The organism is Phycisphaerales bacterium (genome assembly GCA_035627955.1).
Lineage (GTDB): Bacteria > Planctomycetota > Phycisphaerae > Phycisphaerales > UBA1924 > JAEYTB01.
On record DASPKU010000012.1, the window covers coordinates 230686 to 287556 of the forward strand.

Here is a 56871-nt window from a genome sequence, read left to right on the forward strand (position 1 = left end):
CGTGGATGAGGCCGGCGCGGTGCATGCAGCGGACGATCTTGCCGCGCACCTGGACCTCGCCCTGGGTGGGGTGGGGCATGTGGACAATGCACTCGGAGCCGGGGTGGACGAAGCTGGAGTGCAGGACGCAGACGCCGCCGTTGGAGAGGTTGCGGCCGGCGACCTTGATGTTGACGGTGTTGCCGCCGGGGTGGATGAGGCCGACGGTGATCGAGAGCTTGCGGAAGGGCCAGCGGACAAAGTCGCGCTTATGGCGCGTGCCGGCCTTTTGCTCCGGCTCGTCGAGCTTGTCGAGCAGCGCTTCGAGCTGAGCAGCGCTGAGGTTGATGGAGTTGGGGCGAAGGCTGGACTGGTTGGCCTGTGAGTGAAGGGCCATGGAAACCTCCCGCGAGCGTGTAGGTACACACACATCGGCCGGGGGCGCGTAGATGTTTGAAGCAAGCGGCTTTATCGAAATAGGTGCGGGGGGTGTGAAGCCGTAGCGGCTCTTCCGGGCCGATGTTATCGGCCCGCCCGGGATGTGCTGATCGGATCGGGGCGGCGAGGTGATCAGACGTCGAGGTTCTTGACCTCGAGGGCGTGGTCCTCGATGAAGCGGCGGCGGGGCTCGACCTCCTCGCCCATGAGGATGCTGAAGAGGCCGTCGGCGTTGCTGGCGACATCCCACGTGACCTTCATGAGGACGCGCTTGCTGGGGTCCATGGTGGTTTCCCAGAGCTGCTCGGCGTCCATTTCGCCCAGACCCTTGAAGCGCTTGATGTCGAGGCCGCGGCGGCCGATCTCGCGGAGGCCGTCGAGGATGGCGGGGAGGTTGGGGGCTTCGACGGGTTGGTCGGTGCGCCTGGTGGGTTGCGAGATGGCGTCGCCGGACTTGGGTTGGTCGTCGGTGTTGTCGTTGTCGTCGTGGACGTCACGCTGGCCGATGTCCGCCACCGAGGTCTCCGAGCCGACCTCGGTGGCACGGTTGGTGGTGATCCACGCGAAGCGGGCGGGGAGGCGTTCGCCGGTGACGGCCTCGCCTTGAACGCCGGCGAAGGTTTCGGGGGTGACGGGCAGGCCGAGCTCGGTGAGCTCGGCGAAGAGGCGCTCGAGCTCGCGGTTCTCGTGGAGCTCGCGCACGGCGGCGCGGGTGGCGGCGCTCTCCTGCGACTCGGCGGCATCGCCGTTGACGTGCTCGTCGCTGCGGTCCGCGAGGCGGAGCTTGTGCTTGTCGACGAGGGCGAGGGCGTCCTGCTCGGACCAGGCGAAGGCCTCGCCGCCGCGCCAGGTGATGCGGTGCGTCGGGAGGCGGTGCTTGCCGGTGGGGTCGCCGGTGCGGTGGGCGAGGAGGTCCTTGAAGAGGACGCCGCGGCGCTCGGCGATCTCGACGATCTCGAGCATGCGGCGGAGGAGGTGGAGGGCGCGGCGGAGCTTCTGGCCCTCGAGGCGGGAGACCTCCCTGGCCTGGAAGCGGGCCTCGTTCTCGACGTTGATGTCGCGGACGATGAGCGCGGAGCCGTCGAGGCCCAGGTCCATGAGGGCGTCGTCGAGCATCTTGTTGGTGACGACGTAGGAGACTTTCTTGGAGCGGCCGGGGCCCTTGGCCATTTGATAGAGGGGCGGCTGGGCGATGTAGATGTGGCCGCGGCGGATGAGCTCGGGCATCTGGCGGAAGAAGAAGGTGAGGAGCAGGGTGCGGATGTGGGAGCCGTCCACGTCGGCGTCGGTCATGATGATGATCTTGCCGTAGCGGAGCTTGCTGAGGTCCATCTCCGAGCCGATGCCAACGCGGAGGGCGGCGATGAGGGTGCGGATCTCCTCGAAGGCGAGCATGCGGTCGATGCGGGCCTTCTCGACGTTGAGGATCTTGCCCTTCAAGGGGAGGATGGCCTGGGTCTCGACGTTGCGGCCCTGGGTGGCGGAGCCACCGGCCGAGTCACCCTCGACGATGAAGAGCTCGGAGCGCTCGACGTCGCGGGTCTTGCAGTCGCGGAGCTTGTGCGGCATGGAGCCGCTGTCGAGGGCGGACTTGCGGCGCGTGAGCTCGCGGGCCTTGCGGGCGGCCTCGCGGGCCTGGGCGGCGACGATGCCCTTGAGGCAGAGGCGCTTGGCCTCGACGGGGTGCTCCTCGAGCCAGCGGTCGAACCCCTCCCCCACTGCCTGGGCGACGAAGCTCTCGATCTCGGGGTTGAGGAGCTTCTCCTTGGGCTGGTTGTTGAAGGTGGGGTCGGGGAGCTTGACGGAGATGATGGCGATGAGGCCCTCGCGCAGGTCCTCGCCGGTGGGGACGGGGTCCTTGTCCTTGATGATGCCGGCCTTCTTCGCGTAACCGTTGAGCGTTCGGGTGAGGGCGACCTTGAAGCCCTGGGCGTGGGTGCCGCCGTCGACGTTGTTGATGTTGTTGGCGAAGGAGAGGAGCGACTCGTTGTAGCCGTCGTGGTACTGGAGCGCGACCTCGGCAACGAGTGACTTCTCGGCGTCCTCGCGCTTGACGTAGACAGGGGCGGAGACCGGGCTCTTGCCGGTCATGAGGTACTGCACGTACTCGACCAGGCCGTTGGTGGCCTTGAAGGTCTCGCTGTGAATCTTGCCATCGGCGCCGACGCGCTCGTCGGTGAGGCGGAGGGTGACGCCGGGGTTGAGGAAGGCGAGCTCGCGGAGGCGGGCGGCGAGGACGTTGTAGTCGAAGGTGGTGTCGGGGAAGATCTCGGGGTCGGGGCGGAAGGTGACGGTGGTGCCGCGGGTGCGGGTGGCGTTGGCGGGGATGGCGCCGACTTCCTTGAGGGCGTGGCAGACGCGGCCGCGCTCGAAGCCGATGGTGTAGATCTTGCCGTCGCGGAAGACTTCGCAGTCGAGGTACTCGGAGAGCGCGTTGACGCAGGAGACGCCGACGCCGTGGAGGCCGCCGGAGACCTTGTAGGCGGAGCCCTCCTGCTGGAACTTGCCGCCGGCGTGGAGCTTGGTCAGCACGACTTCGACCGCGGGCTTGCCGTTGAGGGCTTTGTCCTCGTGCTTGATGGGATCAGTGGGGATGCCGCGGCCGTCGTCGATGACCTGGCAGGAGCCGTCGGGCTGGATGGTGACCTGCACGAGCGTGGCAAAGCCGGCCATGGCCTCGTCGATGGAGTTGTCGACGACTTCGTAGACGAGGTGGTGGAGGGCGTTGAGGCCGGTGCCGCCGATGTACATGCCGGGGCGCTTGCGGACAGCGTCGAGGCCTTCGAGGACCTGGATCTGCTCGGCGCCGTACTGGCCGTTCTTGACTTCGGTTGGGGAATCGACGCCGCTGGTGACGGCGGCGGTGGGCTGCTGGTGCGATTCGGGCGTGCTGATGGCGACCTCCACGGGCGAGCGGCGGGCGGGGGACTCGGGCATGAGAGACCCTCGTTTGACCTGGGTTGGGAGCCCTGTTGGAGGGCTCTGGAGGGGGGCCGGAGCGCTGGGCCTGGAGGGGCGGAGCGGGCCGGGTTTTTGAGCTTGGAATGGTAGGCGCGCGGGGGGTGGAATTCGCGGTTTTTGGGGGTGTGGAGGGGGTTGTTGTGGGGGTGGGCGTCAGGTGATTTGGAGCGCTTCAGAAGCGGCGTTCCAAGCGGCTTTCCGGTCGCGGAACTGGCCGATGAGGCGGTACTGGGCCGCGAGCAGGTCGACGGTGTTTTCCTTAAAGGAGCACACGTAGTGGCGGCGCCCTCTGGAGAGGCGTTCGGGGTTGGCGTCGCGGTCGCTTATCGCGGCTTGCTCAAGGAGCCAGTCGGAACCCTCAACCTCCCAGATCGAGTAAGGGCCGGTGCTCGCGTTCAGCGGGTGGTTGTGGAAGGCCTCGTCGTTGGGGCCGCCGGCGGAGGCGTGAAGACAGTCGGTGAAGAGAACGGCCGCGAGTTGAGTTGATGATGCGACCTCGTAGATCAGCACGGCGCGTCGCCGGTGGGTAACGAGGGCGCCTTCGGAATCGTTGGAATCGGGAGGAGGCAGGTCGGTGAGTTCGCGGGCGCGCGGTTGCGGCATCTGGGGAGTTTAGTTGTCGAGGGCCCGGGTTGTGCGCAGGGGTCCTGCAGCCCTCCGGCGTGCGGAATCGCGCGACTGCATCCGCGGCGGCGTAAGGCGACGCGCCTCATTCTGCCCATGGCTACTTACTGATGCCCCTGCGGGGCGGAATGCAGGAGTGCTGCGAGAGCGAGATGCGCCCCGTCAGGCATGAAGTTCACCCGCCCCGCTGGGGCGGCGGGTGGGGTGGGCCGCAACCAGGGGTGTCCGAGGACGGCCACCCCTGGCAACGATCACGCACTCCGCCGGAGTGCAATGGCAGCAGGCGAGTCAGTACCAGCGAAGTGCGAATGTGAGTCAAAACCAAGGCCACCGAGATGAGGACATCTCGGTGGCACGTTGAAGCACGACGCAACATCGCATCACTTGTAGCGCGAGACCAGCTCGAGGATCGCGGGTTGGTCGCGTTCGATCTGGAGGGAGCGGCGGAGGGCTTTGAGGCCGTCGTCGTGGGCGGTGCGGTCGGCCTGGCCGCTGAACATCCACTGGTTGAGGAGGCACACGCCGACGCCGTTGAGGGCGGGGTAGTAGTTGGGGTCGATCTCGAGGGACTTGCGGAAGCTGCTCAGGGCGGTGTCGTAGCGGCGGAGGTTGAAGTAGCCGACGCCGAGGCGCTCGTAGCAGGGGGCGGTGGGCTCGGTGCGGGCGAGCTGCTCGAGGGTGTTCACCGCCTCCTCGTGGCGGCCCACTTTGCTGAGGCTGTTGGCGAGGTTGAGCAGCAGCGGGCCGGTGAGCTGCGTGAGCTCCGCGGCCTGCTGGAACTCGACGATGGCGTCATCGTGGCGGCCCAGGGTGGCGTAGATGGCGCCGAGGTTGGAGCGGGCGGCGGCGTTCTTGCCGTCGATGCGGACGGCGCGCTCGGCGTAGGGCAGGGCCTGGCTGGCCTCATTGAGCTGGAGGTAGGCGGTGCCGAGGTTGAGGTTGGCGTTGAAGTCGTCGCCCTTGATGTTGAGGGCGCGGAGGTAGGCACGCACGGCGTCCTCGAGGCGGGAGAGGAGCTGGAGGGAGAGGCCGTGGCGGTACTGGGCGTCGAAGTTGCGGGGCTCGAGGTCGGCGGCCTTGGCGAAGTGCTTCTCGGCGGCGGCGAAGTTGCCCTGCTCGAGGTGGATGTCGCCGGCGCCGAGGTAGGCGACGGTCATGCGCGGGTTGTGGGCGATGGCGCGCTCGAAGTCGGCGAGGGCCTTCTCGTAGTCGCCCGCGGCCTCGGCGGCCTGGGCGGACACGACGGCGGCGTTGGCAGTCTCGACGCGGTTGATGTTGACGGCGGGGGCGCGGCCGTTGTTGCGGGCGGCGCGGGGGTCGGGGGGCGTGGGGTTGCGGCGGGAGCCGAAACGGTTGTCGAGGGACTGGCAGGCGGTGAGGAGGGGGAGAGAGAGGAAGAGGCAGCAGAGCAATGCAGGAAGAAGGCGCTCACGCAGAGGCGCAGAGCTCGCGGAGGGGGAGTGTGAGCGGGCGGGGGCGGGGGCGTTGTGCATCGCGGTCCTCATCGGCGCGGGGAGCGGGAGGTGTTCAGTACGCCGCGGGGGATGAGCTGGTGCGGCGCATGAAGTGTGCCAGCGCATTGGGGTGCTGGGGGTGCTGGTGAGGGAGTCTAGATCGGCGTTGGGGCCGGTTTGGGGTCAGATTGGGGGTTTCGCGGGGCGCTTGGGGGGAGGCTGCTTGGTGGAGGTGCGCTTGGTGATCTTCTTGCGCGCGGCTGAGCTCGAGGGGGCGGGGGCGGCGGAAGGCTTTGCGGCGGTTGGCTTTGTGGCTGGGGGAGCGGTGGCGGCGGGCTTGGCGGGCGCGGCGGCGGGCTTCTTGACCGGCTTTGCGGTGGGCTTGGCGGGGGCGGTGGACTCGGGCGGGAAGGGGCCCGGCTTGCCGCCGGCGGTGAAGATGGCGCGGAGGCGCTCGAGGTTGATGGAGTCGAGCTGCTTGGGGCTGCCGGGCTCGGGGGGTCCCGGCGGGCACTCGTCCTCCTTGGGGGTCTCGAGGATCTTGGGGAGTTTGCTGATGCGCGGGTGGTTGATGACGGCGGGGAAGCCGGAGGAGGAGAGGGTTTCGAGCGTGGGCTTGAGGGCCAAGCCTCCCACTGCACCCTCGCCGATGTGCTGGTGGCGGTCGAGCTTGGAGCCGAGTGCGCCCTTGCTGTCGTTGAGGTGCATGACGTGGAGGTTTTCTATCCCGCACATCTGGTCGAACAGCTTGAGCGACTGCGTGGCGGCGGCGGCGGTGCTCATGTCGTAGCCCGCGGCGTGGAGGTGGCAGGTGTCGAGGCAGAAGCCGACACGCTGGGGCTCGCCGGTCATGTCGATGATGAGCTGCCGGAGGGCGGCGAGGTGCTCGAACCGGCCGCCGATGTTGGTGCCGCTGCCGGTGGTGCCCTCGAGGCAGGCGATGGTCTTGAGCCCCTTGGTGCGCTGGAAGAGTTCTTTGTACGCGGTGGCGATGCGGTGCAGGCCCTGCTCGAGCGTGGTGCTGGTGTAGGCGCCGGGGTGGTGCACGACGAAGGGGATGCCCAGGACCTCGGCCCGCTCGAGCTCGACGGTCATGAGGTCGATCGACTTGCGCCAGATTTCGTCGCCCGGGCTGGCGAGGTTGATGAGGTAGCTGGCGTGGGAGACGACCCTTCCTTCCCACTTCAGCCGCTTCATGTGCGCCAGCCAGTCGCGCTGCATGCCGGGGTCGAGCGGGTGCACCTTCCACTGCCGCTGGTTCTTGGTGAAGACCTGCACGGTGTCGAAGCGAAGGGCCTCGGCGCGGAGCAGGGCGTTGACCATGGTGCCGGCGATGGAGAGGTGGGAGCCGAACATGGCCACAGAATAGGGGGAATACCAAACACGGAGGCACGGAGAGCACGGAGGCTGCACGGAATGGGGTGGGAAAGAGAGTCGGATATGATGGCGTGCCATGACCATCAACATCCCTGACGACATCCTGCAGCGGGCGGGGCTGACGGAGCGCGAGGTGCTGATCGAGCTGGCGTGCAGGCTGTTTGATGCGGAGAAGCTCGGGAAGGGGCTGGCCGCGCGGATGTGCGGGCTGAAGCGGATCGAGTTCGAGGAAGAGTTGCGGAAGCGCAAGCTGGCGGTGTACCACACGAGCCTGGAGGAGTACGAGCGCGAGATGGGGCGTGCGGGCGATCGGAAGGCCGGCTGAGGCATGCTTGTCGTCAGCGACACGTCGCCGTTGCGTGGGCTGCAGGTGCTCGGGCTGACTCACCTGCTTCCTCTCTGGTACGGGCAGGTCGTAGTTCCGACCGCAGACGCGGCAGAACTGACCGTGCCGATCGCGGCCGCGGGGCCGTTCCCGTTCGCCCATCATCCGTTCATCAGGGTCGCCGCCCCTTCGGACCTCGGGCGGGTCCAAACGCTGCTCCAGCAGGTGGACAAGGGCGAGGCCGAGGCGATCGCGCTGGCCCTTGAGTTGAACGTGACGACGATCCTGATGGACGAGGTGGACGGGCGAGCGGTGGCGCGTCGCCTGGGCCTTTCACCAACCGGTGTTCTGGGGATGCTCGTGCGGGCAAAGCGTGAACGCCTCATTGCCGCCGCGTCTCCGCTGATCGAGCGGCTTGAGCGCGAGATTGAGTTCCGTGTGTCCGCTGCACTGCGCGAGAGCGTGCTCCGGGACGCGGGTGAACTCTGAGAATGACGGGGACCGCGGGCTGGCGGATGCGGCGGTTGCCAATGGTGCGGATTGCCCGCTTAGGCAGGGATTCGCGCCAGGAGGGGCGGCCCATTCTGCGCGGCCGGGACACCGGGTGCGGCCCGCGCGCTGCCCAGGGCCACGCTGAGGATCGGCGACCAGGGCCCGCTCACGTCGGCGCGCTGGCCCTGCACGGTGTACTCAACGCCCGTGACGCCCGCGGGCACGGTGTTGTCGGTGAATCGCTTGGCGCCGGTGACTCCCAGGAACGAGAACTCGCGCTCGCCCGCGAGGCGGCGGCGCACGATGTAGGTCGTGCCCTGCGTGCCCCGAGGATTCCGCGCCTTCCATGAGATCTCCAGGGCCCCGTCACCGCTGATGAGCCGGGCCGCGAGTTCTTTCGGCTGCGCCGGCGCGGAGGCCGGCTGCGGTTTGCAGGGTTGCGGTGATTGGCCGGACGTGCAGATTCGTGGCACGGCGCGGTCCGCGGCTGTGATTGAGCGGTCAGTCTGGCGGAATGACTGGTCTGTGCCGCGGGCTGACTGCTCTGTTTCGGGATCGCAGCGGTCAGGGCCAAGCGCGCGGCGCGGTGACCGTGCTGCCTTCGCGAGCGACGGCTGCGCAGCGTGCCCGAACGTCAGTGCGCGCGGGTGTCGCGCAACCGAGAGGGCCTCAAGGCCGGCCCTCTCGGGCTCTCCCTGGCCCCTCTGCGTGATGGGGCGCGTGTCGATTGCGCGGGCGGCTTGTCTTGAGCAGGGAGTCGCAAGAGGGGCGGCAGCCCCTTTTGCACCCGCGGAACTGCTGAAGCGCAGGGCACGCCCGAGCGTCAGTGCGCGCGGGTGTCGCGCAACCGAGAGGGCCTCAAGGCCGGCCCTCTCGGGCTCTCCCTGGCCACTCTGTGTGATGCCGCGCCTGCCGAGCGCGCGGACGGCTTGCCTTAAGCAGGGAGTCGCAAGAGGGGCGGCAGCCCCTTTTGCACGCGCGGAACTGCGGCCCGCTCCGTGAGAGGCGCAGCCCGGTGCGCGCGAGCGGCGTCACTCTTCTTCGAGGCTCGTCGCGAGCGCGACCTGCCAGCCCTCTAGGCCGGTCGCGATTTGAAGGGTGAACCGCGGCGCACCCGGCGAAAGGCCGATCCCCGAAGAGCCGAAGTTCGAGCCCGCATCTTGCAGCCATTCCGCGATCCGCTGATCAACGGCCGCGGGGCTGAGGCCGATGGCCACGCCCACTTCGCGACACTTGGCGGCAACTTCATCCTTGTTGCCCTGCGGCAGCCTGAAGTACAGCGAATCGACACGGTCCCCGTCGATCGTGCCGGTCAGGTACTCAACCGGGAGCCTCAGGATCCCTCCGTCGTGTGTTGGGATTTCAACGGAGCGGAATCGATCGGTCGTGAACGCGTAACGCTGATCGTACATGTGGACTCGTTGCGGACCGGTGATGCCGAGCTCGGTCGCCGTGGGCATCCTTCTCGTGATGCTCAAGACCGCGCGCTGCCGCAGCGTTCCCAGCGAAGCAAGCAGCAAGCCGACCAGCAGGGCGGCCGCTCCGAGAATGACCAGCATCGTCTTCCGAGGTCTGGTCATTGCACAGCCCGCCTCGCCTTACCCCCCCTTGCTCGCCATGTAGTTGGGGCTTTCCTTCGTGATCATGATGTCGTGGGGATGGTTCTCGATGACGGTGGCGCCGGAGACGCGGCAGAACCTCGCGTCGGTGCGGAGCTCCTGGATGGTGCGGCAGCCGCAGTAGCCCATGCTGGAGCGGAGGCCTCCTACTAACTGGTAGACGAACTCGGCGAGGGGGCCGCGGTAGGCGATGAGGCCCTCGACGCCTTCGGGGACGAACTTCTGTTTGGCGTTGCCGGTGCTGTCGACCTTGTCGGCCTGGCGGTAGCGGTCGGCGCTGCCGGCGTTCATGGCGCCCTCGCTGCCCATGCCGCGGTAGGACTTGTAGCGGCGGCCGTGGGTGATGACGACCTCGCCGGGGCTTTCGTCGAGGCCGGCGAAGAGCGAGCCCATCATGACCACCGATGCGCCCGCGGCGATGGCCTTGGGGATGTCGCCGCTGTGGCGGATGCCGCCGTCGGCGATGACGGGGACGTCCAGGCCCGCACGCGCGAGGGCGTCGGCGGCCTGCATGACGGCGGTGATCTGCGGGACGCCCACGCCAGTGACAACGCGGGTGGTGCAGATGGAGCCGGGGCCGATGCCGACCTTCACGGCGTCGGCGCCCGCCTCGGCCAGGTCGAGCGCCGCCTCGGCGGTGGCGATATTGCCCGCGATGACTTGGAGGCCCGACTGCTTGACGGACTGCATCTGGCGGAGCTGGCGAACGGTGCGGAGGACGTTCTCGCTGTGGCCGTGGGCGGTGTCGACGGTGATGACGTCGACCTCGGCGGCGATGAGGGCCTCGACGCGGTCGTACTGGTCAACGCCCACGGCGGCGCCGCAGCGGAGGCGGCCGCGGGAGTCGGTGCAGGCCTTGGGGTACCTCGAGAGACGCTCGATGTCACGCATGGTGATCAAGCCGGTGAGGCGGCCTTGGTCGTCGATGAGGACGAGCTTCTCGACCTTGTTCCGGTTGGCGATTGTTTCTGCCTGCTCGAGCGTGGTGCCGGCGGGGGCGGTGATGACGTCCTTGGTCATGACGTCCTGCACGCGGGTCTGCGTGTCGTCGACGAACTTGAGGTCGCGGCGGGTGATGATGCCGAGCACCTTGCCCTTCCCGCGCGGGTTGGATGAGCCGTCCTCGGTGACGGGGAAGCCGGAGACGTTGTGCGTGCGCATCAGCTCCTTGGCGCGGGCGACGGTGTCGGTGGGGCCGAGGGTGAGGGGGTCGAGGATGATGCCGTTTGCGGACCGCTTGACCTTGGCCACCTCGCGGGCCTGGGCCTCGATGCTGAGGTTCTTGTGGATGATGCCCAGCCCGCCCTCCTGGGCCAGTGCGATGGCCAGGGCGGACTCGGTGACCGTGTCCATGGGGGCCGAGAGCAGCGGGATGTTCAGGCGGATGGTCTTGGTCAGGAACGTGGAGGTGTCGGCGTCGGCGGGCATGACCGTCGAGCGGCGCGGCAGGAGCAGGACGTCATCGAAGGTGATGCCGTCCAGGGTGATCTTGGATTCGGGGGTGAAGGAAACCGGCTTGCTGGCAGGCGTTGGGGCAGAGGGGCGGGCGGAGGAGGCCTGAGTGGTGAGGGTTCCCATTCCATAGGGTTGCGGGGTGGAGGGGTGGGGTCAAGGGGGGCGGTTAATGGGGGTGTGGCATGGTCGTAGACTCGGCGGAGGAGCACCGGTCGGGAGACCGGTGCCACCGGTGGAGGTGCCATTGCCAACGTCGACGACCAAGCTGGACATCGAGAAGCTCGGGGACCTTGGGCGGTGCGAGTGGGTGCTGACCAACGGGCTGGGCGGGTTCGCGATGGGGACGGTGAACGGTGTGCCGGACCGGCGGTACCACGGCTGGCTCGTGGGGGCGATGCGGCCGCCGGTGGGGCGTGTGATGGGGCTGCACTCGGCGATTGAGTGGATCGCGCTGGAGGAGGCGGGCGACGAGGCGGTGCGGGGGAAGCGGATTGAGCTGTCGAGCTACCGTTTCAGCGGGGGCGTGATCCACCCGAAGGGGATGCACCGGCTGGTGCAGTTCGAGCAGGGGGCGGGGTGGGTGCGGTGGGCGTACCTCGTGGATGATGAGGTGACGGTGACGCGCGAGCTGACGCTGGTGCGCGAGCGCAACACGGCGCTGGTGCGGTACCGCGTGACGGGGCTGCGGGGGCGGGCGTGGCTGGAGGTCAAGCCGCTGGTGGGGCTGCGTGATTACCACGCGCTGTTCCGGGAGCGCGCGGGGTACGCGTGCGAGGGGGGCGATGGGTGGTGCGAGGTGACGGGGCCGGAGGAACTGGGCAAGAAGCTGTGGATGAGCATGGCGCGGGACGGGAAGGAGAAGGCCGCGTTTGTGTGCGAGCCGGAGTGGTGGCGGAACTTTGAGTACGTGCGCGAGCACGAGCGCGGGATGGACTTTGTCGAGGACCTGTACTCGCCGGGGACGTTCGTGCTGGAGTGTGACCATCGCAACAAGCCCGATTCGGAGGTGGTGTTCGCGGCCTCGCTGGATGGGGCGGTGCCGGAGGTAAGGTTTGATGAGGTGGTGGCGGGGCACAAGGCGCGGGTGAGCGTGGAGGGTTTGCCGCGGGGGTGCGCGGCGGAGTTGCTCGCGAGGAGCACCGAGATGAAGACATCTCGGTGGCACGATCTGGCGGTGGTGATTGAGGGGGCGGATCAGTTTGTGGTGAGGAGGGAGGGCACGAAGAACACCGGTCGGGAGACCGGTGCCACCAAAGGCGAAGACACCGGTCGGGAGACCGGTGCCACCAAAGGCAAAGGCCAGAGCCAGACGTCCATCGTCGCGGGGTACCCGTGGTTCAGCGACTGGGGGCGGGACACGTTCATCTCGATGCGGGGGCTGCTGCTGTGCACGGGGCGGTACGACGAGGCGCTGAGCGTGCTGCGGGCGTTCGCGGGGCTGCAGAAGAACGGGCTGATCCCCAACTGCTTCGATAACGCGGGGCACGCCGAGTACAACACGGTGGACGCGTCGCTGTGGTACGTGCACGCGGCGTGCGAGTACCTGCGGGTGAGCGGGGACCGCGTGGGGTTCGAGAGCGTGCTGCCCGCCTGCCTGCACGTGGTCGATGCGTACAGGCGCGGCACCGAGTTCGACATCCGCATGGATCGTGATGGTCTAATCACCGCGGGCTGCGAGGGGACGCAGCTGACGTGGATGGACGCGCGACGTGACGGCGTGGTGTTTACGCCGCGGCATGGGAAAGCGGTGGAGATCAATGCGCTGTGGTACTCGGGGCTGCTGGAGCTTGCCCACGCGGTGGACATCACCGACCGGGCGAAGGCGGAGGAGCTGCGCGAGTGCGCGGCGCGGTGCGCGGCGTCGTTCGGGCAGTTCTGGAACGCCGGGGCGTCGTGCCTGTTCGACGTGCTCACGCCCGACGGGGATGACTGGCGGCCCGATGCGCGGGTGCGGCCCAACCAGGTGTTCGCTGTGTCGCAGCCGTACTCGGTGCTGACGGCTCAGCAGAAGCGGGCCGTGCTGGCGAAGGTGAAGGAGCGGCTGCTGACGCCGATGGGGCTGCGGACGCTGGACCCTGCGGACCCGGGGTATCGGCCGCGGTTCGAGGGGCCGATCAGGGAGCGGGACGCGGCGTACCACAACGGCACGGTGTGGCCGTGGCTGATCGGGGCGTATTGCGAGGGTGTGCTGCGGGCGGCTGAGTTCTCACATGCTTCGCGCGATGACGTGCGCGGGGTGATCGCGCCGCTGCTGCGGGAGTTCTGCGAGCGGACGGCGCAGGTGGGGCCGATCCGGCAGCTGGCGGAGGTGTACGACGCGGAGGAGAAGCCCGGGCACCGGCGGGCGGAGGGGTGCATGGCGCAGGCGTGGTCGGTGGCGGAGGTGTTGAGGGTGATGTGTCTGGTCGAGGGCGAGCAGGATCGCGCGAGAAGGTGAGTGCAAGGTAGACCGATCCGGGACTTCGCCCAGAGCGGCTCAGTCCCGGCGTCGTAAGACCTAGCAGCAGCCCCAGCCTTTTTTCTTGTTGCCGGCTTCGAGGAGTTTGGCGGCGTCGTCGGGGGACATGGTGCCTTCGGCGACGTAGGCCGCGATCTCGCGGCGGGAGGTTTCGAGGTTCCGCGAGCGGACGATGCTGGTGATGGCCGTGAAGACCATGTGCAGGAAGGCGAGGACAAAGCCTGCGCTAAGCATGAGCAGGGGTATGAGGCTGCGTTCGGAGAGTTCGAGGGCGAGGGTGTGCATGGGGTGGTCTCGGGCGTTTCGGCGGGCTGCTATCGATTGCCAATCCGGGACTTCGCCCAGAGCGGCTCAGTCCAGGCATCGGGAGGGGGCGGGGCTCAGTCTCGACGTCGGGAGCGGGCGGGGCTCGGTGGGCTAGCTCTTGCTCTCGGCCTTCATGAGGCGCTCGCCCTGCTCGGGGCTCATGGTGCCCTCGGCGATGAACGCGGCGATCTCGCGCCGGCTGCGTTCCTTTGCGAAGGTCTTGAGCACGGAGGCGGTGAGGTTGAGGAACACCGTGATGATGACGCCGCTGAAGATGAGCAGCGGGATCAGGGTGTCTTCCTTGAGGCACTGCTGGATGACGTTGGGTTCCATGCGTGCGTCTCCGGAGCGCAAGGGGGGCGGGCCACCGGCGGAGTCATTGGGAAGGGTAGGGGGTCGGTTTCAGCAGGGTCTTGGGGAGCGGGCCGTCAGGCGGGGTCGGTAGGGGTCGCTCGTGCGAGGCCGCGGTGGATGGTGTGAGTCCAGATGGAGTAGAAGTCGAAGGCCGCGGCGTTGTCGCTCTCTGTCTGGGTGCCGAAAGCGGAGGTGAGGTCGCGGCGGAGGTCGGCGGGGACCCGGAAGCCGCGGAAGCCGGTGTCGATCTGGGCTTGGGGGGCTTCGGTGGCGAGACGGAGGGCGAGGCGATCAGTGTTCTCGAGGTCGGTCATGCCGCGTTCCTGCCCGAGGACGTCGAAGGAGAGGCGGTCGGCATTGCAGCGGAGGCGGGAGCCATCCCTGAGCCAGAGGTCGAGGATGTGGGTGGTCTTGCGCTCGGTGCTGCGGAGGGGCGTAGGCGGGTCGGGGAGCTCGGGGCCGCCGTAGCCGTAGGAGTAGCCGGAGCGCAGGCCGCCGGTGGTCTCGATGTCGATGCTGGTTCGGACCTTATCGATGGCGGCGCGGACGATGAGGAAGAGGTCGGCGGTGCGGAGGCCGGTGGGCTCGCCGCGCCAGGGCTCGGCCATGTACATGGGCTCGTCGCAGCCGAGTGCGGGCACGAGGCGTTTCACCAGGAAGGGCCTGGGGTGGGCCTTGAGGTAGGCCTGCGTGAGGGCGAAGGCGGAGATGCGTCGGGCCTTGAGACGGGCGACGATCTGGGGCGCCTCCGCGGCGTTCACCCGGGCAAGCACCAGCGGGGGCTCATGGCTGGCGCGCTGGGCGGCGTGGAAGGCGTCGATGCCGAGGGCTTCGCTGAGGGCCGCGGCGCGGTCGGCGCTCGTGAAAGCGCTGGGGTAGCGGACGATGGTGAGATAAGCCCTGTCCGACATGGCGGAGTCAGTGTACATTGGGCCGCGCCCCGTTCGGGGCGTTGAGGGTGTGTTGCGTGACAACGCGTGCGCGGGATGGATTGACACGTGAGGAGCGGCTGCTCGTGCGCGACACGCTGGTGTCGTACGCGCGCGGGTGGTTCCCGATGTGCGATCCGGAGACGGGCGTGGTGCACTGGGTTCAGCCGGCGCAGCGGGGCGTGATCCCGCTGGATGAGCGGTTCAGGGTGAGCCGCTCGCTGCGCGGCGTGGTGCGGTCGGGGCGGTTCCGCATCACGAGCAACGCGGCGTTCCGGGAGGTGATTAGGGCGTGCGCGGCCCCCACTTCTTCTCGCGTGGACACGTGGATCAACGACGACATCGCCGAGCTGTTCCACCTGCTGCACCGGTCGGGGCACGCGCACAGCATCGAGGCGTGGGTGGAGGGGGAGCGCGGGCCGGAGCTGGTCGGGGGGTTGTACGGGCTGGTGGTCGGGTCGGCGTTCTGCGGCGAGTCGATGTTCTGCCGGCCTGATCGCGGCGGGAGCAACGCGAGCAAGGTGTGCCTGGTGCACCTGGTGGAGCACCTGCGGCGGCAGGGGTTCACGATGCTGGACTGCCAGCTGCTGAATCCGCACCTGGAGCAGTTCGGGTGTTATGAGATGCCGCAGGAGGCGTTTGCGGAGCGGATGGAGGAGGCGGTGAAGGTTGGGGCGGAGTGGGGAAGGTTCAGGGTGACGGAGGCGGCGGAGGTCGAAGACACGATCATGAAGACATGATCGTGGCACAGTCAGGGCTTGGACTTGCCGGCAGCGGCGGCGGCTTTGCAGAGGGCGACGAAGTCGGCGCCGTTGAGGGAGGCGCCGCCGACGAGACCGCCATCGACGTCGGGCTGGGCGAAGATGTCGGGGGCGATGTCGGGCTTGAGTGAGCCGCCGTAGATGATGCGGGTGCGGGTGGCGATGTCGGGGTTGTACATGCGGCGGAGCATGGCGCGGATCTGGGAGTGGGCCTCTTGGGCGTCCTGGGGCGTGGCGGTCTTGCCGGTGCCAATGGCCCAGACGGGCTCGTAAGCGATGACAAGGCGCTCGGCGAGGGCCGCGGGGATTTCGGCGAGGCCGGTGCGGACCTGACGGGCGGTGACGATGTCCTGGTGGCCGGCGACACGCTCCTCGAGGGTTTCGCCGACGCAGAGGACGCCGGTGAGGCCGCTCTCGAGGACGGCGCGCAGCTTCTTGTTGACCAGCTCGTCCTTCTCGCCGATCACGTGCCGGCGCTCGGAGTGGCCGCAGAGGACCAGCTGGACGCCGCAGTCCTTCACCATGCTGACGGAGACCTCGCCGGTGAAGGCGCCGTCGGCGTTGAAAAAGACGTCTTGGGCCCCGAGCTTTACCGAGGAGCCGCGGTCGCGGAGGATGGCGCGGACGGTGAGCAGGTAAGGGAAGGGCGGAAAGACCGCGGCCTCCACGCCGTCGAGGTTGAGCAGGCCGTCGGCGACCGCGCGGGTGAGGTCGGACCCGGTGGTGCGGTTGGTGTTCATCTTCCAGTTGCCGCCGACGAATGGTTTGCGCTCGGGCATAGGTGGGGAGGGTAGCAGACGCCTGCGTGGGTGACCCGGTGGAGTGAGGTGTGCTGCGGTGTGATGGTGGTCGCGGCCGGAGTTGCGCGCGCACCGTGGTTCCACCGGTGGGAGTTCACGGACTATTCACCACCGGGTGAGGTTGGTGAAAAATCCCCTATCTGAATGAGGGCTCGTCAACGTACTGTTGAGTACGGCTGAAGGTCCCGGGTTGGGGCTGAACACGGCCGAGGACCGCCGGGCCGGCAGGCCTCAGGGAGAGCTTTGGAGCAGAGCACCACGACTGTGCAGACGCATGCGACGCAGGACCAGCATCACCGGTGCCGGCTCCTGGAAGCCATCACCGCGACCACGCCGGACTTCCTGTACGTGTTCGACCGGGAGGGGCGGTTCCAGTACGCCAACCCGCGGCTGCTGGCGGTGTGGGGGCTTCCGCTGGAGAAGGTGATTGGCAAGACGTGCCGCGAGCTGGGGTACGAGCAGTGGCACCACGACATGCACATGCGCGAGATCGCGCAGGTGATCGAAACGCGGGCGCCGATCAAGGGCGAGGTGCCGTTCAAGTCGCCTCGTACGGGCATCTACGGGGTGTACGAGTACATCTTCACACCGGTGCTGGACGGCACGGGGGAGGTCGAGCTGATCGCGGGGACGACGCGCGACGTGACCGACCGTAAGCAGGCTCAGGAGCAGCACAAGGGCGACCGCGAGAAGCTGCAGGTGGCCCTTAACGCGGCCGAGCTGGGGACATGGACGTACCGGTTCGCGGACAACTACTGGGAGCTGGATGAGCGCGGGGCGGAGCTGTACAACACGGGCGGCACGGCCGTTATCCATGATGAGGCGATGATGCGCCGCATCATGCACCCGGACGACATCGCGCTGATGTGGGAGCGGGTGCAGAAGGCGTGCGACCCCAAGGGGGACGGGCGGTACCTGATCGAGTACCGCATCCGCAAGCCCGACGGGAGCTACCGCTGGCTGGTGGCATGGGCGTCGACGGAGTTCGTGGAGGAGAAGGGCGAGCGGAAGCCGGTGCGGCTGGTGGGGGCGAGCCGGGACATCACGGCGCGCAAGGAGGGTGAGGAAGCGCGGCGGCAGAGCGAGGAGCGGTTCCGCGGGATGCTCGACCAGTCCGTGGCGGGCGTTGCCGAGGTGGAGGTCAGCGGGCGGTTCACGATGGTGAACGACCGCTACGCGGCGATCGTGGGCTACTCGCGGCAGGAACTGCTGCAGAAGACGATGCAGGACCTCACTCACCCCGAGGACCTTGCCCGGAACATGGAGAAGTTCGATGCGCTCGCGGCGACCGGGCGCGCATTCGAGATCGAGAAGCGCTACATCCGCAAGGACGGGCGCGAGGTGTGGGTGCACAACAGCGTGTTCGGCCGGCGCGGGCCGGATGGCAAGGTCGACCACATCGTGGCCGTGTGCGTGGACATGACGGAGCGCCGCCGCGCCGAGCAGGAGCTGGAGCGTCACCGCTTGCACCTGGAGGCCATGGTGGAGGAGCGGTCGCGGCAGCTGCAGGAGTCGTCCAAGCGGCTGCGGGACAGCGAGCGGCTGGCCAGCCTGGGGACGCTCACGGCGGGGCTGGGGCACGACCTGCACAACGCGCTGCTGCCGCTGCGGGTGCACCTGCAGGAGCTCTCCGAGGCTGCCAAGCGTGACCGGTCCATCGCGGACAACGTCGCGGCGGTGGAGGCCATGGCGCTGTACCTCTCCAGCCTCTCGCGGGGCATGCAGATGCTGGCCCGCGACCCCGAGCAGTCCTCGGGCGAGGGCGTGACCGACCTCGAGGAGTGGTGCCAGAGCGCGCACCGGGTGCTCGCGTCCATCGCGGGACGGACCATCGAGTTCTCCTGCGAGGTGGAGAACGGCACGCCCGCGGCCGCGATCGCGGACCACCGGCTCACTCAGGCGGTGTTCAACCTGGTGCAGAACGCGCGGGACGCGATCCTGCAACAGCGGGGTGAGGAACGCGGCGGCGAGGTTCGAGTACGCGCAAAGACGTCGAGCGCGGGCTGGGTGGAGATCACCGTCTCGGACAACGGGCCGGGGATGGACGAGGCCACGCGCCGGCGCTGCATGGAGCCGTTCTTCACCACCAAGGTGCGCGGGGCCCTGACGGGCGACGGCGGCACGGGCATGGGCCTGGCCCTGGTCAACGGCATCGTGACGGGCGCGGGCGGGCGTGTGGAGTTGCAGACCGCGCCGGGGCGCGGGACGATGTTCCGCCTGCTGCTCCCCGCGGCGGTGCAGCCGCTGGAAATGGAGCCGCTGCGGGCGATCAAGGCGGACCTGACGATCAAGGATCGGCGGCGGGCCGCGGCCGTGCGGGCGCTGCTGAACACGTCGGGGTGGAGCGTGCGCGCCGGCACGGGCACACCAGGGGACGATGCCATGCTGTGGGTGACAGAGCCTGAGTCGGCTTCGGCGGATCAGGTGCACCAGTTCATCGAGGGGCACCCGATGCGGCGCGTGCTGCTGATCACCGACGATGGCGTGGCGTACCGGCGCGAGCGGGTGCAGTGCTGCGACGGCGCCCGCAACTTCAGCACGCTGCGGCAGGTGATCGAGGGGCTCACGGCGGAGGTCAGCGCGAGCTGACGCAAGAGCCGGCCGGCACCCGGTTCAGCCGAACATCTTCATCTGTTCGGGCTCGACGACCTCGTCGGTGATGGGGTGCTCGGGGTCGAGGCGGTAGTCGCCGCTATAACAGGCAGTGCAGTACTTCTCGCCCGGGCGGTTCATCACCGAGAGCAGGCCCTCGAGGCTCAGGTAGTGCAGGGAGTCCACGCCGAGGTAGGCGCGGATGTCCTCGATCGTCTTGCCCGTAGCGACCAGCTGGCTGCGCTCGGCGAAGTCGACGCCGAAGAAGCATGGGTGGCGGATGGGCGGGCAGCTGATGCGGAGGTGGATTTCCTTCGCCCCGCAGGCGCGGAGCTGGTCCATCTTCGCCTTGGTCGTGGTGCCGCGGACGATGGAGTCGTCCACGATGACGAGGCGCTTGCCGCGGACGAGCTCGTCGATGACGTTGAGCTTGAGGCGCACGGCCGCGGCGCGCTGGTCCTGGCTGGGCTTGATGAAGGTGCGGCCCACGTAGCGGTTGGGGACGATCGCCTCGCGGTAGGGAATCCCCGAGGCACGGGCGAAACCGAGGGCCGCGGAACGACCGGAGTCGGGCATGGGGACGATGTAGTCGGCGGCGACCGGCGACTCGGCGGCGAGGCGCTCGCCCATGGTCTCGCGGGCGATCTGCACGTTCTGGCCGAAGACGTTGCTCGCGGGGTTGGCGAAGTAGACGTGCTCGAAGACGCAGTGGGCGGTGCGCTCGGCGGGCTCGGCGAAGTGGCGGCTCTTGATGCCGTCATCGTTGATCGTGACGATCTCGCCGGGCTCGATCTCGCGGATGACCTTGGCGCCGACGACGTCGAGCGCGACGGTCTCGCTGGCGACAACATACTGGCCGGTGGACAGCTGGCCCAGGCTCAAGGGGCGCCAGCCCCAGGGGTCACGCGCCGCCTCGATTCGGTCGGGGAAGAGGAACAAGAGCGAGAAGGCGCCCTGGAGGTGGCGGAGCGTGGCGGCGAGTGGATCGACGGCGCGCTGCTGCTCGGGCGAAGCGAGCAGGTGGATGATGACCTCGGTGTCGCTCGTGGTGTGGAAGAGGTGGCCCGCCTGCTCGAAGGCGTGGCGGAGGACGAGGTTGTTGATGAGGTTGCCGTTGTGAGCGACCGCGACCTGACCTCCGACGTAGCTCTCCAGCAGCGGCTGGGCGTTGCAGGCAAGCGAGCCGCCGGCGGTGGAGTAGCGGTTGTGGGCGATGGCCCCTTTCCCGCCGATGTGGTCGAGCTCTTCCAGCTCCTTGGTCTCGAAGATCTCGGGGACCAGACCCATACCGGTGTGGGCGGAGAGGACCTCCCCGTCGGAAACGGCGATGCCGGCGGACTCCTGCCCGCGGTGCTGCTGGGCGTAGAGGCCGAGGTAGGAGAGCCGGGCGGACTGGGGGTGACCCCAGACGCCGAAGACGCCGCACTTCTCCTTCTTCTCGTAGTGCTGGTAGGGGGTGGCCTGGGAGGAAAGGACGGTGAGCGGGATGCGTTTGGGCATCGGGGGCATTCCGCGTGAAGCGTAGGTGCGGGCGTGGGTGACTCTGCTGGGGGGAAGGTACCTGTTTTCGGGGAGGGGGACAAAGTGGAGGCGGGGAGAGCACAGATTGGTGCGAGAAGGTCCACCCCTTCGGGGTTCAGAACGCCCGCACGGTACGGCTACCCAGGGTTACGCTCGCGGACTCGCTGCACCCTGGGCTACTGCCATGCACCCGCTACGCGGGTTCAAAGGCAGGGCGTTGACCGGGAGGTGGGGTGCGCCTTCAATCTGGACCCCCTCGGGAGTGCCGTGGGGAAGTGCCCGGATCTCACCTTAGCCGGCCCGAAGACTCGGTTTACCGGCGCAGATCGGTCGCCTTTGCGACCACCCAGGTTTCGGAACACCGGTCAGGAGACCGGTGCCACCAAAGCCAGGAGACGGAAGGAATCAGATGGCTCGTTATACCGGTCCCAAGCTGAAGCTCTCGCGTCGTGTCGGCGTGCCGATTTCCGACACCCCCAAGCACACCTCGAAGCGCGCCCTGACCTACCCGGGCATGCACGGGTACCGCGGTCGCCGCATGCGCGACTACGGCATCCGCCAGAACGAGAAGCAGAAGCTCAAGTACTACTACGGGGTGCTGGAGAAGCAGTTCCGCCTGTACCTGGCCGCGGCGGCCAAGCAGCCGGGCAACACGGGTGACGTGCTGCTCGCGGCGCTGGAGACGCGCCTGGACAACGTGATCCGTCGTGCGGGCCTGGCCCGGACGATCTGGGGCGCCCGCCAGATGGTGGCCCACGGGCATGTCATCGTGAACGGCCGCAAGACCGACCGTCCGAGCTTCCACGTCAGCGTGGGCGACGTGATCACCCTCAAGCCCAAGGCGCAGAAGCTGGCCAAGGAGGCGATGGAGTCGCTGGCCGGCTACGAGGTCCCGGGCTGGATGGAGCTGAACCCCGCCGAGAGCACCCTGCGCATGGTGGCGGTGCCCACCAGCGATCAGATCCCCTTCGACGTCAACACCAACCTCATCATCGAGTTCTACCGCTAAGATTGAGGCCCGGTGGGCCTTCCTTAGGAACTCCACGGCCGACCGGCGATGCCGGTCGGCCGTTTGTGTTTGCGGGGGGACTAGGTCGGATAGGTCTTCGAGGTCTAATGGGCCTGATGCAGGCCCTGGAGCAGTGAGCAAAGCATGATCAAGTTGATGCGCAAGAACCGGAAGATCCTGCTGGCCGTATTTGGCGCGGGGTTGATGGTGATGTTCCTGCTCAGCGGTCCGCAGTCGATCTTCCAGCCTGACCCCACGAAGGCGGTGGTCGCGACCGTCGCGGGTCGTGAGGTGAAGGCCGGGGAGATGGGCAAGTACAACAGCGAGTACCAGGCGATGAAGCAACTCTCGGCCGAGGTGGTCGAGAGGCTGCAGATCGAGAACGGCGAGCACTGGATGCTGCTCACTGAGGAGGCCAAGCGGGCGGGGCTGGTGGGGGCCACCGGCATCGACTCGCGGATGAGCCTGTTCGAGCAGATCGCGCAGGTGCAGCTGAACCGCGCGATGCAGATGGGCATGCTGCGGATCAACTCGCAGGGTGAGTTCAACAAGGCGATCGACAACGCGGCCACCAACCTCGAGCAGCAGATCAAGCCCCGCATCGCCGGGCAGCTGCGGATGAGCGAGGAGGAGTTCGACCGCGCTGTGGCGAAGCTGCACGGCGTGATCCGGCTGCGCGGGCAGTTCCAGGGCGCGGTGCGCGTCTCCGAGAAGCGCAGCATCGCCGAGGTGCAGAAGCAGTACGACGCGGTGGTTGCCGACGGCCTGGTGATCCCCGCGGAGAAGATCTCGGCCACAATGCCCGAGCCCACAGAGGAGCAGGTGCAGGCGCAGTTCGCGCAGTACAAGGACGTGAAGCCCGGCACCGGGGAGTTCGGCTTCGGGTACGTGCAGCCGGCGCGGGTGCGGTTCGAATACCTGGTGATTGACCGGAACAAGCTGAAGGCGCTGGTGAAGCCCGACCCGGTGCGAGTGAGCAAGGAGTACCAGAAAAACCGCGCGAAGTACACGGGGGACGAGGCGACGGAAACCCCGCGGGTGGAAGCGGACATCGTCAACACGATGGTGGACCAGCTGATTGCGGACGCCGAGCGGATCGCCGCGGCACGCCTGAAAACAGAGCTGCGGACGCTCCCGGTGGAGGGTGGCAAGCGGAAGCTGCCCACGGACTGGGACCAGCGCGGGCTGAGGCTCTCGGGGCTGGCGGAGGCGCTGCGCGAGGGGTTCAAGGCGCAGGGCTACGAGTACACGCCCGAGGTGGTGGTGCGGAACGAGGCGTGGACGAAGGTGCGGGAGCTGATGCGCGAGCCGGGCATCGGCACGGCGTACTTTCGCACCGGCACCAGCAGCGGCGACCTGCGTCGGCTGGCGGACTCGATGAGCGAGCTGAACGCGCAGAGCGGCGTGCCCTTCCAGGCGAAGGTGCCGTTCGAGACCCCGCTCGCGGACATGGCGAGCGGCAACCGCTACTACGTGAACGTGCTGGACTGGCGTGCGGAGTCCCCGGCGGACTCACTCGAGGAGGTCCGCGGGGACGTGGTGCGAGACCTGAAGCTGAAGGCCGCGTACGACCAGCTCGTGCGGCAGCTGGACGACCTCAAGAGCCAGGCGATCAGCAGCGGGCTGGACGCGGTCGCGGCCCAGTACCCGACGCCCGCGCCGCTGGGCGCGACGGACCCCACGCCCAAGCCGCTGCCGGTCTTCCGCTACGCGACGGTGACGCGCGACTCGGCCACCGGCGAACTGAACGCGAAAGAGGTGCGCGACGCGGTTGTGGCGAAGGCGCAGCAGCTGGGCGTCAAGATGGTGGCGACGCCGGAGAACCTGCCGGAGCGGACCGTGGCAGTGGCGGTTCCCTCGAAGCTGTCGGTGGCGGTGGTGCAGATCCTGGGTCACCGGCCGGCGACGCAGGAGCTGATGCGGACCGTGAGCCGCGGCATGGTGGACCAGTTCGCGATGCAGGAGCTGCGCGAGCACAACGAGAACGACCCGTTCTCGTTCGAGGCGCTGCGGGCGCGGTACGACTACAAGGCGGTGGATGAGAACGAGGGGAAGAAGCAGGCGTCATGAGGTGCAAAGCCCAGGGATCATGATCCCTGGGCTTTCCCCGCGACCGACTTCCCCGCCACCGTGTTTGCTTCGCGCATCAAACCCGCACGTGGGCCCAGCGGCCCTGACGCCAGCGGATCAGGAACAGCACGGCCCGGATCACGATCTCGGCGCAAAGGCCGATCCACACGCCGAACAGGCCCAGCTCCCACGGCGAAGGGTTCGCGATTACGCGCCCGAACAGGCCGATACTGACGCCGCTGAAGAGGTATGCCATGGGCAGGCGCAGGGCGTAGGTGGTGATCCACGTGAGCCACATCGCGGCCCGTACGTCGCCTGCGCCGCGGAGGGCGGTGCGGTAGACAATCGAGATCGCGAAGGGCACCTGCACGATCCCGGTGATCCATAGCAGGGGAGGCGTGAGCTCGAGGTGGATGTCCTGGGCAGTCATCAGGCCGACGATGGACGTCGGCCACGCGATGAACAGCAGTCCCATGAGGCCCATGAAGACGCTGGCGCACACGCAGCAGACGTTCACGGCGCGCCGGGCGAGCTCAGTGCTGCCGGCGCCGAGGTATTGGCCCACAAGCGTGGCCGCGGCGGAGGCGAAAGCGAAGCCGGGCAGGTAGCTGAAGGCCTCGATACGCACGGCGAGCAGGTGTGAGCCGAGGAAGCCGGCGTGCCCCTCGTCCGCGGCCATGCGGCCGACCATCAGGATGATGAGCATGTTGCCGGCCCACATGCCGAGCGTCTCGAGGAAGTTGGGGATGCCAACGCGGACGAGGCGGCGGAGCGTGTGCCAGTGCGGGCGGAGGCGGGCGCGCCGGAGCCTGATGCCGCTGAAGCCGCGGGCGAGCAGAGCGGTCATCATGACGCAGCCCAGGATGTAAGAGATGCACGTGCCCCAGGCGATGCCCGAGACGCCCAAGTGCAGCGGCGAGAGGTTGTGCAGAACCCAGCGGGTGACGGCTTCGCCGTTCACCACCGCGGCAGACTTGAGCTCAACGCCCGAGAGCAGCCAGCTCACAAGGCAGTTCACGAAGTTCACCAGCAGCATGACAACGAGCGGGCGGAAGGAGTCGCCGGCGCCGCGGGCGCAGGCGATACCGGCGAAGAGCACGGAGCCGAAGGGGACGCCGATGGCGTTGATTCGGAGGTAGTCGATGAACCCGGCCGCGGCGTCGGGGCTGAGGTTCATGATCGACGCGGCGGGCACGGCGATGGCGGCCATGGCGAGGCCGACCACGAGCCCCGCGCCCGCCGCGAGGAGGATGGTCTGCGCGAGGGCGGCGTTGGCGATGCCGAGCCTGTGCCCCCCCACTGCCCGCGCGATAAGGGCCGTGGCGCCCACGCCGATTGCCTGCACGACGAGCTGGACGAACCAGAGGATGGTGACCGCGCCGCCCACAGCGTCGGTGGCGGCGCCGCCGTCGTCAATCGCGGCGGCGAGGATGGTGTCGGTGAGACCGACGAACGCGTTGAGGAGCGAATCGGCAAGGATGGGCCAGGTCAGGACGAAGATGGCGCCGGTCATCGAGAGCCCGGCGAGGCGGCCGGCGGTGAGGCGGCCGTCGGAGGTGATGGTGGCGCGGCGAGCGGGCGGGGGCTGCACGTTGGCCGCGTTCTCGAGCGCCTCGGGGTCGGGGCCGAGGTCGCCTTGCGCGCGGCGGGTTGGGTGCGGATGAAGGTTGGATTGAGGGTCGGGCAAACGGGGTTCCTGCGTTTACACCTTTGAGCACGACGGTCAGAGCACGGCCGTGGCACGGGGCACTGCTGGTGACAGGTGGAACGTATACTCGTCGCCGGTGAGCGGCGGCGGAGTTGGCCCTCCCGACGGGGAGGGGAAGCATGAAGACCGAGCTGAAGTTCGAGATCCAGGCGCAGCCGGATGATGAGTCGTGCGGGCCGACGTGCCTGCACTCCTTGTACTGCTACTACGGCGACAACGTGCCGCTCAAGCGTGTGGTGAAGGAGATCACGCGGGCGGATTACGGCGGGACGCTGATCGAGATCCTCGCGAACCACGCGCTCAAGCGCGGGTACGACGCGACGGTGTACACGTTCCACGTGCAGATGTTCGACCCCACGTGGTTCGCCGAAGATGGGGAGCTGCACGACCCGGCGGGCACGATCGAGCTGCTCCAGCAGCAGGTGGAGGCGAAGAAGAACACGCCGCGCCTGGCGACGGCGACCAAGGCGTGCCAGGAGTTCCTCAAGCTGGGTGGGCATATCCGGATGGAGGACCTCACGCCGCAGCTGATCTACCGGATCATCGCGCAGGGGGTGCCGATCATCACGGGGCTGAGCTCGACGTACCTGTACCGCGAGTCGCGGATCGTGTCGGTCTCGCAGGAGGACGATGTCCGCGGCCACCCGCAGGGGCACTTCGTGATGCTCGTCGGTTACGACAGCAGCAAGCATGAGGTGACGGTCGCGGACCCGCTCGACGAGAACCCGCCGTTCCACACCAGCCGCTACCGGTTGCCGATGAGCCGGCTGATCAACGCCGTGCTGCTGGGGATTCTCACGCACGACGCGAACCTGCTGGTGATCACGCCCAAGGCGGCGGAGGATGAAGAGACGAGCGCGCCGCACCCGCGCCGCAAGAAGCCTGCGCGGAAGAAGGACGCTGGCAAAGACGGCGCTCAGAAGGACGACGGCGAGGAAGAGAAGCGAAAGTAAGCCATGGCGATACTCCTGGTCCTCGACAACCCCAAGGACTGGCCGCTGAACATCGAGGGGGTCGAGGTCGTCTCCGCGAGGCGGTACCTGACCGACCCGTCCTTCAGCGACCGGCACCCGCACAAGGTGTTCAACCTGTGCAAGAGCTATCGGTACCAGAGCCTGGGGTACTACGTATCGCTGCTCGCGGCCGCGCGTGGGCACAAGCCGCTGCCGGAGATCTCGACAATCCAGGACCTCAAGCTCTCGGAGATCGTGCGGGTGGCGGGGCAGGACCTGGACGAGGAGATCCAGAAGGCGCTCAAGAAGTGCGAGGGCGACAGCTTCATCCTAAGCATCTACTTCGGGCAGAACATGGAGGAGGAGTACAACCCGCTCGCGCTGGCAATCTTCAACCAGTTCCCGGCGCCGTTCCTGCGGGCGCAGTTCAGGAAAGACAAGGACGCGTGGGTGCTGGAGGGGCTGCGGACGATTCCCTCTGATGAGATCCCCGCGGAACACTTCCTGGACGTGCTGAACTTCGCCACCCACTACTTCAACCGGCCGCACAGAAAGCCGCGCCAGCAGACCTCGCGGTACGACATGGCCCTGCTGTACACCAAGGGCGAGCCGAACGGGGCGTCGGACGAGAAGGCGATCAAGAAGTTCATCAAGGCCGGCGAATCGATGGGGATCGACGTCGAGATCATCACCAAGGACGATTACGGGCGGATCGCGGAGTTCGATGCGCTGTTCATCCGCGACAACACGAACGTGACGACGTACCCGTTCCGGTTCGCACGCCGTGCCGCGGCGGAGGGGCTGATCGTCATCGATGACCCCGATTCGATCCTGCGGTGCAGCAACAAGGTGTATATCTCGGAGCTGTTGACCAGGCACAAGATCGCCGCGCCGCCGACGCTGACGCTGCACCGCGACAACTGGCAGAGCGGGCCGGACGTGCTGGGGCTGCCGATCATCCTGAAGCAGCCGGACAGTTCGTTCTCGCTGGGCGTCAAGAAGGTGAACACCCGCGAGGACTACGCCGCGGCGATGGAGAAGCTGTTCAAGGTCTCGGACCTCATCATCGCGCAGGCGTTCACGCCGACTTCGTTTGACTGGCGGATCGGCGTGCTGGACCGCGAGCCCTTCTACGCGTGCAAGTACTACATGGCGGGGCAGCACTGGCAGATCTACGACAACAGCAAGAAGGGCGATGATGCGTTCGGCAACTTTGAGACCTGGCCGATCGACGCCGTGCCCGGGGACGTGGTGAAGACGGCGATCCGCGTGGCGAACCTGATCGGCGACTCGCTGTACGGCGTGGACGTCAAGGAGATCAACGGCAAAGCGCACGTGATTGAGATCAACGACAACCCGAACCTGGACGCCGGGATCGAGGACCAGGTGCTGGGAGATGAGGTGTACCTGCGGGTGATGCGGGTGTTCTTGAAGCGGTTGGAGTCGAGGGGGAGATGAATACAAAACACGGAGGCACGGAGGACACGGAGAGGAGAAGCGGGATGGACAGGGGGCTTGTCAATGTGCCTGACCTGATATCCGCAGGGCTCAATGGTCAGATCATCGGCGCTGCGATCGAGGTACACCGAGAACTCGGGCCGGGGCTGTTGGAATCGGTATACGAGCTCTGCATGGCCAAGGAACTCGCGAAGCGCGGGCTTGCCTTTCAGACGCAGGTGCCGGTCCCGATCCGCTACAACGGCGAAGTCATTGAAGAGGCAACGCCTCTCCGCATCGACATGCTCGTCGAGGACCCTGTGGTCGTGGAACTCAAGTCTGTTGAGAGGGTCATTCCGATTCATGAGGTCAAGCTGACGACGTACTTGCGGCTGACCGGCAAACCTGTCGGTCTCATCATCAACTTCAACGTTGTGAGACTCAGGGACGGGATCACCCGTCGAGTCGTTTAGTCGAGTTCCCCCTCCGTGCTCTCCGTGCCTCCGTGTTTGGTATTCCAAGGATTGACGCGTGCCATCGATTCATCTTTTCGAAGCCTTCGGCGTTGAACTCGAGTACATGGTGGTTGACCGCGACACGCTGAAGGTGCGGCCGGTTGTCGACAAGCTCCTCCAGGAAGCCGGCAAGCTGCCTGGCGCCGACGTTGAGGCCGAGGGAAACCCGGACTACCCAAACCAGGTCGAGTTCGAGGATGTGGCGTGGAGCAACGAGCTGACCCTGCATGTGCTGGAGCTCAAGACAACGTCGCCCGCGAAGAGGCTCGAGGGGCTCGATCAGCAGTTCCATCGGCACGTTACCCGCATCAACCAGATGCTGGCCGACATGAACTGCATGCTGCTGCCCGGCGGCATGCACCCGACGATGGACCCGTACAAGGAGATGGTGCTGTGGCCGCACGACTACAGCGAGGTGTACAGCATCTTCAACTGGATCTTCGATTGTCGCGGGCACGGGTGGGCGAACCTGCAGGCCGCGCACCTGAACCTGCCGTTTGACGGCGACGATGCGCCCGACAGCGAGTTCGGGCGTTTGCACGCGGCCATCCGCTTCCTGCTGCCCATCCTGCCCGCGCTCTCGGCCTCGACCCCGGTGATGGACGCGCGCGTGACGGGCGTGCTGGACAACCGGCTGGAGGTGTACCGCACGAACAGCCGTGCGATCCCTGCCGCGGCGGCGATGGTCATCCCCGAGCCGGTATTTACGCGGGGTGACTACGAGCGCGTGATCCTCGAAGAGATCTACAGGCAGTACGCGCCCCACGACCCCGAGGGCACGATGCGGTACGAGTGGGCCAACAGCCGCGGCGCGATTGCACGGTTCATGCGGAACACCATCGAGATCCGTGTGCTGGATGTGCAGGAGTGCCCCGCGATGGACGTGGCCATCTGCGCGGCGATCACGTCGGTGCTCCAGGCGATCGTCGACGGGCGACTAGGGGACCTGCGCGAGCTGCGCACGTGGGAGGTGCAGCCGCTGCACGCGATCCTCCTAGAGGTGATCCGCGGGGCGGACGAGGCGGTGATTGCTGATTCGCGATATCTCGCGGCCCTTGGAATGAGCGAAGCAAAGGCGACCGCTAAGGAGGTATGGTCGCACCTTGTGTCACAGACGATCGCGCGCGAGGCGGGCTACCCGCAGTTCAAGCCGCAGCTGGACGTGCTGCTCTCGCAGGGGCCGCTGGCGCGCCGGCTGCTGCGGGCGTGCGGGCCGAGCCCCGACCGGCGGAAGATCACGGACACGTACCGGCAGCTGGCCGACTGCCTGCACGCGAACGTTCCGTTCATGGCGTGAGCCTGCCCGCTCACTTCGTTCGGGGCTCGTTTCGAACCTCGGCCGCGTTCCTAAAGTAGACCGATGTCAACCCCGGAGCGGCAAACACGGCAGCGGCAGGCGATCCGCGACGCGATCGGCGACGCGGGCGTGCCGCTCTCGCCGCGTGAGGTGCTGGAGCATGCGCAGACGAAGGTCAGCGGGATCGGCATGGCAACGGTGTACCGCACGCTGAAGCTGCTGGTGGAGGCCGGCGTGGTGCAGGCGGTGGAGATCCCCGGCGAATCGCCGCGGTACGAGCTCGCCGGCAAGGACCACCACCACCACTTCTACTGCAACGCGTGCGGGAAGGTGTACGAGGTCGAGGGCTGCCCGGGCGACTTTTCGGGCCTCACGCCCAAGGGCTTCAGGCTCGAGAACCACGAGCTGGTGCTCTTTGGCAAGTGCGCGGGCTGTCAGGGACGGCGGTAAGTCTCACATGCCCAACAGCGACACGCCTTCCCGCTTGGCCGCTTCACGGAGATCCTGGTCTAGGGAGGCCAGGGGCATTGCGCGCCGAAGCGCCAGTTCCAAGTACGCTGCGTCGTACGCCGTCAACCGATGGCTTCGGGCCAATCGTGACGTCGCAGCAAACACCTGGTCGTGGCAACCGGCATCGATCTCCGTTGACCACCCCCGGATCGCGTCGAGCAGGTCCCGCATGTTTTCCGGTCGAAGCCGCCCCTTCCGCTCGGCCACGAGCAGAACGTTCGCCACCTCGACCGGCCAATGCGGCGGCACGAGCACGGTTGTTGTCTGTGCGAGCCGCAAGACCTCAATGACCGCGGGCGTGCGCTCGTCGTCGAAACACGAAGCAACGACAACAGAGCAATCCGCGACGAATGCGGCGATCAACGCCGTCCCTCGCTGATGAGGTCCTTAATCCTGAGCCCGCCGAGCGTCTGACCTTTCGCGCTCTCAAGGAATCGGTCGATAGCCGCACGCCGCTCCTCGGGAGACGCGACGGGCGTTCCGAAAGGCGTCAAGGCAGGGGGGAGCACGCGGGCAACAACCTCGCCATCTTTGGTAAGCGTGACCTGTTGACCGCGCCGCACCATGTGCAGGATGTCCTCCATCCGGGACTGAACGTCCCCCACAGGAATCGAGTTAGGCTGCTGCTGAATCACGCCACCATCCTAGCAGAACCCCCCCGCCATCACGGCGCTCCCGCCCTGAGCTTTCCCACCGCCTCCAGCCGCTGCTGGTGCACGGGCCGGTCAGGCTCCAGCGCCACGAGGGCCTTGATGTGCCGTTCGGCCGTCGCGTAGTCCTGGCGGCGAAGAGCCGTGGTGGCGGCGAACTCCCGGGTGTGGGCGTCATAGGGATTGATCTGCGTGGCCCGCTCCGCCTTCCGCGCTGCCTTCTCCAGGTCGCCGGCCGTGCTGTACTGGCGGGCGAGCTCGATGGCGTACGCCGCGGACTTCTGCTCGCGGGCGTCGAGGTACTCCAGGTGCTCGATGGCGTGCTCGGGGCCGCGCTGCAGCTCCGCGCCGCCGCCGGACAGGTAGAAGTCGGCGAGCAGCTTGTGGGGCAGCACGTCAAGCGGGCGGGCCAGCGCGTAGCGCTCCACCACTTCGACGTCTTTGGCCTGGATGCGCCCGCTCTGCTGCTGCGCGCGGCTCTTCACCACGGCCGCGAGCACGAACGGGTTGCTCGGGTGCTTCGCGAGCCACTGCTCGAGCAGCTCGGGGCTGGGCTCCCGCGGAGCGCCGGCGGGCGAGTCCTCCTCGGGGGCCGCGGCCTCTTGCTTGAGCAGCTGGTTGATGTCGGGCGTGTTCTCCGTCGGCAGCATGCCCCAGCTGATGAGCTGGTCCCGCGCGTACGCCTTGAACTGCGTGAGGAACTCCGCGCGTCCGATGCCCAGCACCTGCCGGAACGCGGCCTCCTCGCGTACGCCCTGGGCGTAGAGGTCCATCAGCTCCAGCGGCTTGCTCGCGCCAAACCGCTCGATGATGAACTCGTACATCCATGCGCCTTGCGCGTACGCCTGCGAGCGATCGGTCGGCTTCTTGGGGCGCGCGAACATGATGTTGATCGTGTCGAAGTCAAAGAGCGAGTTCGTGCGGTAGGCGCGTGCGAGCAGCTCCACGGTGTGCGTGTCGCGGGGTGAGTCCTCCAGGTACACCGCGCCGGCCTCCGTGAACCAGTGCGGCAGGCGGTTCTTCGTGCGGCTGAGCGTCACTGTGTGCGTGTACTCGTGCTGCACAACGCGGGCCCAGTCGTACGCCCCCAGGTGCCCCGGGCCCTCGCGCGGGGCCTCCATCGCGATCACCGGCCCGGTGGCCGCGGCAATGGTGTGCAGCTGCGGGATGCCAGTAATGCGCACGCCGAACCAGCGGTGGTTGGGGTAGAGCTCGACCACGGTCTTGCCCGCGGGCTTGTGGTCGATGCCGCCCGGCTCGTTGCCGGTCACGCGCTGAAAGATCTTCTCCAGCTGCGGGAGCATCTCGTGAGCGACGACCTCGTCCACGCCGCGCTTGCAGCGGACGATGAAGTGCTCGCTCTCGATCTGGGCGTAGTTGCTGAGCTCCTTGAGCAGCTTGAAGCTGTTCTCGGCCCGCACGTTGAAACCGTCGAGCTGCGTGGCGGTGCGCAGGGCATCCAGCGCCGCCATGTTGTTGCCCGACTGCATCTCCGAGAGGCCGAGCTCGATCACAGGCTCGGGCCACTTGGGGGCACGCTTCACCGCTTCGCGCAGGTAGTTCGCCGCTTCCTCGTACTGCCGGGCCCCTGCCATCGCCTTGCCCACAGCCAGGTACGCCACCGGCGACCCCGGCGCAAGCTGGTCGAACGCGTCCAGCCGCTTCTGTGCCTCCGCGAAGTCGAACCGTCCCGCGGCCGCGGCGGCGTGCACCGCCCGTAGTTCGCGGTGATTCGGGTAGCGCGCCAGTGCGGGCGCGAGCGCCTTCTCCGCCGCCTCGCCCTCCTGCTGTCGCAGCTGCACCAGTGCACGCACGATGGCCGCATACGGCGAGGGCTCGGGGCTCGAGAGCTCGTCCAGGCGCAGCGCGGTGGTCTCGGCGCGAGGGAAGTCCATGCCGTTAACGGCCGCGCGTCCGGCGAGGTACCACGCCTCGGCACTGCGCGGGTTGTGAGAGAGGGCCTGCAACAGGGCCGCGCCCATGTCGGGGTAGTTGTTCTTGTCCTCGAGCAGCACGGCCTCGGCGAGCGGGGCGCGCCACGAGAGCCGGTCGAGGTCGTCGCGGGCGTGGGTCAGCAGCGTGTTCATCTGCTGGAACTCGGCGCCCGAGCGGCTCGCGCCGATGATGCGGGCCAGCAGCATGCGGGCACGCACGCCCTCCACGAGCTCGTCGACGTCGGTGACCTTTGACAGGTCCTTCGTGATCGCCTCGGCGGCGGTCGCGGCGTCGGCGGGCCGGCCAAGGTCGTACAACGCCTCAGCGCTCAATCGCGCGGCCCGGATCGTCTTTGCGCCCTTGAGCAGCTCCAGCGCCGCTTCCGGCTCGCCGCGGCGCCAGCGGGCTTCGGCGCGGTCCTCGACCGGCACGCTGGCGTCATCGAAGACCGAATCCATGAAGTTGCCGCGGGTGAGCGCGGCCTTGGCGCGGAGCGCGGGGGTGGTGAGGTCCGACTCCTCCCACAGGCCGTGCTTGATGCGGAGCGCGGCGCGCTCGGCCTCGGAGAGGTACGCCTGATCGAGCAGCGTGGTCACCGCCTCAGCCAGCGGGGGCGGCTCCATGGGTTTGAGCGCTGGCTCGGGCTGATCAGGGCGAACCTCCGGCTGCTCGCCTTTCGTCTGCTCCGTGGGCTCGGGGTCAGGTGCAACCTCAACCGGCTCACGCTTGGGCTCGGGTTGGGCGAGTGCGGGCACGCCGGCCGCGAGGCCGGCGACCACCACGAGCAGGCTGGTGAGCCCGCGTCCATTCAACATCCAGCTGCGTGCGGGCAACGGCGGCCTCCGTGCACTCTGCCTGTGATCACTCCGTGCGGGTCCCCGCACACCTTCTGTGTACGCCCAGCGCTTATCGGCGGTTTTCCGGCACCGCTTGTTCGGGTGTCGTGGGACGCGGCGAGTTGGTAGCGGGTGCTGTGGGCTGAGCGGGCGCGGGTGCCTGAATCGGCAGCGGCTGCACGTCCTCTTTCCAGCCCTGCGGCGTCCGGGTGTCGAGCACATCGGACGCAACCGGCTGGTTCACCTTTACGTTCACCAGCTGCACCAGCGAGACGTCGCCCTGCGGGGTCACTGTGCGGGCCAGACGCGGCAGCAGGCGCTTGAGCTTCGGATCCTCTCGGTACCACAGCCGGATCTCCGAGAGCTCCGCATTGGGGTCGTGCTGACGCGGCGTCAGCTTGATCTGGTGCGTGCCCTCCACGAACTTATCCAGTTGCTTCTGCATCGCCGGGGTGTTCGCCACCAGCCCCTCGGTGGGCTTGAGCAGCACGGCGTCGAAGCGGCTGAGGATGTCCTGGCGTTTCTGGCCGATGGGCAGCGGGAATGGCCCCTCCCCCACTTTCAGCGGGTCAAAGCCCTGCCCCGCGCGGGTGATCTGCCGCTTCACAATCTGCTTCTCGCCCGCCTGCTTCTCCACTAGCCATTCGCCGTCGAAGATCATCAGGTGGTCCTGCCGCATGGGCTCCTGACGCCCGAGCTTCAGCCACTGGACATGGATCGCGAACTTCCGCGACCCCGCGCCCGGCTTGCCGTCGGGCGTGCGCGCCTTCGTGTCCACGTAGTACAGCTTGCCGCGCCGCTCCTGCACGTCGCCCTCAAGGCCGAATACACGCTCGTAGAGGATGTCGGCGTCGAGCGACTTGAGGTCCTCATCCGCGCTCTCGAGCTGGTCGAGCAGGTCGGCCGCGGTGCGGATCCCGCCCGCGGGTTGGTCCGGGCGCACCGGCCCCGCCGGGTTGGGCTGGGCGAGGTGGGTGTTGGGTTGCTCCTGGGCAAGTGAGGGGGCCGCGAGAAAGCCGGCCAGCATGATTCCAAACCAGTTCATCCGGACTCCCTTCCTATGCCCCGGGTGCCGGGGCGGGGGGCTCTACCCTGAAAGCTGAACGCGTCACCGGCGTTCCCATTCCAGCGACCCCCAGCCACCCATTGTGAGGCCCAGCCATGAGAATGTTCGCCCGCCTGTTCGTCCTCGTCCTTGTAGCGGGCATCCTGGTGCCCACGTTCATGCTATGGGATGCCACGGGCCGCAAAGGCTTCACCGCCCTACCGAACCCTAACTTCGAGCAGATGCAGAAGTCGGATGGGTCACTCTCAGGGTTGTTTGGGGAGGAGGCCGCGCCGGCTCAGGCTCCGATCGACAACTCCTTCCGCTTCGGACTGCTGCCTGCGGGTGTGGGGCCGGAGGCCATGTCCGTCGCGATGGTGGGTGGCCCTGCAATCCTGCTGGGGCTGATGGCGTTCTGCCGCGGCAAGAAGGTTTGCCCAAAGAAGGGCTGAGGCGACCCCCTGCTTGTGTTACCGGACCCGGGTGGCCGGCTGGATACCCTTTCGCCTCACCCACAGGAGTCTCACCCGATGAAGTCTCTCGCCCTTGTCGTTTCCGCCCTCGCCCTCTTCTCCGCGGCCGGTCTCGCCATCGCCCAGCCTGCCGAGAAAGGCCAGGAACGCCGGCAGGAGCGGTCGCGCCAGTCCTCCGCCCCCACGCAGGAGTTCCCCAAGTCTCTGCCCGTCCCCGCTGAAACAGCGAAGAAGGGCACCGTCTACTACTGCATCACCGCCAAGGAGCGGCAGATCACTTTGCACTCGGACGCGCCGGTCGAGCAGATCGACGGCTACTCGATCAACGTGGTCGGCTACGCCGTCGCCGGCCCCAAGGACAGCCCCGCCAAGCTCCAGGCCGGCGAGTGGCACCTGCCCGTGGCCAGCATCGATACCGGCAACCGCATGCGCAACAAGCACCTCACCGAGGCCGGGTGGCTGGATGCAGCGAAGTTCCCCAACATCATCTTCAAGCTCTCCGAGGTGAAGGACATCGGCGAGGCGAAGACCGACGAGACGACCGGCGCCACCAGCTACGAGTGCACCCTCGTCGGTGACATGACCCTCCACGGCATCACCAAGCAGATGACCATCCCCGGGGCCAAGATCGCCTTCCGCAAGGGCGACGAGACCACCGCCAGGGAGGCGGCCGGCGACCTCATGCTCGTGAGCTGTAAGTTCAAGATCAAGCTCAGCGACTTCGGCGTGTCCAACAAGGTCGTCGGCCAGAAGGTCGCTGAGGACATCGAACTCACCACCAAGCTGGTCCACACCACCGTGGAGCCCAGCAAGGGCGAGGAGAAGCCCAAGGACGCCGCCAAGCCCGATGAGAAGAAGGACGAGAAGAAGCCGGTGCAGAGCGGGAGCTGATCGGCCCACAACCGACAGCAAACGACAGCCTTTGAACAACGCAGGACTTGCGCCACGGCCCGCTCCACGCGGGCCGTTTTCGTTGGCTGGCGCTTGCGGGTGGGGGCGTCGATAGCCCGTATGCTCCGCCCCCTATGGCCACTACCGTCACCGCTGCGATGAACCCCCACGCCAGCAACCCCGAAATCAAGCCTGTTTTCACCCGTGTCGCGGCCGAGGCGCCGTGGGTCGACGTCATGGACGGGGCCCAGCGGATCGAGACCAAGGTGCTCGACCACGGCTTCGTGGCTCTCATCGACGCCATGCCGCGCCTGGTGCCGCAGGGCAAGACCGCCGACAGCGCGATCGTGCAGGCGGCGCGGGTGTCCTACGGCCAGGGCACCAAGCAGGTAAACGAGGACCGCGGCCTCATCCGCTACCTCCTGCGCCACCGCCACACCACGCCATTTGAGATGGTGGAGTTCAAGTTCCACATCGCGATGCCCATCTTCATCGCCCGCCAGTGGATCCGCCACCGCACGGCCAACGTGAACGAGTACTCCGCGCGGTACTCGATCGTGCCCGACCGGTTCTATAAGCCCACGATCGACGCCGTGCGGAAGCAGTCGGCAAGCAACCGCCAGGGCGGTGAGGAGACCTTCAAGGTCGACGCCACGGACCTGGGCGAGGTGCAGACGGCGCAGGAGTTCCTCGCGTTCCTCAGCGAGTGCGAGCGGCAGTACAGCAAGTACATCGAGCTGACGGAGAAGGGCGTGTCGCGCGAGCTGGCCCGCATGGGGCTGCCGGTGAACGTGTACACCGAGTGGTACTGGAAGTGCGACCTGCACAACATCCTGCGGTTCCTCTCGCTGCGGATGGACGCGCACGCGCAGCTGGAGATCCGCGAGTACGCCAAGGCGATGTACGACCTGATGGCGCCAATCCTGCCCATCACCATGGAGGCGTGGCGCGACTACGAGCTCGAGTCGATGCGGCTGACCAAGCTCGAGGTCGAGGCCATCCGCGCGGCGGGCGGCGGCGCGGCCCCGGACATCGCCACCACGAACAAGCGCGAGCAGGCGGAGTGGGCGGCCAAGCGCGCGGCGCTGGGGCTTGACCCTCGGTAAACCTGCTTCTGCACCACTGCGATCGACGCGAACGGCCGGGGCGACCCGGCCGTTTTCCTGCGCTGGCTTCGACTGGCGTGGAATCGCGTTCTGCGCAAGAACTGCGGGAAAACCGGACCTCCGCGTACGGTACGAACCAACCCCTAAAACAACGTTCTGCACACCCGCGCGTGCGAAAAATTTCGAGGTTGCTGCAAGGCGTTGCACAACCTTCACGGGCGGCGTTTCCGGGGGCCCCTAACGGAGGGAAGGAACGCGCGTAGGCCGCTGTTTTTCAGGCCTCTACGCACGTTTCAGCACTGCTGTGGCAGGCGTGTAGGCGGGGGGTGTTTCCACTGTCTACCCGTGGCTGAAAGAAAAGTTGCACTTTGGGTGGCAAAAACGGCTTGCGGTGCCAGACGGGGTCGGTATCCTCTACGCCGGGTCAAGAACGAGTCGTTCGTTCAAACAGCGTGTTCGGGGTACTTCAACCAGTTCAGTCCGTTCTTTTCTTAGTGAGGAGATTGTCATGAAGAGTGTGATCGCGTCCCTCGTCGCCGTCGCCGGCATGTCCGTCGCGGCTTCCGCCAACATCGTCAACACCCAGGTCAGCTTCCTGGCCTCGGTCAACGGCGGCCCCTTCACCAGCGACCTGAACATCCTGGCCGGCCAGGGCGTCAAGCGGGTCGAGGTGGTTGCCCGCTTCACCTACATCGGGCCCGGTACCGCGCTCGGCTTCGCCTCCGCGGTCTTCCAGCCCACGGTGTCCGGCCTGGTCGCCTCTGACGCGGCCGTCGGCTACGTCAACGGCGGCCTGGGCTCCAACGTCTCCTCGCCCTCCGGCGTGGTGGCCGACGCCCCCGGCCAGTACGGCCGCATCAGCCCCTACGGCCGCACCGCTCTCTCGAGCACCGGCCAGGCCATCTTCAACCACATCCACAACGGCAACCTCGGCGCTCCGGCCGGCCGCACGCTCCGCATCGCGCAGCGCTCCGCGACCGCCTGGGTCGGCGGCACGGGCAACACCACCGGCGGCCAGGGCGTGAACGTCGCTCAGCTCTCCAACGTCGGCCGCACCGCCTCTGACCCGGCCTTCGCTCCGGGCAGCAGCGTGAACGTGTTCCGCTGGGGCATGGACATCGACACCGGCGCGACGCTGGATGCCGCCTTCGTCCGCACCCTCACCGTTGACGCTCCGCTGAACGGCTTCGGCAACCGCGTCACCGCGACCAGCGCCCAGTTCCCCGGCTCCGCCATCGGCGACCGCGAGGTTTACTGGTGGGGCGACATGAACGCCTCCACGGGTGACCTCCGCGGCCTCGCGCAGGTGGCTCAGGGCTTCATCAACATCGTCGTCCCCAGCCCGGCCTCGCTGGCGCTCATGGGCCTCGGCGGCCTCTGCGTCGCCCGTCGCCGCCGCTAATCACGGCTGACGGTCAGACCTTCTGACGCACACACTCACCCCTCCCCGCTCACACGGGGAGGGGTTTTTCGTTTTGGTAGAGGGGCCCTGTTCCCAGGAAGAAGCTAATGAAGACGCCGCTTGTGGCATTGATTGGAGTCGCTGGGTCGGCATCGGCCGCGCTGGGTGTGGTCAACACCCGCGTCGAGTTCCTTTTATCAATGGACGGCGGTCCTTATGTCAGTCACCTGTACATCCCATCAAACACGGGTGTGCGGACGGTCGACGTTGTCGTAAGGATGACCTATATCGGGCCGGGTACCGCCGCTGGGTTCGCCTCCGCCGTGTTCCAACCGGTCGTGATGGGCTGGCAGCCGGGCGATGTCGCCTTTGGGTATGTGAATGGCGGCCTTGGCTCAAATGTCTCATCGCCTGCGGGAGTGGTGCCCGATTCGTTCGGTCAGTACGGCCGCATCAGCCCATTCGGGCGCACGGCGCTGAGCAACACGTCGCAGGCGCTCTTTAATCACGTGCACACTGGTAACGCGGGGGCTCCACCGGGAGGCTCGCTCCGGATCGCACAACGCTCAGCCACGAGTTGGATAGGCTCAACAGGAAACACCACAGGAGGCCAAGGTGTGCCGGTCGCGCAGCTCGCGAACGTCGGTCGCACTGCGACCGACCCGGCGTTCAATCCAAGCACAACAGTAAGTGTCTTCCGGTGGGGGATGCTGCTTGATTCTGGCACTTTGGACGGCAGTTCGAGCCGCGCACTCATTATTGACGCTCCATTGAGTGGCTTCGGGAACCGCGTCACCACCCTCAGCCCCCAGTTCCCCGGCTCCGCCATTGGCGACCGCGAGGTTTACTGGTGGGGCGACATGAACGCCTCTACGGGTGATCTCCGCGGCCAAGCGGTGGTATCGCAGGCAGTCATTCAATTCAATGCCATCCCGACTCCAGCAAGCCTGGGCGCGTTGGTACTAGGGGCACTCGTAACTGTCAGACGACAGCGCAGTTCACCGACGGGAATCCGATGACGAGTTTGATTGCGGGCGTCGCAGGTTTGGCTGCTCGTTCAAACTGCCGCGGGGGCCGTCAACACGCGCGTGGAGTTCCTTGCGTCAGTCGACGCAGTACGGGCGCATCGGCCCCTTCGGGCGTACGGCGCTGACCGTCACCAGCCAGGCCATCTTCAACCACATCCATGATGGCACCAACGGCGCGCCCGCCGGTCGCACGCTCCGCATCGCGCAGCGTTCCGCGACCAGTTGGGTCGGGGCCATGGGGAACACCACCGGGGGTCAGGGGATTCCAGTCGCTCAGCTCGCCAACGTTGGGCGAACCGCGTCGGACCCCGCGTTCAACCCCAGCACCAGCGTGAACGTGTTCCGCTGGGCCATGGACCTCGATACGAGTGTCAGCCTTGGCTGGGCTCGCCGGCTTGAAATCGACGCGCCGCTGAGTGGCTTCGGCAACCGCAATATCGCGACCGGGGACCGCGAGGTCTACTGGTGGGGTGATCTGAACGCCTCAACCGGCGACCTCCGGGGCACGGCCATGGTCACGCAGGGGTTCATCTCCTTCGTGCCCACGCCCGCGTCCCTCGCACTTATCGGTGCGGGGGGGATGCTGGCCTGCCGCCGCCGGCGGAACTGAGGCCCCGGTCCCACTCCAGAGCCGCGCAATGGCGGCCGCCATCTTCATAGATGGAGCGTCGTCCCATCCACGAGGCCCCGAGAGGGCTCACGCCTGCAGCTGCTTGCACCCCAGCCCCCGAAGACAGGGGGTGGTTATCGGTCCGGCATGCCGAACTCAATCCGAACCAGCACAAGCTAACCCTAGAGCTGGTGAGGTTTCGGCAGAATTCACTCACCAGTTTTCTGGCACCTCCTCAGACCTGTGGCAGTGTCCACGTGGGTCATGAACGAGTCGTTCGTTCAGAAAAGCGTTTGTGGGTCTATCCCCTAGTCGTCCTGTGAGGAGATTGTCATGAAGAATGTGATCGCGTCCCTCGTCGCCGTCGCCGGCCTGTCCGTCGCGGCCTCCGCCGCCTCGACTCTGACGATGCTCGTGTCCACCAACGGCGTGGACTTCAGCAACAACGTCAACCTGATCCCCAACTCGGGCATCCAGCGCGTCGAGATCCTGACCACCGTGTCCAACACCGGCACGGCCGCCATCGGCTTGGGCTCCATGCAGTTCCAGCCCACCGTGTCCAACTGGCGCGCGACTGACGCCCTGGTCCCCTTCACCTCGTCCTTCGGTGGCAACACCACGGTGCCCTCGGGCGCCGTCGCTGACGCCCCCGGCGTGTACGGCCGCATCAGCCCCTGGGCTGCCGCCGCGAACGTGAGCAGCTCCCGCCTCTTCGGCCACGTCCACAACAACCCGGACGGCAGCGGCCAGACCTACCTCCGCATCGCCCAGGCTCAGATCACGAGCTGGTTCGGCGGCACGGGCAACACGACCGCTGGCTCGGGCGTGAACATCAGTCAGCGCTCCAACGTTCAGCGCACCACCAGCGACCCGGCCTTCAACCCCAGCCTGACCAACGTCCGCGTCTTCCGCTTCGCGGTTGACGTCGACACCAACGCCGGCGAGCGCGTCCTCGCCGTCGAGGCCCCGATGGCCGGCATCGGCAACCGCCAGTCGGACAACAGCCGCATGCTGTACTGGTACGCGGACATGACCGAGAGCGCGGGTTCGATCCGCGAGGTCCCGACCATCAACAACGCGACGATCACGGTCATCCCGACGCCCGCGACCATGGCGCTCCTCGGCCTCGGCGGTCTCGCCGTCAGCCGTCGCCGCCGGGCCTAAGTTCTGAATCGGGGATAGCCCCGCTCATCTGAACGTGACTCGCCCCTCCCTGGGAAGCCAGGGAGGGGTTTTTCGTTTTTGGGTGCGCGGTGCGGGGGTTGGTGGTGCGGGGGGATTCCGTCGCCGTGTCCGAACAGAAGCGCAGCGCGAGCGGCGGCCGCGAGTTCGTGGAAAGCAGGGGATCGCGGTGCTGGTGGCAGCGGCGGGATGACGCCCATTCGGCGCGGTGACAGTCCGGCGTCAGGCTTCCCCGGTAAGCGAGTTGCCCTTCCCACTCTCGGCTGAACTGTTATGCTCGGACCAGGGGAGCCTCCGGCAACCCTGAGCAGGACGCCGCGCGGAAGCGTGGCAGAGGAGAGAGACATGTCGAAGACGATCGCGTTTCTAGCGTGCGCGGCGGGTCTGTCAGTAGGCGCTTCGGCGGCGAGTTCCCTGAGCCTCCTGGTTTCGACCGACGGCGTGAACTTCAGCTCCAACGTGTTTCTGGCGCCGAACTCCGGCAAGCGGACGGTCGAGGTGCTTGCGACGGTGTCGTACACGGGGACGGGCGCGATCGGTCTCAACAGCCTGATTATCCAGCCGACGCTGTCCAACTGGCGCGCGACGGACGAGCTTCTTCCTTTCGCGGTGCCGTTCGGCGGTAACACGACGACACCGCCCGCAGCGGTGGCCGACGCCCCGGGTGCTTACGGGCGCATATCGCCATGGGCCGCCTCGTCGGACGTGTTCTCGCGCCGGCTGTTCGGTCATGTGCACCTGAGCAGCGGCGGGGTGAATCAGCCGCCGGCGGGCTCGCACCTGCGGATCGCACAGGCACAGGTGACGAGCTGGTACGGCGGGTTCGGCAACACCACTGGCGGATCGGGCGTGAACCTCAGCCAGCGGAGCAATGTCGGGCGGGTGGCGAGCGACCCGGCGTTCAACTCGAACCTGACGAATGTTCGCGTGTTCCGATTCGGGGTGCTGATCGATACCGCCTCGTACCCGCGGGTGCTGGATGTGACGGTCCCGCACCAGGGGCTGGGCAATCTCAACTTCACCACTGGCGAGCGTCAGATCTACTGGTACGCGTCGATGCAAGAGCCTGTGGGGAGCATCCGCGAAACCCCGACGATCTTCGGGGCGCAGATCTGGGTGGTGCCTGCGCCGGGGGCGTTGGGGGTGATCGGGGTTGGGCTGGTTGCCTGTGCACGCAGGCGGAGGTGAGCTTCGCGCGGGTGAATCGCCGCCAATCCGGGACTTCGCCCCGAGCGGCTCAGTCCCGGCGTCGTATGCGGCTCAGTACTTGAGCACCGAGTGCACCTGGCCGAACTCGGTGACGCGGTCGCGGCCTTTGAGGGCGACGAGCTCCATGAGGACGGTGATGCCCAGGATGCGGGCGCCCGCGCCGGAGAGGAGCTCGCAGCAGGCCTTGAGGGTGCCGCCGGTGGCGAGGAGGTCGTCGACGACGAGGACCTTGTGGCCGGTGGTGATGGCGTCGGCGTGGATTTCGACGCGGTCGGTGCCGTACTCGAGGGCGTAATCGACGCCGCGGACGGCGCGCGGGAGCTTCGATTTCTTGCGGATGGGGACGAAGCCGGCGGAGAGGGACTGGGCGATGGCGGTGCCGAAAATGAAGCCGCGGGATTCGGCGCCGACGACGAGGTCGATGCCGAGGCCGCGGTACGGGTTGGCCATGAGCTCGACGGCGAGGGCGAGGCCGCGGGGGTCGGCGAGGAGGGGCGTGAAGTCCTTGAAGACGATGCCCGGCTTGGGGAAGTCGGGGACATCGGCGATGAGGGCGCGGAGCTGGTGGAGGGGGTCAGTCATAGTGGAAAGCTCAAAGCTCAAATAGCAAATGGCAAATGAAAGGCAGGCGGCCGATGGTACCCGGTCAGGTCTCGACCTTGACGAGACTCGCGGCTTTGGTGGCGAGTTTGCGGGCCTTCTTTGCCGTTTTGGCGACGGCGAGGGCGACGCCCATGCGGCGGTACTCGCGGGTGGTGGGCTTGCCGAAGATGCGGACGTCGACGCCGGGGATGGCGAGGGCGTTGGGGAGGCCGGGGTAGGACGGGGGTGTGGCTGACTCTTTGGTGGCGAGGATGACGGCGCTGGCCGCGGCTTTTTCGTAGCGGATCTCGGGGATAGGTAGGCCGAGGATGGCCCGTGCGTGGAGGTCGAACTCGCTGAGGTCCTGGGAGATGAGCGTGACCATGCCGGTGTCGTGCGGACGGGGGGAGAGCTCGCTGAAGATGACCTCGTCGTCCTTCACGAAGAACTCGACGCCGAAGATGCCGGCGCCGTGCTCGCCGGCGATCTCGTCGGTAACGGCCTTTGCCATCTTCTGGGCCTTGCGCACGGCGGCGGGCTCCATGTCGCAGGGCATCCAGGATTCCATGTAGTCGCCGCGTTCCTGGCGGTGGCCGATGGGGCGGACGAAGAGCGTGCGGTCCTTGGGGGCGAGCTTCTTGCCGGCGACCATGGGTCGCTGCCTGATGGTGAGCAGGGTGATCTCGTAGTCGAAGTCGATGAACTCTTCGACGATGACGCGTTTGGTGTCGCCGCGCATGCCGGCGACGGCGTAGTCCCAGGAGGCGGCGATGTCGGCCTTCTTGCGGACGACGGACTGTCCCTTGCCGCTGGAGGACATGACGGGCTTGACGACGCAGGGGAGGCCGATGCCCTTCTTGCTGGTGATGGCGGCGTCGAGTTGCTCCGCGGACTCGGCGTAGGCGAAACGGGCGGTGCGGAGTTTGAGCTTATTGGCGGCGACGTCGCGGATGGCGTCGCGGTTCATGGTGAGGTAGGCCGCGCGGGCGGAAGGGACGACGGAGAAGCCGGCCTTCTCGAGGTCGATGAGGCGCTCGGTGCGGATGGCCTCGATCTCGGGCACGATGTGGTCGGGCTTGTGCTTGCGGACGATCTGCTCGAGGGCGTCGCCGTCGAGCATGTTGAGGACTTCGCAGTCATCGGCCACCTGCATGGCGGGTGCGTTGGCGTAGCTGTCGCAGGCGATGACGCGGCAGCCGAGGCGCTTGGCGGAGATGGTGAACTCCTTGCCGAGTTCGCCGGAGCCGAGGAGGAGGAGGGTGGGTGGGGGCATGGGGAATGTCGGATGTCGGAAGTCGGAAGTCGGAAGTCGGAAGTCGGAAGTCGGAAGTCGGAAGTCGGAAGTCGGAAGTCGGAAGCGGGGATGGTAACGAAAGGGGGCACACCGGGCGGTAGCCCGGTGCCACGTGCCACGGCCTAACCTTGTCGTAATGGGGACTGAGCCACGCAGCACACGGACGGGCAAGGGGCTGGAGGTCGTTGAGCCGATCGGCAAGCGGGTGCTGATCCGCAAGGACGAGGACAAGAAGCAGACCAAGAGCGGCATCCACCTGCCGGACAAGATCGAGATCCCGACGCTGACCGGGCGGGTGGTGACGATCTCGGCGCAGGTGGAGCGGGACCCGGACTACCCGATCGCGCAGTACGACCGGGTGCTGTTCAACCCCAAGCACGCGATCCCCGTGGACTTTGAGGGGGACAACCGGCTGTTCGTGGTGCCGGTGGAGGACATCGTGGCGGTGTTCCGGCGTGAGGGCGGGGCGAAGGCGGAGGGGGCCTGAGGCGCGTCTGGCTGGGCGTGTTGGTTGTCACTGGGGGGTGAGTGGCGGTCACGTTTCCCACGATGCTGAGTGAACTGCCTGAGGTGCTGGCCCTGCCGCGGCCGGCGCGGGTGTTTGATATCGCCGTGACGCCGCCGGGGTCCAAGAGCCTGACGAACCGGGCGATGCTGCTGGCCGGGCTTGCTAACGGTGAGTCGGTGCTGCGGAACGCGCTGATCGCGGGCGAGGACGCGGAGGTGATGCGGGCGGGGCTGGTGGCGCTGGGGGCGTCGATCGAGGAGCGCGAGGGTGAGGTGCGGGTGCGGGGCGTCGGGGGGCGTTGGCCTGCCGCGGGCGTGACGCTGACGTTGGGGAACTCGGGGACGAGCGTGCGGTTTCTGAGCGCGGCGGCGATGCTGGCGGAGGGGCCGGTGACGATCGACGGGACCGCGCGGATGCGCGAGCGGCCGATCGGGGAACTGGGGGAGCTGCTGACGCGGCTGGGTGCGGGGGTGGAGTACCTGGACGCCGCGGGGTTCCCGCCGGTGCGGGTGACGCCGCCGGCGGGCGGGGCGGGCGTGAGCACGCTGGAGGTGGCGAGCTTCCAGTCCAGCCAGTTCATCTCGGCGCTGCTGCTGATCGGGGCGTGGTTGCCGAAGGGGCTGACGCTGCGGCTGACCGGGCCGGTGACGAGCGCGGCGTACATCCAGATGACGCTGGGGCTGCTGGCGAGGGTGGGCGCCAGCGTGCGGGTGTCGGAGGACCTGCACGTGATCCGCATCGGGGGCGGCGGGCTGCCGGGGTTTGAGTACATGGTGGAGCCCGACGCGACGGGGGCGACGTACTTCTGGGCGGGGGCCGCGATGGTGCCGGGGGCGCGGTGCGCGGTGCGCGGGCTGGACTCGGGGTCCTTGCAGGGCGACTCGCTGTTCCCGGAGGTGCTGGGGCGGATGGGGGCAAGGGTACAGCGGGGGCCGGGGGTGATCGAGGTTGCGGGGGTCCGGCAGTTGCAGCCGATTCTGGCGGACATGAGCGACATGCCGGACGCGGCGATGACGCTGGCGAGCGTGGCGTGCTTCGCGAACGGCACGAGCATCCTGAGGGGGCTGAAGACGCTGCACATCAAGGAGTGCGACCGGATCGCCGCGGTGCGGACGGAGCTGACCAAGCTGGGCGTGAGCGTGCAGACGCCCGTGCAGGGGGACGCGGACGCGATGACGATCACGCCGCCGGCGGGCGGTATCGACTGCTCCCCCACTGCCGCGGCGGTGGAGTTCGAGACGTACGACGACCACCGCATGGCGATGTCGCTGGCGCTCATCGGGCTGCGGCGGCCGAACGTGCGGGTGCGGGGGCCAAAGTGCGTGGGGAAGACGTACCCGGGGTTCTGGGGGGACTTTGCAAAGTTCTACACTTAGCGACCCAGGAGTCGAAGGCACGATCATGAAAAAATGATCGTGGCACATGCATGCGGTACATCACACTCATCACCACCGGCGGGACGATCGAGAAGACCTATGACGAGGGCACGGGGACGCTGGAGAACCGGCGGTCGATCGTGCGGCGGATGCTGCGGCGGCTGCGGCTGGAGGACACGCACGTCTCGTGCCAGGAGCTGATGAGCAAGGACAGCCTGTTCATGACCGATGAGGACCGCGCATGCATCGTCACGGCGGTGCGGAACGCGATCGCGGCGAGCGCGAAGCCCACGGGCGTGGTGATCCTGCACGGGACCGACACGCTGGCGGTGACGGGCGAACGGCTGGCGGCGGAGCTGTCGCCGTGCCCGGCGCCGGTGGTGCTGACGGGGGCGATGCGGCCGTTCGAGATGACGCGGAGTGATGCGCTGCAGAACCTGACGGAGGCGGTGTTCGCGGCGGGGGTGCTGCCGCCGGGGGTGTACTGCGTGGCCCACGGGCGGGCGATGGCGTTCCCGGGGGTGGTGAAGGACCGGGCGCGGCACACGTTCGTGAAGGTGGACTAGGCATTTCTCTCGCGGAGGACGCGGGGGCGCGGGGAAAGACAGGAAGACCAGAAGGCAGGAAGGCAGGACGAAAGAAATGCGACTGTTGCTTTCTTTGCGCCTTTGCGTCTCTGCGTGAGTCATCCGAGCAAAACGGGGACGGAATAGGCCGCACAGCCGGCTTGCGTGATCTTGCGCGGGTGTTCAGGCGCGGGTTTGAGTGGCCGATGTTGTCTCGTGGACCGCTGGACGCAGCGTCCGAGAACGTTGGCACTTCAGACGGGAAGGTGACGCGTGGATATCGCCAGCCTGCTGGGCATCCTGATCGGCTTCGGCGCCATGGGCTTCGTGTTCTACGAGGTGTCCCACGGGCACTTCATGATGTTCTTCTCGCTCGAAGGCGTCCTGATGGTGGGCGTGGGGTCGGTGTCGGTGACGTTCATGGCCATGCCCATGGACAAGGTGAAGCAGATCCCCGCGTACATCCGGCGGTTCATGTTCCACAAGGCCGAGTCGACGGTGGAGACCATCAAGCTGCTGTCGGGGCTGGCGGAGAAGGCGCGGCGTGACGGCATCCTGGCGCTCGAGAGCGAGATGCCCAAGCTGAAGGACCCGTTCCTAGCCGCGGGGCTGAAGATGGCGATCGACGGCGTCGAGCCGCACATCATCGAGGCGACCAGCCGCATGGAGCTGATGGCCATGCAGGACCGGCACAAAGCCGGTAAGAAGTTCTTCGACCTGCTCAAGCTGTACGGCCCGGGGTACGGGCTGGTGGGGACGCTGATCGGTCAGGTGGGCATGTTCGGGCAGCTGGCGAGCGCGGACATCGGGAAGCTGGGCGGGGCGCTGGCTGTGGCCGTGGTGGCGACGCTGTACGGCGCGATCCTGGCGAACGCGATCGCGGGGCCGATGGGCGACAAGCTGGCGGGCCGCAGCCAGGAGGAGATGCTGGCGCGGGAGATGATGCTGCAGGCGATCCTGAGCATCCAGGCGGGCGACAACCCGCGGGTGACCAGCGACAAGATGCTGGCGTTCATCCCGAGCGCGACGCGGAGCAAGATGAAGCTGGCGGCCTGAGGCACGCCCTGACACGGCCCCACGAGGGAGAACGCTCATGGCGGAAGAGGCGCATAGCGAAGAGAAACACGGGTCGGGCTCGCACGGGGGCGGCGGGCACGGCGGGGGCGGCCATGGCGGCGGCGGCGGGCACGAGGAGGGGCACGAGGGTGCGCCCGAGTGGCTGATTTCATTCGCCGACAACGTGGCCCTGCTGATGGGCTTTTTCGTGATCCTGCTGGCGATGAACATGGGGCCCAAGAGCACGCCGGTGCAGGGCGGCGTGCCGGATTCGAATGGCGGCGGCGGGCCGGACATGGCGATGGAGACGATCATCTCCATCCGCGAAGCGTTCAAGAACGCGCACTGGGACCCGACGGACCCCAACGACGCCAAGATCATCAAGTACATCACGGACAAGAAGAAGCGCGGGGAGGCCGTGGAGGATGGGCTGCCCGGCAAGCACGCGAACGTGGCGAACATCAAGCCGGGCGAGTGGAAGCGCGAGGCGGTGTCGGTCTCGTTCGACGACCGCTCGGCGGCGCTGAACGCGACGGAGCGGGAGAAGATCGCGGCGATCGCGGAGAAGCTGCGCGATACGCGATGGATCATCGAGGTGCGCGGGCACGTGAGCCCCTTCGAGGAGATGCGCGACAGCGTGAAGGGCTGGAAGCTCTCGCATGAGCGGGCTGAGGTGGTGGCTTTGGCGCTGATCGAGGCGGGGCTCAAGCGGGAGAACCTGCGGCTGGTGCTGTGCGGGAGCGCGGACCGGGTCGTGGGCCGCACCAGCGATCCGCAGCTGGACCGCAACAACCAGCGGGTGGAGGTCATCGCGACCAACGAGACGGTGGCCGGGGACTACTATGCGGCTCCGGCTTCGCACGAGGGCGCGGCCGCGGGTGTGGGCGAGGAGCACGGTGAGTGACGCGGCGCCCAACCAAGTGCACAACGAGGTGAGGCCGGTCGCGCCGGTGCTGACGCCGGAGCAGCTGCGGGAGCTGGACGAGGCCCGCAGGCGGTGGCGAAAGGTGGCGCGGGCGGGGCGGGTGGCGATGGTGGATGGCTGCTTCCTGGCCTCGGGGGCGGCGTTCAGCCTGCTGTTGGGGCTTTGGAGCGTGGAGTCGGCGGTCGCGGGCGTGATGCTCGCGGGGCTGGCGGCGGTGGAGTTCATGGGGCGGGCGCGGCTGAAGCGCGCCGAGCCGCAAGCGGCGCTGCTGCTGGGGTGGAACCAGCTGCTGATCCTGGGACTCATTGGGGGGGCCTGCTTCTATCAGATCTTCTTCAATGCACCGCCACCGGCAGCACCGTCTCCGTACCTGACGGACCCTGCGGTGAAGGACCTGCTGGAGGCCAACGGGTACGGCGGGCTGCTGGAGGCGGCGCAGGACCAGCGGCCGCTCCGCACGCTGGTGTACTGCGGGGTGGCGGTGTCGGCGCTGCTGACGCAGGGGGTGCTGGCGCTGTACTACTTCTCGCGCCACAAAGTTGTCGAGGCGTACCTGCGGGCGACTCCGGCGTGGGTGGTGGAGGTGCAGCGGCGGGGGGCGTGAGTCGCTGACGCGATCGCTTCGGATTCACCCGCGCGGCTGGATTTCGAACCCGGGACTTCGCCGCGGCGGCTCAGTCCCGGCATCGGGAGAGCGGCTCAGTCGCGGCGTCGTGGAATTGCGATGGTAAAGACCTAGGCTTGCATGGTCCTTTATGGTCCACGTCGCCCTGCGCATGCTGTTTGGAGACCGGGCCAAGTACCTGACGCTGGTGCTTGGGCTGGCGTTCGCCGCGCTGCTGATGAACCAGCAGGGCGCGATCTTCATGGGGCTGCTGAACCAGGCGACGGGGCCGCTGCAGAACGTGACGCAGCCGGACCTGTGGGTGACGGACCCGGGCACGAAGTGGGTGGCCGAGTACCGCTCGCTGAGCGACCAGAAGGTCGGGCGGGTGCGGAGCGTGCCGGGGGTCGAGTGGGCGGAGCCGTTCTTCAACGCGTGGGCGGTGGTTGAGCTCAAGAACGGGGACTTCAAGCGCGTGCAACTGATGGGCGTGCCGCGGACCACGCTGGTGGGGCGGCCGGCGGTCGTCACGCGCGGGCGGATCGAGGATCTGTGGATCCCCGACGCGATCATGGTGGACGAGAACTCGGCGCCGATGCTGGGGAACCCGGAGATCGGCGATGTGCTGAAGATGAACGACCGGCGGGCGCTGGTGGTGGGCTTCTGCAAGGCCAAGCGCGGCTTTGAGAGCAACGCGATCGTGTACACGACGTTCGACCGGGCGCAGGAGTACTCGCCGGTGGGGCGGAAGCGGACGAGCTACATCCTGGTGAAGGTGAAGCCGGATGCGGACGTGGCGACGGTGCAGGCGGAGATCAACCGGATTGCGGACGTGGCCGCGTTCACACCGCAGGAGTTCAGGAAGCGGAGCATCGAGTTCATTGTGACGGCGACGGGGATCGGCGTGAACTTCGGGATCACGATCACGCTGGGGTTTGTGGTGGGCGTGCTGCTGTCGGCGTCGGTGTTCTACCAGTTCACGCTGGAGAACCTGCGGCACTTCGCGGTGCTGCGGGCGATGGGCACGCAGACGCGGGCGCTGGTGGGGATGGTGCTGGTGCAGGCGCTGGTGGTCGCGGTGGTGGGCTACGGCATCGGCGCGGGCGTGGCGGGGGCGTTCGCGATCATGTCGCAGAAGATCGAGAGCGACCTGGCGACGTACTTCCCGTGGCAGCTGCTGGTGGGGAGCTTCTTCGCGACGCTGTTCACGATCGGGGTGGGGAGCCTGCTGAGTTTGCGGCGGGTGCTGCGGATCAATGTCGGGACTGTTTTCGGAGCCTAGCGCATGGCGAAGTACATCACGTTCATCCTCTCGGCGGTCGGGCTCGCGGTGGGCGTGTGGGCGGTGTCCACGGCCAAGCAGGAGCCGCCAGTCGTGCCGCTCGCACGCGAGGCGTCGGTGAACCCGTTCAGCAACGGGGTGGCGGCGCTGGGGCTGGTGGAGCCCGCCGGGCGCGAAGTTGAGGTTCTCCCGCCGGAGCCGGGGATGGTGATGGAAGTATTCGTGCAGGTGGGCGATCGCGTGGAGGCGGGTGCGCCGCTGTTCCGGCTTGATACGCGTCGGCTGGAGGCTGACCTGATGCGGGCGCAGGCGGCGGTGGCCACGGGCAAGGCCGAGATCGCGCGGTGGGAGGCGCTGCCGCGGGCGGAGGACCTGCCGCCGCTGGAGGCGGCGGTCACGCGCGCGGAGGCGATCGTGCGCGACCGGCAGGACACGCTCCAGCGGACGCAGGAGGCGCTCCAGCGGAACGCCCTCAGCGAGCGGGACCTCTCGGCCGCACGCTTCGCGCTCGAGGCGGCACAGGCGGAGCTTGTCACAGCGCAGGCGAACCTGGCTCGAGCAAAGGCGGGCGGCTGGCAGCCGGACCTGGTGGTGGCGCAGGCGGCGCTGGGCGTGCAGGAGCAGGAGGTCGCGGCACTGAAGCTGCTGATCGATCGGCTGACGGTGCGGGCGCCGCGGGCGGGCATGGTGCTGCGGCGGGAGGTGGAGCCGGGCGAGTTCATCACGAACGAGACGCTGCGCCCGGCGATGATCCTTGGAGATCTTTCGAAGCTGCACATCCGGGCGCAGGTGGACGAGGAGGACATCGCGCTGGTGGGTGGATCGCCGCGGGCGGTGGCGCGGACGCGCGGCGCGGCCCCGGTGCAGGTGCCGCTCACGCTGCTGCGGGTGGAGCCCTATGCCCGCCCGAAGACCGACCTGCTGGGCATCAACACCGAGCGTGTGGACACGCGGGTGATCGACGTGGTGTTCGAGGCGGGCGCGCCGGAGGGCGCGGTGTACCCGGGCATGGGGGTGGACGTGTTTATCGAGGCTGTCGCGCGGCCGGCGGGCGGCGCCCCTCCCGCTCCTTCGGCCGGTGCGGGTCGGACGTCAGCTCCTCGCCCTTCCTGATTCGCAGGTCGGGCGGGGGCGTCGCCTGGTTGGAGTCGGGATCGAGCAGGGCGGTGATGTGCTTGCTGAGCGCGGTGGCGTAGGGCTCATCGCCCAGCAGCCCGACGCGGATGCTGACCATGGTGAGCATCTCGCCACGCCGCCGGATGCGGAACCAGATCTCGGCGTCGGTCTCGTCGACGGCCTTGATGTAGACGAACGCGTTGCCTTCGTCGGGGACATCGGAGATCGGCCGCAGGCCGAGCTGCGAGATGGCGGTGCGCACGGCCACGACGGTGTCGTAGAAGCGGTTGGGGTAGTAGGTCTCGAGGGCGCCGCTGTTGAAGGTGCTGGTGCCGTACTCGGCGACGGCGGCGACGCCGGTGATGACGGGGGCGGTGCAGCCGGGGAGCAGGGTGAGGATCGCGGCGGCGGCGAGGAGCGGGGCAGGTCTCGGCATTGGAGGTAGCGTACCGCGCCGGTAACGGGGAGGTGTGAAACGGTTGGTCGAGGTGAGTCGCCGCCAACCCGGGACTTCGCTCAGAGCAGCTCAGTCCCGGCGTCGTGGTGTTTGCCGTTACTCCTCGTCGGCACGGAGCTTGGCGACGACGCTGAAGTCCTCGAGCGTGGTGGTGTCCTGCGTGATCTTCTCCACCCCCGCGGCCACGTCCCGCAGCAGGCGGCGCATGATCTTGCCGCTGCGGGTCTTGGGGAGGCCGTCGGTGAAGCGGATGACATCGGGGCGGGCGAGGCCGCCGATCTCCTTCGCGACATGGGCGCCGAGCTCCTTCTTCAGCGAGTCGTCGGGCTTGCCCTCCTTGAGGAACGTGGACTTGAGCGTGACGAAGGCGCAGATCGCCTGGCCCTTCATGTCGTGCGGCATGCCAACCACCGCGGCCTCGGCGACCGCGGGGTGCGACACGAGGGCGGATTCCACCTCCATGGTCCCGAGGCGGTGGCCGCTGACGTTAATGACGTCATCAACCCTACCCATGACCCAGAAGTAGCCGTCCTCATCGCGACGGGCGCCGTCGGCGGAGAAGTAGTACGGCTCGCCGGTCGTTGGGTCCTTGATGCGGGACCAGTAGCCCTTGATGTAGCGGTCGCGGTCGCCGAAGACGCCACGGAGCATGCCGGGCCAGGGCTTGCGGGTGACGAGCAGGCCACCCTGGTTGGGGCCGAGCTCCTGGCCCTGCTCGTTGACGATCGCGGCGTCGATGCCGGGGAAGGGGAGCGTGCACGAGCCGGGCTTGGTGGCGATCGCGCCGGGGAGCGGCGTGATGACGTGCCCGCCGGTCTCGGTCTGCCAGTAGGTGTCGACGACGGGGCAGCGCTCGCGCCCGATGTGCTTGTGGTACCAGATCCACGCCTCGGGGTTGATGGGCTCGCCCACGGTGCCGAGCAGGCGCAGCGAGGAGAGGTCGTGCCGGGCGGGGTGCTCGTCGCCCCACTTCATGAAGGTGCGGATTGCGGTGGGCGCGGTGTAGAGCTGCGTGACCTTGTGGCGCTCGACGATGTCCCAGAAGCGGTCGCCCCCGCCGCCGGGCAGGGCGGGGAAGTTGGGGGCGCCCTCGTACATCAGAGTTGGCACGCGGTTGGCCATGACGCCATAGAGCACGTAGGAGTGGCCGGTGACCCAGCCGACGTCGGCGGTGCACCAGAAGACCTGGCCCGCGTCGGGGATGAGGTTGAACACGAGCTTCGCGGTGTACGCGGTGTAGAGCAGGTAGCCGCCGGTGGTGTGGATGATCCCCTTGGGCTTGCCGGTGCTGCCGCTGGTGTAGAGCAGGAACAGCATGTCCTCGCTGTCCATGGGCTCGCAGGGGCAGTCGGGGGATGCTTCGCAGACGCCGGCCTCGTAATCGTGCACGTGAGCGACATTGGCCTTCAGGGTGCTGATGGTCGCGGCGTCGCGGGTGCGCGTGCGCTCCAGCACGATCACGTCGCGCACGGCGTTGCCATTGTTCTTGAGAGCGGCGCAGGCCTCGGTGACGTTCTTGAGGAGCGGGACAACCTCGCCGCGCCGGTAGCCGCCGTCGGCGGTGATGATGACCTTGCTGGAGGCGTCGGTGACGCGCTCGACGATCGCGTGGGGCGCGAAGCCGCCGAAGATCACCGAGTGCACGGCCCCGATGCGGGCGCACGCGAGCACGGCCACGGCGAGCTCGGGCACCATGGGCATGTAGATCGTGACCACATCGCCTTTCTTGACGCCGAGCCGCTTGAGCATGCTGCCCAGGCGCGAGGTCTGCTCCTTGAGCTCGCGGTAGGTGAGCTCGCGGACCTCGGGGTCGGGGGCGTAGCGGCTATCGGGCGCAGGATGCTGCGTGCGCGGCGTGACGGGCTCGCCCTCCCAGATGAGGCCGACGTCGTCGCCGTGCCCGGCCTTCACGTGCCGGTCGACGCAGTTGTAACAGGCGTTGAGCGTGGCGCCGAGGAACCACTTCGCGTCCGGCGGGTTCCACTCCAGCACCTTCAACCAGGGGCTGAACCAGTCGAGCATCGCCGCCTGCTCGGCCCAGAAGCCCTCGGGGTCGCGGATGGAGCGGGCGTGGAGCTGCTTGTAGGCGTCAAGGCTGGGCACATGCCACTTGGAGAAGCCGTGGGAGGTGGCGGGGCCAGGCGGGAAGGTGCGGGCCTCGTTGAGGACGGAGTGGATGCCGTCGGTGGTGGTCATGGGTGCAGTGTATGTGGCGCTGGAAAAGGCGGGAATACCGAACACGGAGGCACGGGGAGCACGGAGGGAGAGCAGGGAGGGGAGGATTGTTGGAGTGATCGTTGAGGGGGTGAGTGGGTGTGGGAGTGAGGAGGTGAGGAGGTGAGTGGATTGTGACTGAGCGGACGGGATGGTTCGTTGAGGGAGGATGATCAGTGATCATCTTCTTTGTTCAGGTCTTCCCGCCTTGGCTCGTGTTCCGCCTTCGCGTCCTTGTTCTCCTCGCCTTTCCCCTCTCCGTCCCTCCGTGTCTCCGTGTTTGGTACCCGCTTCTTCGGCTCGCGGCGGAGGGTGCTGGGCGTCATCTCGTCGGTGAAGAAGAACGCGTCGCACTGCTTGGTCCAGTTGGCGGTGCAGGGGGCGTAGCCCAGCGGGCGGGCGGTGAGCGGCTCCTTGAGCCAGGCGCCGCCCGCCTTGCCACTCGCCGTTTTGAGATCGAGGTAGGCGAAGCCCAAGCCCGCCTCGTGGAGCATGGCATCAAGCGTGTCGGCGGGCGCCTTCTGGATCGGGTTGGAGCCGGACCAGGGGCGGCCGATTTTGCCGTGGTGGGCGAGGAACATGACGCTGTACATCGCGTCGCCCAGCTGTTTGCGGGCGGTGTGGCCCATGGTGATGGTCTTGTCGTAGAACTCGGCGTTGCCATTCAGCGCGGCCTTTGGGGCGTCGTAGATGTTGTGGTAGCTCGCGGCCCACACGATGACCTTGCGGCCCTTGTAATAGTCGTCGGCGAGCCAGGCAAGGTTCTCGCCCATGGCGGCGTCGCGGATGTTGCCCGCATCGCGCGAGCGGACGCGCTGGATGCGCAGCTGCTCGGTGAAGGCGAGCTGGTTCTTGAGGCAGCGGCGCATGAAGTCGATGTCGCGGGGGGCGTGCACGCGGGTCAGGATCTCTCGCTTCTCGTCCAAGGTCTTGATCACGCCCTCGACCGCCTTCATCTGCTCGGTAGGGCGCGAGGTGGGGCCCTCGTCGTACTCGGCGAGCCACTTGCTGAGGTTCTTCACCGCGTCGCGCTGCTCGGTGGGCAGGATGTCGGGTCCCGCCTTGCGGAAGAACACCTCGACCGCGCGGGGGAAGTCGTCGCGGGCGTTGTGCGAAGAGAACTGGCTGTCGAAGCCGGCGAGCTCGACCGGACGCTCGGTGCGGTTGCTGTCGCGCACGTACTCGAGCAGCTCGCGGCACTGCTCCGACGCGGCCCAGATGCCGAACAGGCCGCGCTGGTGGGCCTCCGAGAGCGGGGCGTTGTTGCGCATGCCCTCGTCGACCCATGCCATGTCGAACATGCCCGACTCGAACGCGAGCACGTCAAAGCCCATCTTCTGGTGGAGGAACTTGATGAGGCGCGACTTGGCGAGGAAGCACGCGCCGTCGCCGTGGGTTTGCTCGCCGAGCAGCACGACGCGGGCGTTGCCGATGAGCGGGATGAGCGGCTCGAGGTCGGCGAAGTCCTCGTCGGCGGGTTCGATGGTGCGGATGGGGACTGCGGCCTCTTTGAGGAACGCGACCTTGGCATCTCGCGCCGTAGGTGCGGCGGTGTCCTGGGCGAAGGCGGGCGGGGCGAGAAGCAGGGCCAGGACAGGGATCAGCACGGCAAGGAGGGTGCGGCGCATGCATCCGGTATAGCGAGTCGGGGCGGGGTTGTCGATGGTGAACTGGCGCAGGTTGCCACGGTCTCCGGAACCCGCGGAGCGGGTGGCTTGCAATAGCCCAGGGTGGAGCGAGTCCTCGAGCGGAACCCTGGGTTCCGGAGCGCAGCAGCCGAGCCCCGGAGGGGCGGCCCTTCACTATGTTGGCGCTCATGCGGTGATGTATCCTCCGCGAATGGGGCACACGTTCTCCTCATTGCTCTCGCACCTCGTCTTTTCGACGAAGAACCGCGATCCATGGATCCAACCCGAAATGGAGCAGCGCCTGTTCTCCTACTGCGCAACAGTGGCGCAGTCAGAAGGCGGGCGGATCCTCTGCATGAACGGCATGCCCGATCACGTGCACCTGCTGCTATCCCTCAAACCGACGGTGGCGCCATCGAACTCCGTGCGGGCCATCAAGGCGAACTCGTCGAGGTTCATTCACGAGACGTTCGCGGATCACCGGCGGTTCGCGTGGCAGGGTGGTTACGCGATCTTCTCCGTGAGCGAATCCGTCTCGCCAAAGGTGCGGGGGTACATCGATGACCAGAAATCGCGCCACGGGGCGATGCGCTTCGAGGACGAGTACGTACAGCTGTTGGACCTGCACAACCTGCCGTATGAGACGCAATACCTGTTCGATGATGAATGAGGGCCGCCCCTGCGGGGCTCCACTTTGGCCGCCTGCACACCCAGGGTTCCGCTCGAAGACTCGCTCCACCCTGGGCTACTACAAGGCACCCGCTATGCGGGTTCGGAGCCGGGAGGAAGTGTGGTTCTGACGCCTCGAAGAGGCAGTAGGGCTGACACTCCACCTTGCGGCGGCTCGTACATTCCGAACCGCCTCACGAGCGCGTGGGTCAGAGCGGCGGGGGGCGCGTCGAAGTTGCGCTCGTGGAACAAAAGCGAGATGGCCGCCCAGCGTCCGTACCGG

53 protein-coding genes (2 of these 53 cut by a window edge) are annotated in these 56871 nt (G+C 67.5%); 29 read left to right on the forward strand and 24 right to left on the reverse strand.

Annotation, left to right across the window (positions count from 1 at the left end; translation table 11 throughout):
• The 5 genes from VD997_10765 to VD997_10785 form a co-directional block, all read right to left on the reverse strand.
• Positions 1 to 376: the beginning of a response regulator gene (locus VD997_10765; protein ID HYE62463.1), read on the reverse strand. Its footprint begins 779 nt before the window's first position; the window shows 376 of its 1155 coding nt (coding positions 1–376); it begins with the start codon at positions 374 to 376; the stop codon falls past the left edge of the window.
• A 173-nt stretch (positions 377 to 549) separates the two neighbouring features.
• Complete coding sequence (locus tag VD997_10770; GenBank protein ID HYE62464.1) at positions 550 to 3354, reverse strand: DNA gyrase subunit B; 2805 nt, start codon at positions 3352 to 3354, stop codon at positions 550 to 552.
• A 177-nt stretch (positions 3355 to 3531) separates the two neighbouring features.
• A complete protein-coding gene (locus VD997_10775) occupies positions 3532 to 3981 on the reverse strand; it encodes a hypothetical protein (protein ID HYE62465.1) in 450 nt (149 codons plus the stop codon).
• Between the two features lie 401 nt (positions 3982 to 4382).
• Positions 4383 to 5495, reverse strand: coding sequence for a tetratricopeptide repeat protein (locus VD997_10780; protein ID HYE62466.1), 1113 nt, complete (start codon positions 5493 to 5495; stop codon positions 4383 to 4385).
• 144 nt (positions 5496 to 5639) lie between these two features.
• Positions 5640 to 6812 carry a deoxyribonuclease IV gene (locus VD997_10785; protein ID HYE62467.1) on the reverse strand — a complete coding sequence of 391 codons (1173 nt, stop codon included), beginning with the start codon at positions 6810 to 6812 and terminating at the stop codon, positions 5640 to 5642.
• A 97-nt stretch (positions 6813 to 6909) separates the two neighbouring features.
• On the opposite strand from VD997_10785, the gene VD997_10790 reads away from it, so the two are divergent.
• Both VD997_10790 and VD997_10795 read left to right on the forward strand, forming a co-directional pair.
• Complete coding sequence (locus VD997_10790) at positions 6910 to 7158, forward strand: UPF0175 family protein (protein ID HYE62468.1); 249 nt, start codon at positions 6910 to 6912, stop codon at positions 7156 to 7158.
• A gap of 3 nt (positions 7159 to 7161) precedes the next feature.
• A complete protein-coding gene (locus VD997_10795) occupies positions 7162 to 7647 on the forward strand; it encodes a DUF3368 domain-containing protein (GenBank protein ID HYE62469.1) in 486 nt (161 codons plus the stop codon).
• 59 nt (positions 7648 to 7706) lie between these two features.
• On the opposite strand, the gene VD997_10800 is transcribed toward VD997_10795, so the two are convergent.
• From VD997_10800 to guaB, 3 genes are all read right to left on the reverse strand, one after another.
• Positions 7707 to 8123, reverse strand: a complete 417-nt coding sequence (locus tag VD997_10800) for a fibronectin type III domain-containing protein (protein ID HYE62470.1) — start codon at positions 8121 to 8123, stop codon at positions 7707 to 7709.
• Positions 8124 to 8681: 558 nt separating this feature from the next.
• Entirely contained in the window at positions 8682 to 9230 is a 549-nt protein-coding gene (locus VD997_10805) for a hypothetical protein (GenBank protein ID HYE62471.1), read from the reverse strand.
• An 18-nt stretch (positions 9231 to 9248) separates the two neighbouring features.
• Complete coding sequence (gene guaB, locus VD997_10810; protein ID HYE62472.1) at positions 9249 to 10847, reverse strand: IMP dehydrogenase; 1599 nt, start codon at positions 10845 to 10847, stop codon at positions 9249 to 9251.
• Between the two features lie 121 nt (positions 10848 to 10968).
• On the opposite strand from guaB, the gene VD997_10815 reads away from it, so the two are divergent.
• Positions 10969 to 13161 (forward strand): amylo-alpha-1,6-glucosidase, encoded by a 2193-nt coding sequence (locus VD997_10815; GenBank protein HYE62473.1) that lies wholly within the window; start codon positions 10969 to 10971, stop codon positions 13159 to 13161.
• 60 nt (positions 13162 to 13221) lie between these two features.
• On the opposite strand, the gene VD997_10820 is transcribed toward VD997_10815, so the two are convergent.
• The 3 genes from VD997_10820 to VD997_10830 form a co-directional block, all read right to left on the reverse strand.
• Positions 13222 to 13467 carry a hypothetical protein gene (locus tag VD997_10820; protein HYE62474.1) on the reverse strand — a complete coding sequence of 82 codons (246 nt, stop codon included), beginning with the start codon at positions 13465 to 13467 and terminating at the stop codon, positions 13222 to 13224.
• A 132-nt stretch (positions 13468 to 13599) separates the two neighbouring features.
• Complete coding sequence (locus VD997_10825; protein HYE62475.1) at positions 13600 to 13821, reverse strand: hypothetical protein; 222 nt, start codon at positions 13819 to 13821, stop codon at positions 13600 to 13602.
• Positions 13822 to 13916: 95 nt separating this feature from the next.
• Positions 13917 to 14753 (reverse strand): hypothetical protein, encoded by an 837-nt coding sequence (locus tag VD997_10830; GenBank protein ID HYE62476.1) that lies wholly within the window; start codon positions 14751 to 14753, stop codon positions 13917 to 13919.
• A gap of 56 nt (positions 14754 to 14809) precedes the next feature.
• On the opposite strand from VD997_10830, the gene aat reads away from it, so the two are divergent.
• Positions 14810 to 15511: a leucyl/phenylalanyl-tRNA--protein transferase gene (aat, locus tag VD997_10835; GenBank protein HYE62477.1), complete on the forward strand. Its 702-nt coding sequence runs from the start codon at positions 14810 to 14812 to the stop codon at positions 15509 to 15511.
• Positions 15512 to 15522: 11 nt separating this feature from the next.
• Here aat and tpiA read toward each other — a convergent pair whose 3' ends face one another.
• Entirely contained in the window at positions 15523 to 16311 is a 789-nt protein-coding gene (tpiA, locus tag VD997_10840) for a triose-phosphate isomerase (GenBank protein HYE62478.1), read from the reverse strand.
• 285 nt (positions 16312 to 16596) lie between these two features.
• Here tpiA and VD997_10845 point away from each other — a divergent pair, with 285 nt between their 5' ends.
• A complete protein-coding gene (locus tag VD997_10845; GenBank protein HYE62479.1) occupies positions 16597 to 18921 on the forward strand; it encodes a PAS domain S-box protein in 2325 nt (774 codons plus the stop codon).
• 24 nt (positions 18922 to 18945) lie between these two features.
• Here the strand turns inward: VD997_10845 and purF are convergent, their stop codons facing one another.
• Positions 18946 to 20424: an amidophosphoribosyltransferase gene (gene purF / locus VD997_10850; protein ID HYE62480.1), complete on the reverse strand. Its 1479-nt coding sequence runs from the start codon at positions 20422 to 20424 to the stop codon at positions 18946 to 18948.
• A gap of 430 nt (positions 20425 to 20854) precedes the next feature.
• Here purF and rpsD point away from each other — a divergent pair, with 430 nt between their 5' ends.
• Positions 20855 to 21454: a 30S ribosomal protein S4 gene (rpsD, locus tag VD997_10855; GenBank protein ID HYE62481.1), complete on the forward strand. Its 600-nt coding sequence runs from the start codon at positions 20855 to 20857 to the stop codon at positions 21452 to 21454.
• A 144-nt stretch (positions 21455 to 21598) separates the two neighbouring features.
• Positions 21599 to 23524, forward strand: a complete 1926-nt coding sequence (locus VD997_10860) for a hypothetical protein (protein ID HYE62482.1) — start codon at positions 21599 to 21601, stop codon at positions 23522 to 23524.
• Positions 23525 to 23600: 76 nt separating this feature from the next.
• On the opposite strand, the gene VD997_10865 is transcribed toward VD997_10860, so the two are convergent.
• Positions 23601 to 25211 carry an MATE family efflux transporter gene (locus VD997_10865; GenBank protein HYE62483.1) on the reverse strand — a complete coding sequence of 537 codons (1611 nt, stop codon included), beginning with the start codon at positions 25209 to 25211 and terminating at the stop codon, positions 23601 to 23603.
• A 140-nt stretch (positions 25212 to 25351) separates the two neighbouring features.
• Between VD997_10865 and VD997_10870 the strand changes: the two genes are divergently transcribed.
• The 5 genes from VD997_10870 (at position 25352) to VD997_10890 (ending at position 29884) form a co-directional block, all read left to right on the forward strand.
• Positions 25352 to 26185 (forward strand): C39 family peptidase, encoded by an 834-nt coding sequence (locus tag VD997_10870; protein HYE62484.1) that lies wholly within the window; start codon positions 25352 to 25354, stop codon positions 26183 to 26185.
• Positions 26186 to 26188: 3 nt separating this feature from the next.
• Complete coding sequence (locus VD997_10875; GenBank protein ID HYE62485.1) at positions 26189 to 27643, forward strand: RimK family protein; 1455 nt, start codon at positions 26189 to 26191, stop codon at positions 27641 to 27643.
• Entirely contained in the window at positions 27640 to 28095 is a 456-nt protein-coding gene (locus VD997_10880; GenBank protein ID HYE62486.1) for a GxxExxY protein, read from the forward strand. Before VD997_10875 ends, VD997_10880 begins: the two co-directional genes overlap by 4 nt.
• A 58-nt stretch (positions 28096 to 28153) precedes the next feature.
• Positions 28154 to 29434 carry a glutamate-cysteine ligase family protein gene (locus tag VD997_10885; GenBank protein HYE62487.1) on the forward strand — a complete coding sequence of 427 codons (1281 nt, stop codon included), beginning with the start codon at positions 28154 to 28156 and terminating at the stop codon, positions 29432 to 29434.
• A gap of 63 nt (positions 29435 to 29497) precedes the next feature.
• A complete protein-coding gene (locus VD997_10890) occupies positions 29498 to 29884 on the forward strand; it encodes a transcriptional repressor (GenBank protein HYE62488.1) in 387 nt (128 codons plus the stop codon).
• 3 nt (positions 29885 to 29887) lie between these two features.
• Here the strand turns inward: VD997_10890 and VD997_10895 are convergent, their stop codons facing one another.
• From VD997_10895 to VD997_10910, 4 genes are all read right to left on the reverse strand, one after another.
• Positions 29888 to 30307: a type II toxin-antitoxin system VapC family toxin gene (locus tag VD997_10895; protein ID HYE62489.1), complete on the reverse strand. Its 420-nt coding sequence runs from the start codon at positions 30305 to 30307 to the stop codon at positions 29888 to 29890.
• Positions 30304 to 30579 (reverse strand): hypothetical protein, encoded by a 276-nt coding sequence (locus tag VD997_10900; GenBank protein ID HYE62490.1) that lies wholly within the window; start codon positions 30577 to 30579, stop codon positions 30304 to 30306. Before VD997_10900 ends, VD997_10895 begins: the two co-directional genes overlap by 4 nt.
• 29 nt (positions 30580 to 30608) lie before the next feature.
• The gene (locus VD997_10905; protein HYE62491.1) at positions 30609 to 33362 is read right to left on the reverse strand and encodes a tetratricopeptide repeat protein; all 2754 of its coding nucleotides are present in this window, start codon (positions 33360 to 33362) and stop codon (positions 30609 to 30611) included.
• Positions 33363 to 33435: 73 nt separating this feature from the next.
• A complete protein-coding gene (locus VD997_10910; protein HYE62492.1) occupies positions 33436 to 34410 on the reverse strand; it encodes an outer membrane lipoprotein carrier protein LolA in 975 nt (324 codons plus the stop codon).
• A gap of 116 nt (positions 34411 to 34526) precedes the next feature.
• On the opposite strand from VD997_10910, the gene VD997_10915 reads away from it, so the two are divergent.
• The 8 genes from VD997_10915 to VD997_10950 all read left to right on the forward strand — a co-directional run bounded on the left by VD997_10915 (position 34527) and on the right by VD997_10950 (position 42290).
• The gene (locus tag VD997_10915) at positions 34527 to 34862 is read left to right on the forward strand and encodes a hypothetical protein (protein HYE62493.1); all 336 of its coding nucleotides are present in this window, start codon (positions 34527 to 34529) and stop codon (positions 34860 to 34862) included.
• A gap of 78 nt (positions 34863 to 34940) precedes the next feature.
• The gene (locus VD997_10920; protein HYE62494.1) at positions 34941 to 35774 is read left to right on the forward strand and encodes a YceI family protein; all 834 of its coding nucleotides are present in this window, start codon (positions 34941 to 34943) and stop codon (positions 35772 to 35774) included.
• A 134-nt stretch (positions 35775 to 35908) separates the two neighbouring features.
• Entirely contained in the window at positions 35909 to 36880 is a 972-nt protein-coding gene (thyX, locus tag VD997_10925; protein HYE62495.1) for an FAD-dependent thymidylate synthase, read from the forward strand.
• Between the two features lie 508 nt (positions 36881 to 37388).
• On the forward strand, positions 37389 to 38282 hold the full coding sequence (locus tag VD997_10930) for a hypothetical protein (GenBank protein HYE62496.1): 894 nt from the start codon (positions 37389 to 37391) through the stop codon (positions 38280 to 38282).
• A 107-nt stretch (positions 38283 to 38389) separates the two neighbouring features.
• Positions 38390 to 39301: a hypothetical protein gene (locus VD997_10935; GenBank protein HYE62497.1), complete on the forward strand. Its 912-nt coding sequence runs from the start codon at positions 38390 to 38392 to the stop codon at positions 39299 to 39301.
• Between the two features lie 79 nt (positions 39302 to 39380).
• Entirely contained in the window at positions 39381 to 39920 is a 540-nt protein-coding gene (locus tag VD997_10940) for a hypothetical protein (protein ID HYE62498.1), read from the forward strand.
• 333 nt (positions 39921 to 40253) lie between these two features.
• Positions 40254 to 41084 carry a PEP-CTERM sorting domain-containing protein gene (locus VD997_10945; protein HYE62499.1) on the forward strand — a complete coding sequence of 277 codons (831 nt, stop codon included), beginning with the start codon at positions 40254 to 40256 and terminating at the stop codon, positions 41082 to 41084.
• 363 nt (positions 41085 to 41447) lie between these two features.
• Positions 41448 to 42290 carry a hypothetical protein gene (locus tag VD997_10950; protein HYE62500.1) on the forward strand — a complete coding sequence of 281 codons (843 nt, stop codon included), beginning with the start codon at positions 41448 to 41450 and terminating at the stop codon, positions 42288 to 42290.
• Positions 42291 to 42362: 72 nt separating this feature from the next.
• Here VD997_10950 and VD997_10955 read toward each other — a convergent pair whose 3' ends face one another.
• Both VD997_10955 and purT read right to left on the reverse strand, forming a co-directional pair.
• Entirely contained in the window at positions 42363 to 42893 is a 531-nt protein-coding gene (locus tag VD997_10955; protein HYE62501.1) for an adenine phosphoribosyltransferase, read from the reverse strand.
• Between the two features lie 64 nt (positions 42894 to 42957).
• Positions 42958 to 44166, reverse strand: a complete 1209-nt coding sequence (gene purT, locus VD997_10960; protein HYE62502.1) for a formate-dependent phosphoribosylglycinamide formyltransferase — start codon at positions 44164 to 44166, stop codon at positions 42958 to 42960.
• 157 nt (positions 44167 to 44323) lie between these two features.
• Here purT and VD997_10965 point away from each other — a divergent pair, with 157 nt between their 5' ends.
• From VD997_10965 to VD997_11000, 8 genes are all read left to right on the forward strand, one after another.
• Positions 44324 to 44674 (forward strand): co-chaperone GroES, encoded by a 351-nt coding sequence (locus tag VD997_10965; protein HYE62503.1) that lies wholly within the window; start codon positions 44324 to 44326, stop codon positions 44672 to 44674.
• Between the two features lie 62 nt (positions 44675 to 44736).
• On the forward strand, positions 44737 to 46071 hold the full coding sequence (aroA, locus tag VD997_10970) for a 3-phosphoshikimate 1-carboxyvinyltransferase (protein ID HYE62504.1): 1335 nt from the start codon (positions 44737 to 44739) through the stop codon (positions 46069 to 46071).
• A 50-nt stretch (positions 46072 to 46121) separates the two neighbouring features.
• Positions 46122 to 46637 (forward strand): asparaginase domain-containing protein, encoded by a 516-nt coding sequence (locus VD997_10975; GenBank protein ID HYE62505.1) that lies wholly within the window; start codon positions 46122 to 46124, stop codon positions 46635 to 46637.
• 273 nt (positions 46638 to 46910) lie between these two features.
• Positions 46911 to 47693: a MotA/TolQ/ExbB proton channel family protein gene (locus tag VD997_10980; protein ID HYE62506.1), complete on the forward strand. Its 783-nt coding sequence runs from the start codon at positions 46911 to 46913 to the stop codon at positions 47691 to 47693.
• A gap of 37 nt (positions 47694 to 47730) precedes the next feature.
• Entirely contained in the window at positions 47731 to 48597 is an 867-nt protein-coding gene (locus tag VD997_10985) for an OmpA family protein (protein HYE62507.1), read from the forward strand.
• The gene (locus VD997_10990; GenBank protein HYE62508.1) at positions 48590 to 49222 is read left to right on the forward strand and encodes a hypothetical protein; all 633 of its coding nucleotides are present in this window, start codon (positions 48590 to 48592) and stop codon (positions 49220 to 49222) included. Before VD997_10985 ends, VD997_10990 begins: the two co-directional genes overlap by 8 nt.
• A gap of 151 nt (positions 49223 to 49373) precedes the next feature.
• Entirely contained in the window at positions 49374 to 50504 is a 1131-nt protein-coding gene (locus VD997_10995) for an ABC transporter permease (GenBank protein ID HYE62509.1), read from the forward strand.
• 3 nt (positions 50505 to 50507) lie between these two features.
• Entirely contained in the window at positions 50508 to 51617 is a 1110-nt protein-coding gene (locus VD997_11000; protein HYE62510.1) for an HlyD family efflux transporter periplasmic adaptor subunit, read from the forward strand.
• On the opposite strand, the gene VD997_11005 is transcribed toward VD997_11000, so the two are convergent.
• From VD997_11005 to VD997_11015, 3 genes are all read right to left on the reverse strand, one after another.
• A complete protein-coding gene (locus VD997_11005) occupies positions 51529 to 52056 on the reverse strand; it encodes a DUF3568 family protein (protein HYE62511.1) in 528 nt (175 codons plus the stop codon). The two genes, VD997_11000 and VD997_11005, sit on opposite strands and share 89 nt — an antisense overlap.
• 117 nt (positions 52057 to 52173) lie before the next feature.
• On the reverse strand, positions 52174 to 54273 hold the full coding sequence (gene acs / locus VD997_11010) for an acetate--CoA ligase (GenBank protein HYE62512.1): 2100 nt from the start codon (positions 54271 to 54273) through the stop codon (positions 52174 to 52176).
• Positions 54274 to 54464: 191 nt separating this feature from the next.
• On the reverse strand, positions 54465 to 55919 hold the full coding sequence (locus VD997_11015) for an erythromycin esterase family protein (GenBank protein ID HYE62513.1): 1455 nt from the start codon (positions 55917 to 55919) through the stop codon (positions 54465 to 54467).
• Between the two features lie 211 nt (positions 55920 to 56130).
• Between VD997_11015 and tnpA the strand changes: the two genes are divergently transcribed.
• The gene (tnpA, locus tag VD997_11020) at positions 56131 to 56589 is read left to right on the forward strand and encodes an IS200/IS605 family transposase (protein HYE62514.1); all 459 of its coding nucleotides are present in this window, start codon (positions 56131 to 56133) and stop codon (positions 56587 to 56589) included.
• Between the two features lie 92 nt (positions 56590 to 56681).
• Here the strand turns inward: tnpA and VD997_11025 are convergent, their stop codons facing one another.
• Positions 56682 to 56871: the end of a hypothetical protein gene (locus VD997_11025; GenBank protein ID HYE62515.1), read on the reverse strand. 917 nt of this gene lie beyond the right edge of the window; the window shows 190 of its 1107 coding nt (coding positions 918–1107); its start codon lies off the right edge, out of view — the gene reads right to left on this strand; the stop codon is at positions 56682 to 56684.

What these genes read in the sequence shown, in the direction of transcription:
- VD997_10955 (HYE62501.1), bottom strand. Translation starts at nt 42,893, where the DNA reads ATGACTGACCCCCTCCACCAGCTCCGCGCCCTCATCGCCGATGTCCCC.
- VD997_10910 (HYE62492.1), bottom strand. Translation starts at nt 34,410, where the DNA reads ATGAACTGGTTTGGAATCATGCTGGCCGGCTTTCTCGCGGCCCCCTCA.
- VD997_10920 (HYE62494.1), top strand. Translation starts at nt 34,941, where the DNA reads ATGAAGTCTCTCGCCCTTGTCGTTTCCGCCCTCGCCCTCTTCTCCGCG.
- guaB (HYE62472.1), bottom strand. Translation starts at nt 10,847, where the DNA reads ATGGGAACCCTCACCACTCAGGCCTCCTCCGCCCGCCCCTCTGCCCCA.
- VD997_10820 (HYE62474.1), bottom strand. Translation starts at nt 13,467, where the DNA reads ATGCACACCCTCGCCCTCGAACTCTCCGAACGCAGCCTCATACCCCTG.
- purF (HYE62480.1), bottom strand. Translation starts at nt 20,424, where the DNA reads ATGCCCAAACGCATCCCGCTCACCGTCCTTTCCTCCCAGGCCACCCCC.
- VD997_10790 (HYE62468.1), top strand. Translation starts at nt 6,910, where the DNA reads ATGACCATCAACATCCCTGACGACATCCTGCAGCGGGCGGGGCTGACG.
- VD997_10775 (HYE62465.1), bottom strand. Translation starts at nt 3,981, where the DNA reads ATGCCGCAACCGCGCGCCCGCGAACTCACCGACCTGCCTCCTCCCGAT.
- tpiA (HYE62478.1), bottom strand. Translation starts at nt 16,311, where the DNA reads ATGCCCGAGCGCAAACCATTCGTCGGCGGCAACTGGAAGATGAACACC.
- VD997_10875 (HYE62485.1), top strand. Translation starts at nt 26,189, where the DNA reads ATGGCGATACTCCTGGTCCTCGACAACCCCAAGGACTGGCCGCTGAAC.
- VD997_11000 (HYE62510.1), top strand. Translation starts at nt 50,508, where the DNA reads ATGGCGAAGTACATCACGTTCATCCTCTCGGCGGTCGGGCTCGCGGTG.
- VD997_11015 (HYE62513.1), bottom strand. Translation starts at nt 55,919, where the DNA reads ATGCGCCGCACCCTCCTTGCCGTGCTGATCCCTGTCCTGGCCCTGCTT.
- tnpA (HYE62514.1), top strand. Translation starts at nt 56,131, where the DNA reads ATGGGGCACACGTTCTCCTCATTGCTCTCGCACCTCGTCTTTTCGACG.
- acs (HYE62512.1), bottom strand. Translation starts at nt 54,273, where the DNA reads ATGACCACCACCGACGGCATCCACTCCGTCCTCAACGAGGCCCGCACC.
- VD997_11005 (HYE62511.1), bottom strand. Translation starts at nt 52,056, where the DNA reads ATGCCGAGACCTGCCCCGCTCCTCGCCGCCGCCGCGATCCTCACCCTG.
- VD997_10915 (HYE62493.1), top strand. Translation starts at nt 34,527, where the DNA reads ATGAGAATGTTCGCCCGCCTGTTCGTCCTCGTCCTTGTAGCGGGCATC.
- aroA (HYE62504.1), top strand. Translation starts at nt 44,737, where the DNA reads ATGCTGAGTGAACTGCCTGAGGTGCTGGCCCTGCCGCGGCCGGCGCGG.
- thyX (HYE62495.1), top strand. Translation starts at nt 35,909, where the DNA reads ATGGCCACTACCGTCACCGCTGCGATGAACCCCCACGCCAGCAACCCC.
- VD997_10825 (HYE62475.1), bottom strand. Translation starts at nt 13,821, where the DNA reads ATGGAACCCAACGTCATCCAGCAGTGCCTCAAGGAAGACACCCTGATC.
- VD997_10930 (HYE62496.1), top strand. Translation starts at nt 37,389, where the DNA reads ATGAAGAGTGTGATCGCGTCCCTCGTCGCCGTCGCCGGCATGTCCGTC.
- VD997_10795 (HYE62469.1), top strand. Translation starts at nt 7,162, where the DNA reads ATGCTTGTCGTCAGCGACACGTCGCCGTTGCGTGGGCTGCAGGTGCTC.
- VD997_10785 (HYE62467.1), bottom strand. Translation starts at nt 6,812, where the DNA reads ATGTTCGGCTCCCACCTCTCCATCGCCGGCACCATGGTCAACGCCCTG.
- VD997_10780 (HYE62466.1), bottom strand. Translation starts at nt 5,495, where the DNA reads ATGCACAACGCCCCCGCCCCCGCCCGCTCACACTCCCCCTCCGCGAGC.
- VD997_10975 (HYE62505.1), top strand. Translation starts at nt 46,122, where the DNA reads ATGCGGTACATCACACTCATCACCACCGGCGGGACGATCGAGAAGACC.
- VD997_10950 (HYE62500.1), top strand. Translation starts at nt 41,448, where the DNA reads ATGTCGAAGACGATCGCGTTTCTAGCGTGCGCGGCGGGTCTGTCAGTA.
- VD997_10870 (HYE62484.1), top strand. Translation starts at nt 25,352, where the DNA reads ATGAAGACCGAGCTGAAGTTCGAGATCCAGGCGCAGCCGGATGATGAG.
- VD997_10935 (HYE62497.1), top strand. Translation starts at nt 38,390, where the DNA reads ATGAAGACGCCGCTTGTGGCATTGATTGGAGTCGCTGGGTCGGCATCG.
- rpsD (HYE62481.1), top strand. Translation starts at nt 20,855, where the DNA reads ATGGCTCGTTATACCGGTCCCAAGCTGAAGCTCTCGCGTCGTGTCGGC.
- VD997_10965 (HYE62503.1), top strand. Translation starts at nt 44,324, where the DNA reads ATGGGGACTGAGCCACGCAGCACACGGACGGGCAAGGGGCTGGAGGTC.
- VD997_10805 (HYE62471.1), bottom strand. Translation starts at nt 9,230, where the DNA reads ATGACCAGACCTCGGAAGACGATGCTGGTCATTCTCGGAGCGGCCGCC.
- VD997_10945 (HYE62499.1), top strand. Translation starts at nt 40,254, where the DNA reads ATGAAGAATGTGATCGCGTCCCTCGTCGCCGTCGCCGGCCTGTCCGTC.
- VD997_10995 (HYE62509.1), top strand. Translation starts at nt 49,374, where the DNA reads ATGGTCCACGTCGCCCTGCGCATGCTGTTTGGAGACCGGGCCAAGTAC.
- purT (HYE62502.1), bottom strand. Translation starts at nt 44,166, where the DNA reads ATGCCCCCACCCACCCTCCTCCTCCTCGGCTCCGGCGAACTCGGCAAG.
- VD997_10770 (HYE62464.1), bottom strand. Translation starts at nt 3,354, where the DNA reads ATGCCCGAGTCCCCCGCCCGCCGCTCGCCCGTGGAGGTCGCCATCAGC.
- VD997_10860 (HYE62482.1), top strand. Translation starts at nt 21,599, where the DNA reads ATGATCAAGTTGATGCGCAAGAACCGGAAGATCCTGCTGGCCGTATTT.
- VD997_10880 (HYE62486.1), top strand. Translation starts at nt 27,640, where the DNA reads ATGAATACAAAACACGGAGGCACGGAGGACACGGAGAGGAGAAGCGGG.
- VD997_10985 (HYE62507.1), top strand. Translation starts at nt 47,731, where the DNA reads ATGGCGGAAGAGGCGCATAGCGAAGAGAAACACGGGTCGGGCTCGCAC.
- VD997_10890 (HYE62488.1), top strand. Translation starts at nt 29,498, where the DNA reads ATGTCAACCCCGGAGCGGCAAACACGGCAGCGGCAGGCGATCCGCGAC.
- VD997_10830 (HYE62476.1), bottom strand. Translation starts at nt 14,753, where the DNA reads ATGTCGGACAGGGCTTATCTCACCATCGTCCGCTACCCCAGCGCTTTC.